Consider the following 57,671-nt stretch of genomic DNA (forward strand, 5'->3'; position numbering starts at 1 on the left):
TGAGTGTGGATTTACCCGATCCGGAAGGTCCGACAATGGAAACAAAGGCACCTTCTTCAATAGTAAGATCGATATGATCCAGAGCATGAACGATATTGTCGCCTAATTTATAGGTCTTCTCAATCTTGCTCATCGAGATCATGACTTCACTCATTTTTGCGTTCCACCACCGTTTCCACCACCGTTTCCACCACGATATCCTCCAGTACCGCCTCCGAAGCTGCCTTGTCCGCCTCCAAAGCCGCCACCATTCAGGGAAGACATTTGATTTTGGCTGCTTGATGATGAAGAGGTCCCGGATGATTTGGTGATCGCATTTAATTGGACGGTTTGTCCTTCCTGAAGTCCGGATTTAATTTCGATATATTGATCATTATGAGTACCGACAGTCACCGTTTGCTGCTTGCCTCTTGTTGTCTCCACATTTCTGAAGCGTCCTGACTCTTGCCCGCTGCTGGTTGAATTTGAGGATGAGGAAGATAGATATACATAATATCCGTCACTGCTTTGATGTACAGCACCCGATGGCAGATACAGAACATTTGTTTTCTTTTCAAGGACGATATTCGCCGTCGTTGTCATACCTGGTTTAAGTCCGGTTGATTTGGATAGATGCACCGTTACATCAAAAGAAGAGGTTCCGTTTGTATCAGTGCCTTCTTTAGCAATTGACGTGACTTTTCCGCTGAACGTTTTTTTCGGATAAGCGGCCACGACAACGGAGACGGATTGCCCGATTTTAATTTTCGGAATATCCAGTTCGTCAATAGAAAGCACTGTGTTCAAATCATCATAGCTCTTTAAATGAGCGATCGTCTGTCCGGCATTTACGCGACCGCCTGCATAGACCGTAAAACTTGTTACAGTACCTGATTTAGGGGCTACAACCGTTGTGCCGTCTGTAAAGGTAAGCAGTTTATCACCTTTTTCCACTTTGTCGTTTTTGGCGACGGAAACGCTGTAAATCGTTTTCGAGGCGTCATCCGCGTCAATCGTCACATCCTGATCAACAGTCGGTTCTAATGATCCGGATCCGTTGACATCAGTGGAGATCGTGCCTTTCTGAACTGTGGTTGTCGGGATCATGGTTTGATTAGCCGAAGACTTGTCCCGCGTGAAATACCAGAATGCCCCTCCCCCTCCAATTGCAAGTACTACAACAAGAATCAAAATCCAGATCTTCTTCATTATCCAAACCCCTTCGCTACTTCAGATGTTTTGTTATGGATTCAGTTTAAGGGGGGAATCTTAAAATTTGCTTAAGGATTAGTAAACAGCTGATGATGTCCTGAGGAACTTATTCGATCCAAGGTTAAGTAATGTAGTCAAGTTCGATTCGAAGTCTTACACCATAGGTGCAACCGAAGGCAGACCTGGCTTGAGCAATTCTTTTGGCTTCGGCAGCCGTAATGGTGTCTCATATGGACAAAGCAGCTTCATTCTGACGAGGCTTTTGACGATAGCTCTGTTTGTGCGCGGTGACGGTTCAACAAATTGAAAAACGGCGGAAGAAGTGTACAGATGGCAAGCACTCTCAATACCTGCACTGCAACCACAAAAGTAGAATTGGCATGGAGTGCCTCCGATGTTACCGCCATTACGTCAATGCCGCCCGGTGCAAAGGCCAGAATCGATGTAACCGGGTCAATTCCGGTTAGACCCGACACGAGCAAAGCGCAGAGGAACATGGCTGCCGTCAGTCCGATTGAGCCCATAAGTCCCACAAAAGCAATCCGAGCAACGTCCAAAAACATACTTCGCTTCAGCCGTGCGCCGACACATGCACCAATCGTGATTTGAGCCACGATCACAAGAAGATGCGGCTGCCACACGGGCAAAGTATTCGCTGTTGCCACGCCAAACACGATCTGCGCTGCACCGGCACCGATCATGCTTCCGAGCAGCCAAGGGGCGGGCATTTTTATTTTTTTCCCCAACCAAGCACTTATTACAGCGATTATGATGAGCAGAAAGAGTCCTGCAGCGGTTGCCGGATTCAGCGTTTTCACAACTTCAGCAGCCGCCGGCTTTGCTTGAACCGGTGCATTCCAAATGGATACAAGGACTGGCACTGTGCTTTCAACTAGGATCACCCTCATTGTCTGGATAATGCTGACAACTGCCATGTTCGCCCCGCTGTCTGCCGCAATGCCCACCATCGAAGACAATCCTCCGGGTGTTGTTCCATAGAGACTTGTACTGAGATCCGTCTTACTGAAATGAAATAAAGTAAATCCGCTTGCAAGAGATAAAGCAATGGAGGTTAAGATCATGATGATAATCGGCAGCCATCCATGGCGCAATGCATCCAGGATTGATCCATTGACTTGCATTCCGATCTGCACACCAAGCAGGAGCTGGCCGGCCTTCAACCAATAACTCTCCATCCCTTTTTCAGTACAAAGCCGCCTGATCCACCTTGGATTCAACAGTGAAAGCGCGCCTGCCATGATCAAGGTTCCAATCATCCATCCGATTGAAAGTCCTGCCAAAGTAAGCATCAAGCCTCCGGCGCTGCAAATCATGATAAAAACTAGGTTTCTTCCGCTTAATGCTAGGCTTGACCTCATTTTCTTCCTCCTCTTTAAAAGCTTAGTATAGCAATATTCTATCACGCTGATTGATGAACACATTTAATTAAAAAATTGACGCGGTTTGCTGCCGCGCCAAGGAAATCAATGATTTATTTTTTAAAATGATAGGGAACCGTTGCAATAACAACATCTTTGTGACGGATCAGACTCGCTTTGATCAGAACACCAGATTGATTATGCAGCAGGCTCTGCCACCATTTTTTTGTATAAAACTGCGGGAATACCACGGTTACTGTAGCTCCCTGCTTATCTGCTTTATATTTTACAGTGGTGATAAATTTATCAAGCGGACTGACAATACTTCGATATGGTGAATGAAGCGCAATTAGCCTAACCCCCGGATTCCATTCATTCCATTCCTGATTCATTTTATTGATCGCTGCCGGGCTGTCGCCGACAAATACGGCAATGACATTACCGGATAGTGATTTAGCGTACGTCAATGATTGCTCTACGACTTTTGTAATTCCGGCAACCGGCACAACAATGATATTGTCGGACGCATGAACGATTGGCACGGGCTCGGAAAAATCAACCCGCAGCTGTTCGGCAACAAGCATATAATGTTCATGGATTTTATGAAAAACAGTAACCACAATCGGCACAAAAATCAGTACGGGCCAGATTTGCGGAAATTTCGTCAAAAAGAATATAGCAAGAATCAGATAACAAATTAATGCTCCGAGCAAGTTGATCATCAGTTTGCCCTGCCAGCCCTTGGGCCGTTTCTTTAGCCAGTGGACAATCATACCCGTCTGTGAGAGTGAAAACGGAATGAACACACCAACTGCATAGAGTGGAATCAGATTTTCCGTTCTTCCTTCAAAAATAATAATGAGCACAATCGAAAGAGCACCTAAAGTTAAAATACCGTTGGAGAAACCCAATCGATCTCCCTTGACCTTAAACGGTCTCGGCATATATTTATCCCTCGCTAAATTAAATGCGAGCAGCGGAAATGCTGAGTAGCCGGTATTCGCGGCGAGAATCAAGATTAATGCCGTGGACACTTGAATAATGTAATAAAAAAGATTGCGTCCGAACAAATTGCCCGCCAGCTGAGAAAGCACCGTCTGATCACTTTCCGGATGAACGCCGTACCAATAGGAAAGATAAACGATTCCGGCCAGAAGTACCGCAAGCACGCCGCCCATCATGAGAAGCGTCCGAGCAGCATTCTTAGGTGCGGGATCCTTAAAGCTCGGAATAGCATTAGAAATTGCCTCGACACCAGTCAGCGCAGAGCATCCTGACGAGAAGGCACGCAGCAAAAGAAACAGGCTGACTCCCATCACCGGCGTACCCAATGCCGCATGTTGATGCATGGGAACAGTATGTCCGGTCAATGCAGCAAAAAGTCCGCCGCCAATGACCAGCAGCATCATGAGTACAAAGAAATAAACCGGATAAGACAATAGTGTTGCCGAATCCGTTAATCCTCGCAAATTCAGAATCGTGATCAAAATGACGATAATGACAGCAACCAAAACGGCATGCTCATGGAGCGATGGAAATGCTGAAGTAATCGCATCCGTACCTGCTGAAACACTAACTGCTACCGTCAAAATATAGTCAACGAGCAGTGCTCCTCCTGCAGTAAGACCAAAGTTAGTGCCAAGGTTTTCTTTTGCAACCATATAGGCTCCGCCGCCTTGCGGATAGGCAAAAATAATCTGTCGATACGACAAAACGAGTGCAATTAAAAGAATGAGAACGCCAAGAGAAATCGGTAAGGAAAACCAGAGTGCACTGCTTCCTGCTGCCATCAAAACTATTAGGATCTGCTCAGGTCCATAAGCAACCGAAGAAAGTGCATCAGAGGACAGAACAGCCAAGGCTTTGAATTTATTTAATTTTTGATTGTGCGATTCATTTGACTTAAGCGGCCTGCCGATCAGCAGCCGTTTTAATTTCGTTAACATAAATGTGCCCCTTCTTCATGCAGTATTACTTAACTCTTTGAAGTGAATGAGAATAGATTTTTGGCAATCTTCCACAAGATCTATTGCGTTATACTCCTTCGATTTGTGCAGATTGATTGTATGCCTCATTTTTGAATGAAGCAACACAGAAAAATTTGGTAATGATACGTCTTAGACATCTACTGAACAGGTGCAGAAACTGGAAGTTCTTATCTATTATAAGTTGAATTATTTTTTAATAAAGGCAGCGCCATTAATATCTTATCTTTACTCTTTATTATTTTATGAAACAAAAATCAACAGTTTAAGAATAAAAGCGCATCATTCGTCATCATTTCCCAGGTAATAATCAGCAAGCGACATCATTTCCCTTTATTTCCATGTTTACCGCAGCTTTTTTCGTGTCAGTGACAGCATGACGACTGTACCAATAATGCATGCCGCTCCCATCCAATCAAACACTGTGAATGGAACATGCATCCAGGCAACACTGACAATGGCTGCAGACAGCGGTTCGGCGCAGCCAAGCAGACTGGTTTCTATTGGTTTTAAATACTTCAGGCTGGCCAAATACAAGTAAAATGCAAGCAGTGTGCCAAAAAGAATGACAAAAGCAATGTCCATTATTAATTGAACGGAAAGATTTCCGTTGAAATGCCAAGGTGGATACAGTACGCTCATTGCGATTCCACCAATGACCATCCCCCAGCCGACAACAACTCCGGGACCGAATTGTTTCAGTAGTTTTCCAGGCTGTGTCGCATAGATGGCACCGCCCAGTGCCGACATCAGTCCCCAAAAAACGGCAAGCGGAGCAATCGACAACTGATCCGGATGCCCTTTTGTCGCTATTAAAAAAACACCAAGCAATGCCATTAAAATTGCCGCTAATTCTACTCCGGACGGTTTTTTGCGCCAACGGATCATTAAGTAGAGCATGATCAGGACCGGACTAAGATACTGCAGCAGCGTTGCCGTAGCCGCATTACCTGCGGCAATCGCTTCAAAATACGTATATTGAGCACCAATCATCCCGATTAATCCAAAAATAAGCATACCTGACACTGTTTTTCCATTTTTCCAAACAGACCAGGTCAGATGACGTTCTTTTCCAAATTGCGTCAAGATGAGCAGCAGTATGCCTGCCGTCAGCATACGAACAGAAGTCAGCCACCCGGCATTGATGTGCTGAGCTTCAAATAAATACTGGGCAACATTTCCAGAAACACCCCATAATGTCGCACCGCAGAGCACGAGCATCATACCGATCGACCGCTGCCAAGATCGTGTGGCAGCAAAGCGCCGCACAAGTTCTGCCACTTTTTTCTTCCTCTCTGTGTTCTTCGTCACATCTTATTATAATGAGACCGTCAACCGGTTCTCAGTTGAATAGAAACGAGTTCCCATGTATGATATAAGAAGTTTAGTTTAGCACAGTTAAGCAGAGTAAAGAAGAGCAGAGTTGAGAACAGAATCGTACATTTTTTAGTGACTTGCAGACGGCCGCTTTTATTCGACGTCTCTTTCTGATTCAGAGTTGCTCTTCTGTATAAATCTATTTATACAGGAGGTTGATAAGATGAGTATCTTATCACAAATTGACAAATCACAAGCATCCACTCTTTACACCACTGACAAGGGTATGATCATTACCCGCAGCCAGGTACCGATCTCTGGTGAACCGGCTATTTTAAATCTTGCAGAACGCCTTGATGAACACAAAGGCGCACTGTTCTCCAGTACCTACCGTTTTCCGGGCCGTTATTCGCGCTGGGATATCGGGTTTGTGAACCCGCCGCTTGAACTGACATCAAAGAACCATTCCTTTCAAATTAAAGCACTCAATGAACGCGGGAAGGTACTGATTGCCTTTCTGACTGATCGCTTAACCCATCCTGATTTAGAAATAACGTCCCGTCATTCATCTGCTCTGATCGGCAACATCCGTGTGACCGATGAAGCATTGATTCAAGAAGAGAATCGAACAAAGCGTTCTTCACTGTTCACATTGCTTCGAGAAATTGAAACACTTTTTCACATTGATGATGATTTTCTCGGCCTTTATGGTGCTTTTGGTTTCGATCTTGTCCTCCAGTTTGAGCACTACACTCTGAATAAAGATCGAAATTCGGAACAAAATGATCTGCAGCTTTACCTTCCCGATGAGCTGATTGTTGTTGATCGGGAGAAAAACAACGCGTATCAATTAACCTATGAATTTGCTTACGGAAAGCTTTCTACCGAAAACAAACCGCATTTCGGTGCAGTTGCCCGGTTCGACAAAAAATCGAGTGCTTCATCCGGTGTCGCTGATCAAAAAGGGGATTATGCCGCACTTGTACGCAAAGCAAAAGCAGCATTTAAAAAAGGCGACCTGTTTGAAGTCGTGCCAAGCCGTGTTCTGACTCAGCACTGTTCAAGTCGGCCTTCACATGTTTTTCAGCGACTGCAGTGCATTAATCCAAGCCCCTATGGTTTCCTCATCCATTTAAATAATGAAGAGTTTCTGATTGGTTGCTCTCCGGAAATGTACGTACGTGTCGATGGCGCGACAGTGGAGACATGCCCGATCTCTGGGACGATCCGCAGAAAAGGCTCTGTCATCGAAGACGCCGAACAAATCAAGACCTTGCTTGGTTCTAAAAAAGAAGAATCGGAACTCACGATGTGTACCGATGTCGATCGGAATGATAAATCGAGGATTTGTATCCCCGGTTCTGTTGAAGTGGTCGGGAGACGGCAGATCGAAACGTATTCCCATCTCTTTCATACGGTAGATCATATTAAAGGACAGCTGAAGGAAGATTGTGATGCCATCGATGCTTTTATCAGCCATATGTGGGCGGTCACCATCACAGGAGCACCAAAGCTTGAGGCAATGCGCTGGATTGAACAGCATGAAAAAACCGCGCGCGGCTGGTATGGCGGCGCGGTCGGCTGGATCGGTTTCAATGGTGACATGAACACAGGCCTTACGCTGCGCTGCCTGCGGCTGCAGCACGGGGAAGCCCAGATACGAGTCGGTGCAACGCTGCTCTATGATTCCGATCCGGAAAGTGAAGAAAGAGAGACATTGACTAAAGCCGGTGCATTAATTGAGGCACTTCGTCCATCCTCGTCCAAAGAGGAGTCCGTTGTTAAGCAAGTCGCGGGAAAAGAGGACCAGCACCCTCTCCATGTTCTTTTTGTTGATCATGAAGATTCCTTTGTGCATACCCTTTCCGGCTATTTTCAATCGCTTGGCGCAATCGTGACCGTTCGCCGAAGTCCGGCAGCCCGGCAAATGATCCGAGCGGGGTCCGAGCCCATTGATCTTGTCGTCCTTTCTCCCGGGCCGGGTCGTCCGGAACGGTTCAACATGCAGGAAACGATTGACCTTTGTTTGGAGCATCAGCTCCCACTATTCGGCATCTGTCTCGGCCTTCAGGGTATTGTCAATTACTTTGGCGGATCACTCGGAATCCTGCCAATACCCACGCACGGCAAATCATCAGTGATTCATCACAAGGACAGTCCTTTATTTCACAATGTTCCTCGGAATTTTAAAGCAGGACGCTACCACTCGCTTTATGTCGACCAGCTGCCGCCAGAGCTCAATGCTACAGCAGAATCTGACGATCATGTCATTATGGCTGTGGAGCATCGAAGCCTGCCGATCACGGCTGTCCAGTTTCATCCCGAGTCAATTATGAGCCTCGGAGAAAATGCAGGTATGAATATTTTGGAGAATGTTCTTAGAAGCGTTCGTCTTTATTCAGCCGTTCAACCTTAAGGCGGCTATGTCGTTTCATCATGGAGAGCTATTGGGTTTATACGCCGCATAATCTCCATCATTACTTTAGCAGGTGAATCATAAAGTAACGAATGAATGGAATCTCGGTGCATGGTAAACTTTAGGTAAAGGCTAAGTTATCGACAGTCAGGTTTAGATGTATGCCTTCGATGATTAGATGTGAGGAGCTAATCCGTTTTTCTTTTTATGGATGAGGGAGGATATCTATGAAAACAGCAGTATATGCCCATCGCGGCAGTAAATGCAATTGTCCTGAGAATACGCTTGATTCGTTTGAAGAAGCGATGCGTGTCGGAAGCGATGGCATTGAGCTTGATGTTCATTTGACAAAGGATCAGCAGGTCGTGGTTATGCACGATGAAAAGATTGATCGAACGACTAATGGCAAGGGCCAGATTAAATCATACACTCTAGAAGAATTAAAGCAATTTGACGCAGGATCTTGGTTTTCGCCAAAATTCAAAGGAACACGTGTACCTACGCTTATTCAAGTGCTTGAACTTCTAGCCGATTATCCCGGCGTTCTGAATATAGAGTTTAAAACCGACCGCAACGTTTATCCCGGTATCGAAGCGCGGGTAGCGCAGCTCGTCGATCATTATCGGCCGCATCTTCCCGTTGTCTACTCATCCTTCAATCATGAATCGTTGATCCGATTGAAGAAAATTAATCCAACTGCAGACATCGCACTTCTTTTATGGGAGCGTTTGGTCGAACCGTGGCGCTACACCCAACAGGTCGGCGCGACCGCTCAGCATCTCTGGCAGCCGACTGCTTTTTCTGAGACAGCAGCACAGCTCCAAGAGCACGGACTCAAGGTGCGCGCGTGGACAGTCAATCAGCCGAAAAATATGCAGCTTGCTTTTGAAATGGGTCTTGACGCCATTATTACCGATCATCCCGAGGCTGCTCTCGACCTGCGGAAAAGTTTTCAGAAGGTCGCAAAATAATACGGAAATGAAGTGTCGGGCAAGGTGCAAGTTCTCACGGAACCATTGGCACTGCTCGGCACTTTCGCTATAATACAATGAGAACGTTACCATTCAATGGACAACTAATCAGAGCCTTAATCGAATAGAAAACGAGGGATGAGTATGAACGGAAAACAATCAGCAGGCAGAGGCGCTGTTGATGAAATTAAAGAGGGAATGACCATCGGCCTTGGTACTGGATCAACTGTTTATTACTTTCTTGAAGCACTGGCTGAAAAAGTAGCAAATGGATTTACGATGACCGGGGTCGCGACATCTCAAAAAACCATTGACCTTGCCAGCGAATGGAAAATTCCGATGCGTGCGTTGAATGACGTCGCAAAAATCGATGTAACGGTCGACGGAGCCGATGAAGTCGATTCAGAATTAAACGGGATCAAAGGCGGAGGCGGCGCTTTGCTCTATGAAAAGCTGGTCGCCAAAGCATCCACGCGCCGCATTTGGATCGTCGACAATACGAAAAAGGTTGAACAGCTCGGCGCCTTTCCTCTACCGGTTGAAGTCGTTCCCTTCGGATGGAAGCATGTCAATGCCTATCTGTCTGAAAAAGGGTACCGTCCCGAACTTCGATGCGCCGCGGACGGACAACCTTACGTGACCGATGCGCATCATTACATTCTTGACCTTCACTTGCAGTCCATTTCCAATCCCGAACAATTGGCGAATGAACTGGATCATCTCACCGGAGTCGTCGAACACGGCCTTTTCCTCGGTATGACAGACAAAGTCATCGTCGGCTACCCCGACGGACATACCGATACTCTGAACAAATAATCTCACCTAACCCCCCTATCTGAAGCGTAGATAGGGGGGTTATTCTAATATTGCACAGTAAGGACAGACCGCGCAATACGGGGAGATTCGGTCTAACTCTCACTAGATTCGGTCCATTTTTCCATGGATTCTGCCTAACTTTTCGAGCGTTCGGTCTAATTTTTTATTGGTTCGGCCAAACCTCCGCTTTTCAGTCTAACTTTTTATGAATTTGGCCTAACTTTCCATGGATTCGATCTAGATTTTCAAGCGTTCGGTCTAACTCCTTCTCTTCGGTTCAGCTTTTCTCATATTATAAGTGTTTTTTCAATTGATACGATGTTGCGCAGTACTCTTCTAATGCTTAGTAAGTTAGCTAAGTCACAAAAAATAGTGTTCTTTTTTAATTATTTGGTTGACAGGATGTATAGTTGTAATTATAATGGTTACAAGAGGTGAGGGAAATGATTAATACTCGAGTTGCAGTTGCTGTTCATATTCTTGCTTTAATCGCCTCCAAGCCTCATGTTGATTTAACGTCGGACTATATCGCATCAAGTGTGAACACCAATCCGGTCGTCATCCGAAGGCTGCTCGGTATGCTGAAAAAAGCTGGACTGATTCAGACTACTGCCGGCAAGGCTGGCGCCTCATTAACACGTGATCCTGCCGACATTTCGCTGCTCGACGTATTCCATGCGGTTGAACCTAAAGACAATCTCTTTGCAGTCCACGGCAATCCTAATCCCCATTGTCCGGTTGGCAAGGGGATTCGGCGCGCACTGGACGAAGCGTTTGGCGCTGCTCAGGATGCATTAGAGCGCAAACTATCCAGTGAGACAATCGACGGCATCCTACATCAGCTTTTTGATAAAGCTTGATTTTTTGACATCTAGATGTAACTATTTTTGTTACATCAATAGTTTAGAAAAGGAATAAGAAAAAGCGGTAATAAATCGGCAATGGCTCTGCCACGCTGATTTCAAAAATACATGAAAAATTTATTGGGAGTGGATGAAAATGGCAAAATGGACAATCGATTCAGCACACACAGAAACAGGTTTCTCTGTAAAACACATGGGACTTTCTAATGTGAAGGGCAGTTTCAAAACAACTTCAGGTACTGTAACAACTGATGAAAGCGGAAAGATTACGGCAGTTGCCGTTTCAATTGATGTCGCAAGCATTGAAACACGTATTAAAGATCGTGACGCTCACTTGAAGAGCGCTGACTTCTTCGATGCTGAAAAATATCCTGAAATTAAATTCGAATCAACTAAAATAACATCAGCAGATGGTGGAGATTATACCATCGAAGGCAACCTCACCATTAAAGAAACGACGAAACCGGTAACCTTTGAAGCAGAAATTGGTGCGCCGATCGATGATCCATACGGCCTGAAGCGCAATGCTGCAAGTCTCAATTTCGCCATTGACCGCCGCGATTACGGTCTGGTTTGGAGCCAATCGCTTGCAAACGGCAATCTCGTTGTCGGCAACAAAATTAAGATTAGTGTCGATGCTGAATTCACCTTAAACGCTTAATAATTTCGTGAAAAAGAACGGATGGCTCATCTAAGCCATCCGTTCTTTTTTTGTACCTTATTTGTCTTTTTTTATTGCTTCTTCGCAGCGATCCATCCACTTTTGCAAAAATTGATCATGTGGAAGTATGCGCTCTTTCAAATCATCAATAAACATTACGCGCTCATGTCGGCACCAGTTCAGACAAGTCTGGTAGAGATCCATATCAAGATCATCTGTATCCCAATAGACAGGGATCACCGATATTTTTTCCTCACTATAGAGGAATGCACGCGTATGGCCGTCGGTCAGAAACGCTTCTCCCCCATTTTTCTTAATCGGAAGCGGCGCATTGAAGCGTACATTGAGCGGATCAAATACGCCTTTGAGACGATCAATTTTATCCTGATCTAAGTATAGCTGGCTCGGACGGATTTGGTATAAGTCCATTAAAAATGATTTCATTTCATCAATCTTCTTTCATTTAACGATTTTCAGCGCTTTCTTCCTGATAAAAAGAACATAGACGACAAGTGCGCCAACATCACAGAATAGGATCATCAGCGCCATCGGGAAATAGGTATGACTGCCTCCTAATCCGACGAGCGGTGAAAAAAGCGCTCCGATTGTATTCATGCCAAGTCCCAGAATCGCGGATGCACTTCCGGCCGCCTTCCCCTGGCTTTGCATCGCCAGTGAAAAGGCTGTTGAATTGACGAGGCCAACCATTGAAACAACAAGAAAAAGCGGGATCATGATTGCGACAAGACGCGGCGGTTCGAGCATCAAGCTGGCAAAAAGCGCAATACTGCCAATCGCTGCTATAACTATTCCGGTTCGCATGATTTTCCGTGCGTCTACACGTCCGGCAAGAAGTCCGGCAAGCTGCGACATCAGCACAATACCGAAACCGTTTGTGGCAAAAAATAGACTGAATCCCTGGGGCGATACGGCAAACATGTCCTGCAACACGAAAGAAGATGCCGAAATGTAACAGAACATGGCACCCATCACGAGACCAAGGACAAGCGCGTAACCGACGAACCGGCTGTCTCGGAAAATATGTCCCATCGCTGATACTGTTGTACCAAGCCCGCCTGAAATACGTTTTTCAACAGGGAGCGTTTCGGGAATATAGAATAATGCACTTAAAAACAATAAAAAACCAATCACGCAAAGGACAACGAAAACACCGTGCCAGGACGTAAACCGAAGCACAAAGCCGCCTAATATCGGTGCCAAGATAGGAAAAATACCGTTGACTGCCATCAGCATCGAGAAAAATTTTGTCAACTTTGATCCCGAATACAAATCACGAGCAATCGCTCGTGAAATCACCATACCCGCTGCTCCAGCAATCCCCTGGATCAGTCGCAGAATGACAAGCAATCCAATGGATGTTGTGATCGCGCAAAGAAAAGAGGTCAGGGTAAATAAAATCAAACCGGAAAGCAGAGGAATCTTTCGTCCGAATTTATCACTGAGCGGCCCAAGAATAAGCTGTCCCGCCGCGAGTCCGATCAGGCATGCCGTGATGCTTAATTGTGCCAGAGATGTTGTCGTTTGCAAGTCCCGAGTCAGAGACGGCAATGACGGAAGATACATATCCATTGAAAGCGGACCGAACGCGCCGAGCGCTCCCAGTACGAGTACAAAACGAACATAGCCGCCTTTGCTTTGACGCGTCATTAAATCTGTTTGTGCAGCTTTCACTTTTAAATCAGCCTTTCTCATCTCAAAAAATTCTCTTTTAAAGTGTCTGACGTTATCATAGCAGAAAAAAGATCTGTTTACCTGAAGCTTTGCTCATAAGGACGTTCAGTACTGTAATCATTAAGTTAAAATTACTGATTAGAAAATCTTAATTAAGGCCCGTCTGTTCAGGGACTCCAAGCATGATATTCATGCATTGAATCGCCGCACCGGATGCCCCCTTGCCCAGATTATCTAATCGGGTCATCAGCACGATCCGGTCTTCATTTCCCAAAACGAATAGATCTGCTCTATTAGTATCGTTGCACCCGGTAATATCAAAGCTGCCATCTTCAAAAAGACCTTCCGTCTCATTAGACATAATGTTCACAAATGGTTCTTCGGAATAATAATTTACTAAAAAGCGGCGGATCTCCTCAGGCGATTTGTACTCGGACAGCTTATTTGTATATAGCGGAATACTGACCGCCAATCCTTTGTAATAGTCACAGATAACCGGAAGTAAAATCGGCTTCTCCTTGAGTCCCGCATATTTCGTCAATTCAGGTAAATGCTTATGATCTAATTGCAGAGCATAAGGTCTTGGAACAGCAAAGAATGGGGCACGTTTCTTATTTTCATAATCTGCAATGACCTTTTTGCCGCCCCCGCTGTACCCTGTAACTGAATAAATAGATACAGGATAATTAGCAGGCACGATTCCCTTACCGACTAAAGGAGCAAGGGCCAGCAACGCTGCGGTCGCATGACAGCCGGGAACACTGACACGTTTGGAATTTCTTATTTTAGCCCGCTGATGTGGGAACAGTTCAGGAATTCCATAAGTCCATTCTTCATCAATTCTGTGTGCTGTACTCGCATCAATGACCTTGGTCTTATCATTTTCAACCATTTTTACTGCTTCCTCGGCAGCTTGATCAGGAAGGCACAAGAAAACGATATCTGCTTCATTCATGCACTTCTTCCGCAACTCCATATCGCGTCTTTCCTCATACGCGATGTTCAGAAGCCGAATATGGTCATGCTTTGACAAATAGTCTCTGATTTTCAAACCTGTGGTCCCATATTGGCCGTCTACATAAACAGAATACATGGTGAGCACTCCTCTCTATTCTATTTAAAAAAAATTCGGATACGCATGACACGTATCCGGTGCTTCAAGTTAAAAAAATAAGCTAATTTAGGGGGTAATAAACCTTATGCGTAAGAATACCTTTTATGGTATTCTCAAGGATTATATGAAACAGCCGATCAGAATGATCCATTCTGATGCAGTCTTGTTTCCGCAAGTTTCAATTGTTTCTCAATTTGGTGCGGTGCGGTGCCGCCTTCACTTTCCCGGGCACGCATCACATTTTCAGGGAGCAAAGCCGTAAAGATATCCTCTTCAAAAAGAGGACTGAATTGCTTGTACTCTTCCAGATTAAGATCAAGCAAATACTTTTTATTTTCAATGGCATAAAGGACCATTTTTCCGGTGACTGCATGTGCATCACGGAACGGCAATCCTTTTTTTGCCAAGTAATCTGCAATATCGGTAGCATTTGAATAGTCTTTTTCAACAGCGTGACGCATCCGGTCTTTCTTGACCGTCATCGTTTCAAGGATTGGGGCAAGTAATTTCAGCGCCCCTTCCAACGTTTTTACGGTGTCGAAAATGCCTTCTTTATCTTCCTGCATGTCTTTGTTGTAGGCAAGCGGAAGACCCTTGAGCACGGTCAGCAAGCCGACCAAATGTCCAAACACGCGTCCGGTTTTACCGCGCAGCAGTTCGGATACATCCGGATTTTTCTTCTGCGGCATGATGCTGGAACCTGTGCAAAATGCATCGTCCAATTCAATAAACTGGAATTCCTGGCTGCTCCAAAGCACCATTTCTTCAGACAAGCGTGAGAGATGAACCATGATCAGCGAGCAGTCTGCAAGTGCTTCGACGACAAAGTCACGGTCGCTGACGGCATCCATGCTGTTCGGGTAAACATCATCGAAATCAAGCAGTTCGGCAACGCGACGGCGATTGATCGGAAAGGTTGTTCCCGCCAACGCACCGGCGCCAAGCGGTAAAATGTTAATGCGCTTTACACTGTCCCGCAACCGCCCTTTATCCCGCTCAAACATCCAAAAATAGGCGAGCAAGTGGTGGGCAAAGGAGATCGGCTGCGCACGCTGAAGATGTGTATATCCGGGAAGGATCGTGTCCACATTGATCTTAGCTTGCTCAAGAAGGGCAAATTGCACATCTTCGAGCAAGTCGATCAGAACCTGAGTCTTCTTCCGCATGTACAGATGCATATCCGTTGCGACCTGGTCGTTCCGGCTGCGTCCGGTATGGAGCTTGCCTCCGACCGCGCCGATTTCATCAATGAGCATCTTCTCGATGTTCATGTGAATATCTTCCATGTCTGTCGAAAAATGTGCTTCACCGTTCTCTATCTTTTTCAGAATGGTTCGAAGCCCCTGTTGAATGGTCTTTGCCTCTTCTTCTGTGACAACGCCGCATTCACCGAGCATTTGGACATGTGCTAAACTGCCCTCGATATCTTCTTTCGCTAGTTCTTGATCGTAAGAAATAGACGCGGTGTATTCATCAACCAGTTTATTGGTTGACTTCGTAAACCGGCCGCCCCACAGCTTCGCCATGATCTGCCTCCTTATGCACTTCTGCATTCACTTTGGTCGGGAGTCCCCACAGCTTGATGAAACCTACGGCTGCGTTGTGATCAAAAGCGTCGCCCGTTGTATAGGTCGCTAACTTTTCATTGTACAAGCTGTTTTCCGATGCACGTCCGACGACAACATGATTCCCCTTGAATAATTTCACGCGAACTTTCCCGGTAACGACTTCCTGAGTCTGCTTAACAAAAGCCATCAGTGCTTCCCGGATCGGTGAGTACCAGAGACCGTCATAGATCACTTGAGAAATTTCTTTGTCGATCAACGGCTTGAACTTAGAAACTTCCTTGGTCAGTGTAATGGTTTCAAGCCCCTGATGGGCATTGATCAGAATGAGTGCAGCCGGATTTTCATAAACTTCCCGCGACTTGATGCCTACAAGACGGTTTTCAATATGATCAATTCGTCCGACTCCGTGAAGTCCGCCAAGCGCGTTCAGTTCTTTAATAATTTCAATAAATGGTTTTTTAACTCCGTTTAAAGCAACCGGAAGACCTTTTTCAAATTCGATTTCTACATATTCCGGTACATCCGGAGTTTTTTCGATCGGATTCGTCCAAGCGAACGCTTCTTCAGGTGCTTCGTTCCATGGGTTTTCCAAAACGCCGGCTTCGCACGCGCGTCCCCAAATATTCGCGTCAATCGAGAATGGGTTGTCGAGATCTACCGGAATCGGAATACCATGCTTAGCTGCGTATTTGATTTCCTCGTCACGCGTCATGCCCCATTCACGAACCGGAGCGACGACTTTAAGTGAAGGATCAAGCGCTTGAATGGCTACTTCAAAGCGGACTTGATCGTTTCCTTTTCCGGTGCAGCCATGGGCAACTGCCGTCGCGCCTTCTTTATGTGCTACGTCAACGAGCAACTTGCCGATAAGTGGACGTGAAAGTCCTGAAGAAAGCGGGTAAACGCCCTCGTACAATGCGTTTGCTTGGAGAGCCGGAGCAAGGTATCCTTCAGCAAGCAATTCTTTTGCGTCAACGACATACGATTTGATTGCGCCGACATCCAGTGCCTTTTGCTTCACTTTATCTAGGTCTTTGCCTTCTTCGCCGACATCAATGCTGAGTGCGATAACATCGTAATTGTACTTGTCTTGCAGATACTTAATGCAGACCGAAGTATCAAGACCGCCGGAATATGCTAAAACGATTTTTTCTTTTGCCATTAGTGAACCCTCCTGAGAATGAGTATGTTTTTTATGCGTTCTTTTCCATCAAGCATTTCAGAATTGCTTTATGTGCGTGCAGACGGTTTTCCGCTTCATCAAACACAACGGAATGGGCACCGTCAATCACGCTTTCCGTGACCTCTTCACCGCGGTGAGCAGGCAGACAATGCATGAAGATATGATCCGGTTTTGCTAAAGCGACAAGTGCATCGTCAACTTGGAACCCTTGAAAATCATGCAGTCGCTTTTCCTTTTCATCTTCATCGCCCATGCTCAGCCATGTATCGGTGATCACGACATCGCAGCCTTCAGCCGCCTCTTGAGGCGAATTGGTGAATGCAATGGTGCAACCATTCTTCGCTCCTCTTGCTTTCGCGGCTTCGAGAATCGCCGCATCAGGCTCGTAGCCTTCAGGACTGGCGACCGTCATGTCCATGCTGACTGCCGCGGCGCCTTCCATCAGTGAATGCGCCATATTGTTATAGCCATCGCCGATGAAGCATGCTTTTAAGCCGCCAAGCTTGCCTTTGTGCTCGAAAATGGTCAACAAATCGGCAATGACCTGTGTCGGATGATGCGTATCCGTGAGGCCGTTAATAACCGGAACATCAGCGTTCGCCGCCAATTCCTCAACCACTTCGTGGCCAAACGTACGAATCATAATACCATCGACAAATCGTGACAGCACTTTCGCCGTATCAGCGATCGTTTCGCCTCGACCGATTTGGATATCCTTGCTGCTCAAGTATAGCGCAGAACCGCCGAGGTGGTACATACCTACTTCGAATGCGACGCGCGTCCGAGTCGATGCTTTCTCGAAAATCATTGCAAGCGTCTGTCCTTCTAAGAAATGGTGTGTAACGCCTTGCTTTTGCATTGCCTTCAGAGCAACAGCCGTCTGTAAGAACGTTTTCAGCTCGTCTTCCGTAAATTCGGCAATGGTTAGAAAATCTCTGCCTTGTAATGTTGATGCCGTTTCACTTGTCAAATGAGTCACTTCCCTTTATTCGTCATATAGCTTAAATCTCGATATTCATTCAATGTGTGCACGTCCGGTGAAGGTTCTCCCTTAGCTGATGAGAGCGTCGCTTCAAGCGTATCAACACATGTATACACAGGCACTTGATAGCGCAGCGCGAGTTCTCTGATCTTGAAACCAAAGGACTTCCTGTTGCGCCCCGCCGTCGGAATGTTGAACACGGCAGCAATTTTTCCACTCGCCATTTGAGCAGCCACGTCAGCCTCTTCTTCGTTCACCCTTGTCGCTGGAATACCCGCTTTTGTGTACTCATCCGCCGTGCCCGGTGTTGCCAAAATGTCGAATCCCAATTTTACAAGCTTCTTGATGAGTTTCAAGCTCTCGTCTCTCTGATTTGAAGTGATCGAGCAAAATACTGCTTTCTTCTTCGACATCGCTGAAAACGGATTTGATTTATTCAGATAAACACCTTTCATAAAGGCCTCGGATACAGACTGTCCCAAGCCGAGCTGCTCGCCTGTCGATTTCATTTCCGGACCGAGCACAGGGTCAACACCCTTCAGCTTCGTGAAGGAAAATACAGGCGCTTTTACTGCATAAAAGCCCGGGCGAGGACAGTAGCCGTCATTGAGATTTTGTTCCGGCAGGCTTTTTCCGAGCTGAACGCCTACCGCCTTTTCAACCATTGACATTCCCGTTACTTTGCTGATGATTGGAACTGTTCGCGAAGCACGCGGGTTCACCTCGAGAACAAACACCTTTCCGGAGGCAATCACAAACTGAATGTTGATCAAACCCTTCACATTCAAGGCGCGGCATATTTTGCGCGTATCCTCTTCAATCTCATCCTTTGCTGCTTGATCAAGACTGAACGATGGAAATACAGCAATGCTGTCACCTGAATGAACGCCTGCACGTTCAATGTGCTGAAAGATGCCCGGAATTGCGGTCACATCTCCGTCGCTGATCGCATCCACCTCGCATTCAATACCCGGCATGTAGCGGTCAACTAGTAAAGGAAAAGATTGCTCATTCAGATTTCGTTCACTGTTTATATAGGCATCAAGTTCTTCAGGATGATGGAATAAGAACATCGATTGACCGCCAATGACGTAGGACGGACGAACAAGAATCGGATAACCGAGTTTCTCTCCTGCGACCGGCAAATCTTCAAGACAATGAACGGTACGGCCTTGAATATGTGGAATACCAAGCGAGTGCAGAAGCTCATAAAATTGTTCACGATCTTCAACTCGATCAATGCTCTCGGTGGACGTGCCGAGCACCTTGATTCCTGCTTGTTCCAGTGCCTTTGCTACATTCACTGCCGTCTGTCCGCCGAATTGAACGAGCGCGCCTTGAACCTTTTCCTTCTCCGCAACATGCAAAATATCTTCAATTGCCAACGGCTCGAAGTATAACCGATCGGCGATGGAATAATCGGTGCTGACGGTTTCAGGGTTGTTGTTAATCACAATGGCTTCAAAACCGTTCTTCTTCACTGCCATTGTCGCCTGAACGGAACAATAATCGAACTCAATCCCCTGTCCGATACGAATCGGACCCGAACCGATGATTAGAATTTTCGGCTTATCACTTGCAGGTGCCTCATCAGCACCAAACCAAGTCGAATAATAATAAGGCGTTTGGGCTTCGAATTCCCCCGCACACGTATCAACAAGATGATAGGAAGGAGCGAGACCGGCGGCACGAACGCGAGCATCGATGTCGTTCAGAGAGCTATTGAGCAGTTGAGCCAGCCGCTGATTACCAATATTCATCCATTTCGCATGTTCGATTTGTGCATCGGATAACTCCGCTAAGCTTTTTCCTTTGATCATTTTCTCAAAGGCAACAATTCCAAAGATTGCGTTGAGAAACCAATAATCAATTTCGGTTGCCTGATGAACGTCCGCAACCGTACGCCCTCTTCGAAACAGTTCACTGATTGCGAACAGACGCAAATCGGTCGTATTTTTCAAATGATCTTCCAGAACATCGTCCGGCTGTGCAGCGAGCATCTTGCTTTCAAGTCCGGTAAAGCCCATTTCCATGGAACGAACGCCCTTATTCAGCGCGCCTTCAAAGGTGCGGTCAATAGCCATGACTTCTCCGGTCGCTTTCATCTGTGTTCCAAGACTCCGGTCAGCTTCCGTAAATTTATCGAATGGAAAACGTGGAATTTTAACGACTATATAATCAATTGCCGGTTCAAAGGATGCATAGGTCGTACCCGTAATCGGATTTAAAATTTCATCAAGACAGAAACCGATCGCACATTTGGCGGCGACACGGGCGATCGGATAACCGGTCGCTTTGGACGCAAGCGCTGATGAACGGCTCACACGCGGATTAACTTCAATAATGGCATATTCATCTGATGCCGGGTTGAGTGCGAACTGAATGTTGCACCCTCCGACAATCTTCAAAGCACGAATGATTTTTAACGATGCGTTGCGGAGCATTTGGTACTGCACATCAGACAAGGTCTGCGAAGGTGCTACTACAATACTGTCTCCGGTATGCACACCCACGGGATCCATGTTTTCCATGTTGCAAACGATAATGCATGTATCGTTTGCGTCACGCATGACCTCATACTCAATTTCTTTCCAACCCTTGATGCTTTTCTCGATCAGGACTTCGTGAATCGGACTGAGCTTTAACCCTCGATGGAGGACCAAATTTAATTCTTTTTCGTTGTAGGCAAAGCCTCCGCCGGATCCGCCGAGGGTATAGGCCGGCCGAATGATGACCGGATATCCGACTTCCTTTATAAAGGCTAAACCATCTTCATAAGAGCGAATAATTTTGGAATCGGGAATCGGTTCCTTGATTTCAAGCATCAGATCCTTGAATAACTCCCGATCCTCTCCATGCTGAATTGAATCAACGGATGTACCAAGAAGCTCAACACCATATTTTTCCAGAACTCCTTGCTCATAAAGAGCAACAGCAAGGTTTAGACCGGTTTGTCCGCCCAGTGTGCCAATGATCCCGTCAGGGCGTTCTTTTATAAGAATTTTTTCTATTGTTTCAATGGTTAAAGGCTCGATATAGGTTCGGTCGGCAATCTGGTCGTCGGTCATGATCGTCGCCGGATTATTGTTAATGAGGACAACCTCAATGCCCTCTTCTTTGAGAGCAAGGCAGGCCTGCGTACCGGCATAATCGAATTCAGCCGCCTGACCAATCACGATCGGGCCGGAACCTATGACAAGCACTTTTTTAATGTCAGTACGTAACGGCATGAGTCACTTCACCTTTGTTCTGTTTAATCATATTCATAAAGTTCAAGAAAATCGGATGTGTATCGTCCGGACCCGGATGGGCTTCCGGATGAAATTGAACCGTTTCAATCGGAAGGTCATTATGGCTTAATCCTTCTACTGATTGATCGTTTACATTAAGATAGCTGATCGAAAATTGTTCCGTATCGATGCTGTCTTTTTCAACCACATAACTATGATTTTGCGAGGTCATCCACACTTTTCCGGTGGTTAATTCTTTGACCGGATGGTTGGCACCGCGATGACCGAAAAGCAATTTGCCAGTTTTCGCTCCGTAAGCAAGTGCAATCAGCTGATGACCAAGGCAGATGCCCAAAGTCGGATAGGCAGATGCTATTTTTTTAATTTCGCCGAACAGCGGCTGCAGCTGGATCGGGTCCCCAGGGCCGTTGCTGAGCATGACACCATCGGGATGCAACGCAGCAACAGCGTCTGAGTTGGTGTTATAAGGAACAACCGTTACCTTGCAGCCTTCATCGAGCAGTGCCTTCAGCATTGACTTCTTATATCCATAATCAATCAGAACAACATGTGGCCCTTTTCCCTCATAGGTGGTCATTGTCTTAGCAGAAACCTTGGCAACCATATCCTGATCCAGCGGTTGACTCCAATCGATCAGTGAAAAATCAGGAGAATCGCTGATGATCGCCTTCATCGTACCGCTCTTGCGCACTGCCTTGACAACAGCACGCGTGTCTATGTTGGCAAGACCCGGCACATCTGACTGCTTTAACCATTGATCTACCGTTTTAATTGATTGATAATGACTTGGCAGTTCGCAAAGATTACTGAAAAGCACGCCTTGCATTTGAATCTTGGCGTTTTCATTATCTTTCGCATTGACCCCGTAATTCCCAATCAGAGGATAGCAAAAGGTCATGATTTGACCTGCATAAGACGGATCGGTCATGATTTCCTGGTATCCGGTCATGCTGGTGTTGAAGACAAGTTCGCCCATCACTGAGGAAGGAGCGCCAACGCGCACGCCTGAGAATAATTGGCCCGACTCCAGAAGCAAGTATCCTTTTTTCATCATCAGCAGCCTCCTAATTATTTTTCCTTTAATACATCGTCAAGTGCTGCAATAAATGTATCAATTTCTGTTTCATTCGTGACGAGCGGAGGCAAAATGCGCAGCACATGCTTGCCGGCTGTCAAGATCAGCACTTGGTGTTTTTCTCTCAATTGGTTGACAATGTCAATAGCGGGTGCCGTGGTCTCAACACCGATTAACAATCCCAGGCCTCGAACATCGATTAATTGATTTGCGTATTTTTCTTTAAGGTCGTTCAATTTTTGATTTAAATAATCTGCATTCTTCACACATTGCGCAATCACATTTTGTTTTTCAAATGCTTCAATGGTAGCTACCCCTGCTGCGGTCGAGAACGGATTGCCTCCGAATGTCGATCCATGAGTTCCCGGTGTCAGCAATTGGGAAATATGTTTTTTTGCTAGGAAAGCGCCGATTGGGATCCCAGAACCAAGTGCTTTGGCTACTGTCAGAATGTCCGGTTCAATGCCATATTGCTCATAAGCAAAAAGCGTACCGGTTCTGCCCATGCCCGACTGTACTTCATCGACAATCATTGGGATACCTTTTTCCTTGCACACAGATGCGAGCTTCTGCACCCAAACTTTATCTGCGGGAATCACTCCGCCTTCGCCTTGAACCATTTCCAGCATGACAGCAATACATTCTTCATCAGCTGCGATAGCCTCGATATCTGCTGCATCATTATAAGGAAGGTATTTAAATCCGGGAACAAGAGAGCCAAAACCGTTGTGTATTTTTTCCTGTGCCGTTGCTGCCATTGTTGCGAGTGTCCTGCCGTGGAAGGAATGATCAAAGGTAACAATATGCCCCTCCGGTTTATGCAGGACTAAGTTCGCGTACCGGCGCGCCAATTTAATGGCTCCTTCGTTCGCTTCTGCCCCGCTGTTCCCAAAGAAAACTTGATCACAGCATGTGAGATCCGTCAGCATTTTCGCAAGCTTCTCTTGTGGTCCAATATGATACAAATTGGAACAATGCCAAAGGGTATCGAGTTGCTTTTTCAAAGCTGCTTCTACTGAATCCGGTACATGACCAAGTGCTAGTACTGCGATACCGGCTGTAAAATCCAAGTATTTTGTTCCTTCACTGTCCCAAACATAACTGCCCTTGCCTTTTTCAATAGTTATTGGAAAGCGTCCGTATGCAGCCATAACCGGCGCGATTGTTTCTTCTGATTTTGTGTTAAGCATGGAGTACTTCCTCCTCAAGGAAAATTTTTGTCCCGACTTCAATGCCCTTAGTATAATCAACCAGACATTCCGGCATCATACCGTTCACAATGACAACTTCCTGAACGTTTTTCTTTAAACTGTCCACTGCTGCCTTCGCTTTTGGAATCATGCCGCCGCTGATTTTCTTCAGTTCAATCAACCGTTCAATTTCCAGATCGGAGACCTGCTTCAGCCGTGTCAGTTCTCCATCCTTTTCAACAAGAATCCCAGGAACATCACTGATGAAGCACAATTTTCCATTAAGTGTCGCAGCAATGGCCGCAGCCGCTTGATCAGCGTTGATATTGTAATGCTGTCCCTTATCGTCCATGGATATAGGAGAGATGACAGGAATATAACCTTGACCGCACAAATTGGTAATCACGGACGGATCAACAGCCGTAATTTCACCGACATAGCCGAGTTTGGAAAGTGCAAGCGGCTTTGCATGAAACAATCCGCCATCAATGCCGCTTAGTCCAAATGCCTTACCGCCGGACGCGCTGATCTTGGAAACAATTTGTTTATTCATCGTCCCGCTGAGCACCATCTCCGCTACGTCAAGCACTTCCTGAGTTGTCACACGAAGCCCGTGGTGAAAAACAGTCGGAATAGCCATTTTCTCCAGCATCTGTGAAATTGCCGGACCGCCGCCATGTACGATGACCGGCAGCCACTCGCCTTCTGCCTGAATCGCCTGTATGCTGTTAAAAAAGGCCGGAGTCAGTTTATCAAAGACGCTTCCTCCACATTTAATCACCAGATAACGGTTCATTGTTGTCCTCCTGACATCATCTTTTTCTCACGAACGATAAGAAGCGTTTATTTTCACGTAGTCATAAGTTAAATCACAGCCCCAGGCAACCGCGTGACCGTTCCCCTCGCCAAGGATTGTTTTAATCACAATGGTGTTACCATCTAAATAGTTCTTTGCTTTTTCCTCATCAAAGTCAATCGGAACACCATTCTTAAAGAGAGTTATGTCGCCAAGCGCCATTGACACTTTACTTGGATCGAAGCGTTCTCCGCTGTATCCCATGGCACAAACAACTCTGCCCCAATTCGCATCACTTCCGAATACCGCTGTCTTTACAAGGCTCGAACCGACAATTGATTTACTGATCACTTCAGCGGAATGATCATCTTTAGCTCCGCTCACTTGAACTTCGATCAGCTTTGTCGCTCCCTCGCCATCGCCGGCAATGAACTTTGCAAGACCTTGACAGACAATTTCCAGTCCATTCAAGAAGGTTTGCCATTCCGGATGCTGCTCACTCAACAACTGATTTTCAGCTTGCCCATTTGCCAGAAGCAGGACCATATCGTTGGTACTTGTATCACCGTCGACGGTAATGCAATTGAATGATTTATTAATCACTGATTTCAGCGCAAGACTGAGAGAATCAGGAGCAACAGCGGCATCTGTTGTGACAAATCCGAGCATTGTCGCCATGTTCGGGTGTATCATGCCTGAACCCTTGCACGCGCCGCCGATGGTTACTGTTTTGCCATCAATTTCGACTTGAACAGCCAGATGCTTCGGCTTCGTATCCGTCGTGAGAATCGCTTCTTCAAAAGGTGCCTTCACATCATCGAGTTCAATGGCCGCAATGCCTTTTTCCATCTTTTCCATCGGAAGCTGCATGCCGATAACACCTGTTGAAGCAACACCTACGAGGTGATCGGCGATGCTTAGGTGCTCCGCCATCCACTTTCTTGTTGTATAAGCATTGTCAGTGCCTTCTTGGCCTGTGCATGAGTTCGCACTCACCGTATTCACTAAAATCGCCTGAAGTTTCTTTTCTTCAGCAATACTATCCTGTGTCACTTGCAGTGGTGCTGCTTGAAACACGTTCGTCGTATAAACCCCTGCCGCGGAGGCCGGAGTCTCTGAATAAATCCAACCCATATCCGGCCTGCCGATTCGGAGTCCGATATTCTGTCCTCCAGCAAGAAAGCCCTTGGGCGACCCGACACTGCCGTTTTCTATAGGAATAATTGCTGTTTGATTATATGTTTTTTCCACTAATCTCGCCCTCTCACGGATAGATCGGAGTGAACCCTAGTCCTGTCTGTTCATCCCAGCCCTTGATAATATTCAAATTCTGGACCGCCTGACCGGCTGCGCCCTTGACGACATTGTCGATGACGGAAACAATGGTGAGTCGCCTCGTCCTGCCATCGACATGTAATCCAATGTCGCAATAATTTGAGCCGAGTACTTCTTTTGTAGCCGGCCAAGTTCCAATGGGCCTGATCCGAACAAAAGGCGATTTTTCGTAATAATTTTCGTAGTGTTCCAGCAGCTCTCGTGTTGAGAAGCCTTGTTTCAAGTTCGCATACGTCGTGCACATCAATCCGCGTGTCATCGGAATCAGATGAGTGGTAAAAGTTATTGCGGTCTGTTCTCCGCTCTCCTGCGCGATCATCTGTTCAATTTCCGGTGTGTGCTGGTGCTGACCCAGCTTGTAAGCCCTCACGTTCTCATTGACTTCGCAAAACAAATTGCCAAGCGCCGCTTTCTTTCCCGATCCGGAAACTCCTGATTTTCCGTCAATAATAATGGATGTCAAATCGATCACATCATTTTTCAGCACCGGTGCAAGGCCAAGCAACGCAGCAGTTGGATAGCATCCGGGATTTGAAATGAAGGTTGCGCCCTCGATCTGCCTTCGGTTAATCTCCGCCAGTCCATACACTGCGTCATTCAGCAATGTCTGATCAGCAGGATCCAAATGATACCATTCCGCATAGTCCTGCGGATTTTTCAAGCGATAATCGCCGGAAAGATCGATACAGATCAGACCGCGTTTCAAGCATTCGGGAAGCAGATCTTTGCTGATGCCGGCGGGCGTTGCAAAGAAAACAGCATCAACCCTGGCCGCCAACTCATCCGCATCAAAATCCTCCAATGTTCTTTCAATAATACCGTCAAGATGAGGATAGATGCTCTGGATATCCGTGCCCGCGGTTGTATGCGCAACCAGCATCTCCAATTTGATTTGCGGATGATTCAGAAGCAAACGGATCAATTCAACGCCGCTGTACCCGTTCGCCCCAACAATACCTGCCTTCACCTGAAAGCCTCCAATAATTTGTTATATTTTCGTTCGGTGTCTCATTAACACTTCAGATAGTTAAATCAAAAGAGTAGTACTGATCCCCAAAAGATGTTTTCTGCGGAAAATTAAAAACGCCCGCCTCTTTTCATTTGAAAAGAGACGAGCGTTGATCACTATGCCCGCGGTACCACTCTGATTATTCCCAAATTAAAATGTTCAAAAAAGGGAATCTGCTTGAGACTCTGTAACGGGAGTTCCCGGACAATCCTACCTGTGATTCAGACCGTCATCTCCGAAGTGCGGTTCGCAGTATTACTTGCACCGGCTCTCACCAACCCGGCTCGCTTAAGCATTGCTCTACTGTTACTCTCTTCTTCACCGATTTTCAATAAGCAATTTTTAGTTATTTCTAACTTGTGTGATACTTATTATACATTGCTCAACTAATAAGTCAACCCTTATTTTAATTTTAATTAAATAAAAATGCAGCTGATTACTCAAACAATATATTCAGCAGCATTCCTCTATAGAAGTAAAAAATTTTTATAGTTTATTCTTCGGCCCCCAATGATGAATCTAGGGTGGCGAAATGTGAATATGCTATAATGAAAAAGCTTGTTCAATAACGAAAATACTCCTTATTTAAGGTTGGTGAACTTCTTGATTCATTTATTAATCGCGGTTATTCTTGGTGCCGTTGAGGGATTGACTGAATTTGCTCCGGTTTCGTCAACAGGACACTTAATCCTCGTGGCTGACTTGCTTCACTTTAATGGGGATACCGCAAAAACATTTGAAGTCATTATTCAGCTTGGGTCAATTATGGCTGTGGTTGTCCTCTACTGGAAAAGACTGTGGAGTCTCTTCGGTTTTTATCGGAACGAACCGAAGAACGGCCCTGAACATCTGAATCTTTTACACATCATTGTCGCAGGCATTCCGGCCATCATCCTCGGCGTGCTTTTGCGCGATTTTATTAAAAATGTTCTTTTCTCGCCTCAAAGTGTATTAATTGCACTTGTTGTCGGCGGCATCCTGATGATCATTGCTGAACGAATCGCCGCAAATCGCGGAGGAGCAGGCACAAAGGAATTGTCCTATGGACAGGCCTTTGTCATCGGCCTGTTCCAATGCTTGTCGCTCTGGTCCGGATTTTCCCGTTCCGGATCAACTATCGCCGGAGGACTTATTGCAGGCGTTGAACGGAAAACCGCGGCTGAATTTTCATTTATTCTTGCTGTTCCGATGATGATCGGCGCAAGCGGCTACGACTTCTACAAAAGTCTCGATTTTCTGCATGTCAGCGACATTCCGCTCTTTGTAGTCGGTTTTGTTACGGCATTTATTGTAGCCATGCTCGCCATTGTCTTTTTCCTTAAATTATTGCGCCGCTTTACCCTTGTACCGTTTGCCGTTTATCGTTTTATTCTCGCAGCGGTTTTTGCGCTTTATCTGATCTTCTAATAACTATCTATTATCTTCTTAAGTATCGAGTAGGAGGAGATAATTTCTCCGACCTCTCACACCACCGTACGTACGGGTCCGTATACGGCGGTTCAATAGCTTAAGTGTGCATGCTCGAACAGATGGACTAGATTTTTGAGTCCCACCTGTTCGAGTATTTTATTTGTGATTGACCGATGTAAGATATGGCTACAGGCGATATGCCAGTAACCTTTTCGTGTATTTGCCCATTCCCACGCTTTTTGTCTTGGAATCTTTAGTTTCATGAGACTTTTATAGCGCGTCTTGACCTTCTTCCAGCGTTTCCAAATGATCTGGCGAATTCTTCGCCGGAGCCACTGATTAATATGCCGAATATAACTCTTCATATAGCTTATGCCATAGTAGTTGATCCATCCTGTGGTTACTTCATTAATTTCTTTAATGATCCCACGGATGTTACCGCTTCGGCTTCTTTTCGTCAGGTGTTTGAGCTTTCGCTCAAAGCGCTTTTTCGACTTGATGTGGGGGCGGAACCCCGATCCCTGTTTGGTCGTGTGCAGGCAGAATCCAAGAAATTTGAGTTTCGTTGGGCTGCCGACCTGAGTTTTCTCCCGATTGACGGTTAGTTTCAGTTTATCTTCCAGAAAGGTGGTGATACTCTTCATGACTCGTTCGCCCGCTCTTCTGCTTTTGACATAGATCGTACAGTCGTCGGCATAGCGAACAAACTTATGTCCTCTTCGTTCCAGTTCCTTGTCCAGTTGATCAAGATAAATGTTGCCTAGAATGGGAGAAAGATTGCCGCCTTGGGGAACACCGGCTTCGGTCGGTACAACCCTTCCATTCGTATGCACACCACTATGCAGGAACCTGCGAATGAGTTGAAGGACGATTTTGTCCTTAATCCGTTTTTCCACGCAATACATCAACTGGTCATGATTCACTGTGTCAAAGTAGGCTTTTAAATCAAGATCCACCGCATATCTATATCCTGCTTCGTAGTAAGCCTTGGCGCGTTTCATTGCGTTATGGGCACTGCGGTGCGGGCGGAAGCCAAAGCTGTTGTCTGAGAACGTCGGGTCAACGATCCGTTCCATCACTTGAAGGATCGCTTGTTGTACCAGTCGGTCACGTACAGTCGGAACTCCGAGCTTTCGTTTCGATCCATCCGGTTTGGGAATTTCTACACGTCTTACGGGTTGTGGCTTATAGGAGCCATTCCTCATCTGTTTGATCAATTCTTCCTTGTTCCGTATGAGGTAAGAAAAGAGCTCCTTCACTGTCGTCCCATCGATGCCTGCCGCTCCTTTATTCGCCTTAACACGCTTGTAGGCTTGATTAAGATTGGAACGGCTCGTTATTTTCACGATGAGTTTTTGATTTTTCACACCATCTCTTCGTTCAGGTTCGCCGTGAGTCGTGCTACACACTTCTGTCGTACCTTCGGACTCCATCCTATTCTTCGATAGATAGTCATCATTTGATGTTTTCTGTGATTGCCGCATCGCTCACACCTCCTCTGTTTCCGAGATTACTATTGTTCAGCCCTTTGTCCTGGTGGACTCCTATGGCTTCTGCTGACTTCTTACAATTCATCTCACCATCACTGGCATGATTGTTCCTGTGGGAAATGCCTTCCCTCTTGTCGGGAACCCTTGTAAGACCTCCCCGGGTAAGAACGACCGCTTTCCTTCCATGTGGCTGCTGCATATACTGTTTGAGATTCGGGCAGTATTGGACTTCACCTTGTTACGCAGGCTTATCCGTCTCTATTCAGCCTTAGTATGCAGTTCTTGTTCATCAGCCCAGAAGTTTGCCTCCGGCTTCCTTCAGATTCCACCTCACAGTGGACACCCTTGCCTTTGGCTAACAGTTCCTACTGCCAAGCCTGTAGCGGACTTTCACCGCCTAGCTGTCGTCCATGCCGGGCGCACGTATAAAAAGAGCCGGAGAGAAATCTCTCCGGCCCTTTTTATTTTTCAATCGATTAGTTCGCATATTCCGGAATATCAAAAATCAAGTTATATTTAGAAACCACACTGTACAATGTATCGATCATTGGCGTCTGTTTCACAGCCCAGGCGACGTCGGTCGCATATTGATGAGCAGCACTGCCCATAACAAGTGCTTCCGGATTCCAGCGCATTTTGTACAATGTATCCTGGCGGTAGGTAGCATTATAAACGTAATATTTTGCGATCCAAGCAGCCCCGCCTTTGATTGCCTTTTCAGGCGTTGTCCAGCCTTGTTCGTAAGCATACTTTGCTCCACTGTTCACCGCACTTCCGTCGTAAGCGCCGATGCCGAACATATTATAGACCGTCGTACCATTATAGTTGACGCCATTAGCAAGTGTCGAACTACCGTTTCCTGTCTCAAGCAGCGCGTGGGAAACAAGATATACCTCGTTTACTTTGCTCTCATTTGCCGCATTTATAAAAGCCGCACCTTGTCCGGCCAAAATCCCCTTGCCCTTCAGCATCGTGTTCATATCACTAAGCGAAATATTGGCCAATGAGGAAAGCTGTAAGAATTGGTAATATTCTATACTTCCCTTTGAAAAATTCTTCGGGTTTAAGTATTGAGCCAGAGAAGAACTGCTGTTTACATTCTGTTCTTCCGCCAGTGCCTGACCGAATGAAATTGAATAATTTGTTGTGATATATGCAGCATTACCGTCTTGAATGGTTGTTGTTGTTTCTTTTTTTACATAGTCCCCGTATACATAACCGTCTTGACCGTTATAACTGACCTTAACCCATCCGTCAGGAGCATCAGCAAGTATTTCAACAAGTGTTCCTGCCTTTAATACTTCATAGCTCTTATATGATGTTCCCGGACCTTGACGGAAATTTACTCCAGTAGTGATTAACCCACTGGTTTCTGTTGTTTGTGTATCTGACGAATCCGAGCTACCGGAGTTATCCGAGGCACTATCAGGCTTTTGCACATAATCGCCCGACACATATGCCGTTCCTCCGGCATAGTTGACCTTCAGCCAGTCTCCACTTGTTCCCACTACTTCCACGCTGCTTCCTTTCTTCAACGTTGTCAGCAGCTTGCCTGAGGTCGACGCGCTCGATCGGACATTCAAATTTGCTGTCGTCGTTCCAGTGTAAAGCACCGTTTCACTACCGGATCCATCCGATGCACTGTCAGGCTTTTGTACATAATCGCCGGATACATACGCCGTTCCTCCGCTGTATTTGATCTTCAGCCAGTCGCCGCTTGTACCCACTACTTCTACACTGCTCCCCTTCTTCAACGTTGTCAGCAGTTTGCCTGAGGTCGATGCACTTGATCGAACATTCAAATTTGCTTTCGTCGTTCCAGTGTAAAGCACCGTTTCACTACCGGATCCATCCGATGCACTGTCAGGCTTTTGCACATAATCGCCCGACACATACGCCGTTCCTCCGCTGTATTTGATCTTCAGCCAGTCGCCGCTTGTGCCCACTACTTCCACGCTGCTTCCTTTCTTCAACGTTGTCAGCAGCTTGCCTGAGGTCGACGCGCTTGATCGAACATTCAAATTTGCTTTCGTCGTTCCGGTGTACAAAACCGTTTCATTGGAGCTGTCGGAATCCGATGTACTGCCCGCCTTCGTGACATAATCGCCCGACACATACGCCGTTCCTCCGCTGTATTTGATCTTCAGCCAATCGCCGCTCGTCCCCACTACTTCTACGCTGTTCCCTTTCTTCAACGTCGAAAGAAGCTTGCCTGAGGTCGATGCACTTGATCGAACATTCAAATTTGCTTTCGTCGTTCCAGTGTAAAGCACCGTTTCACTACCGGATCCATCCGATGAACTGTCAGGCTTTTGCACATAATCGCCCGACACATACGCCGTTCCTCCGCTGTATTTGATCTTCAGCCAGTCGCCGCTTGTGCCCACTACTTCCACGCTGCTTCCTTTCTTCAACGTTGTCAGCAGCTTGCCTGAGGTCGACGCGCTCGATCGGACATTCAAATTTGCTTTCGTTGTTCCCGTGTACAAAACCGTTTCATTGGAGCTGTCGGAATCCGATGTACTGCCCGCCTTCGTGACATAATCGCCCGACACATACGCCGTTCCCCCGCTGTATTTGATCTTCAGCCAGTCGCCGCTTGTGCCTACAACTTCCACGCTGCTCCCCTTCTTCAACGTTGTCAGCAGCTTGCCTGAGGTCGACGCACTTGATCGAACATTCAAATTTGCTTTCGTCGTTCCGGTGTACAAAACCGTTTCATTGGAGCTGTCGGAATCCGATGTACTGCCCGCCTTCGTGACATAATCGCCCGACACATACGCCGTTCCTCCGCTGTATTTGATCTTCAGCCAATCGCCGCTCGTCCCCACTACTTCTACGCTGTTCCCTTTCTTCAACGTCGAAAGAAGCTTGCCTGAGGTCGACGCGCTCGATCGAACATTCAAATTTGCCGTTGTAGTCCCGGTATAAAGAGTTTGTTCGCTTGCCGATGAACTCGTTTCAGAAGCAGTACCCGTCTTTATGTAATCTGCGGAAACATAAGCAGATCCGTCTTTATACTGGATCTGTAACCAACCGTCACTCGTTTTTCCGGTAACTGTAACAGTGGCACCTTTTTTCAATGTTGTGAGCACTGTTCCCTGCGTGGATGGTAAAAGGCGTACATTCAAGTTTGCAGATGCTGTCCCCTGATAACTGGCAACCGACTGCACAGACAGACTTGGCGTGCCAGTCGAGCTTTCCGAGACTTTCTCTGTATAGTAGCCGTCAACATATGCTGTTCGTCCTTCATATTTGATCTTCAGCCAATTCCCCTTTTCACTTTCTTTGTCTATTCCAATGACTTCAAACGTCTGATCCTTCTTAAGCATGCCGATTTGCTGTTGTTCAGTGCCAGGTGTACTACGTACATTCAAATTCGTTTTGGCTTTCGCTTGATAGGTTTCGAAAGCATCTGCAGATGCATGAACAGGAACTCCTGTAACCGTTGCTACCGCTGCTGCAGCCGCGAAAGCTCCGACAATAGTAAAATTACGATTTGGGCTCATTATAAGTTACCCCCGAGTATGATCTAAATGATAGATTATATTTTTACTAGATATATCGGTAAGTTATGGAATTAGTTTAGTGTAAAGTGTTGATTTCACTCGTTTTGTAACGAATAATTAACAATTTAGCCGATTTAAGTAGGTTATTTGGCACAGTATTTTAATTACGTTCTTTGATAAAAAGTAATTTATGATTAATAAGATTCAGTTCGCTTGTTTCTTGTTTTATTCAAATTGATGAATCAAAATCACCGAAACAGACGGTTTTCCCCCTCCTGTTCCCGCTCTTTCATATCGAAATTCTGAAAATCGTATTACGTGACCAACAACGGTCCCGAATGGATTAAAATTTCTTTTTCAGAAAAGAGTAATTCATTTTTTTATACTCCAAATTTCATAGGCAAATCGTTTATCCGACTTTTTTGTTTTCATTAAAAAGAAAAACCGGGCAAAAAGCGCCCGGTCCTTAATCTCCAGCCATGTGTGATTGGTTTGTGTCTTTACAGTGTTGAATCATCGCTTCGGTTACTCGCATCAACTGAGCGCGACCGCGGGCACACCGCGAGCCTCCTCAGACAAGTAGAAATCTGCGGGTCTCGCTGGCACCTGATCCCGCAGGCGTTTCACACCTCCGCTTTGATTTTCGGCCAAGCCACTGAGTTATTCGTTTAAATACGGGGCAAAATTTTATACTTTCTTAACTTGCAAAAAAGCCCGAACTGGGCTTTTCGTGTGTCTTAATGAGTTGTATAAGAAATGGCTTGATTTCCGAATTGGTGCCAGGCTTTTATAAAAGCTTGTTTACTTGACTTGGTTCCTGGTTTGCCAGCAAGCGGATCATTAAAATAGACATAATTTTTGTCAAATCCGGTCAGCAAAACGGAATGTTCCTTAAAAGTGATGCGAATTGTTCCTTGCTTTGTCGGCCAGTTCTGCCATGCACTCTCCGGAATGGGCTGAAAATTAATACTCGTTATCGTCCATACCGGCTTGCCCGAAGCCATTTGTTTTTCAATCGCTGACCACGGCTTGCCGGTCATATCAATCACACGCTCGCCTAAATAGCGGCGCGCCAAGTCGGCAACCGGTCCATGATAGACGGCAAATCCCGGATTTGCTCGACTGCCGTGGTACATATTGCCTACAAATCCTTCATTCGGATTGCCTTTCAGTGCTCCTGACTGAAAAGGAACCTTTTTCATTTGTTCCGCGAGCTGCATTTTATTGATTTTTACATCGGCAGATTGCAGCAGCATCGTCAGGCTTGTCACTTCACAGCCATTGGGAAGTTCAGGCTTTTGACTGACATATGGTGCGCTCAGCTTTTTCTCTGTCACAGCAGGTTTCTTTTCATGTTTAGGCAAAGTCTCTTTTAGCACTGCCGGATTACCCGTCTGTTCTTTTTGCGTTCGTTCAGAAGATCCTTCTTGATCGCCTCGATTCTGTAAGAGAACCACCATAAAGACAGCACAGACGATCATAATCAGAATCATTAGTATCGCAACCATTCGTTTCACATAACGCATTCATAATCCCCTCTAGGAAAATCGGCGCTCATAAGCATTATTGACTTCTTCGCTCCGTAAATCGAAGCAAATGGTAAATAGTCTTAATCGTTGGTACTTGTGCACCGCATCGGTCAGCGGTCTCAATAACGAAACCGAGAATAGCATCCAATTCCATTTCACGGCCATTCTCAAGATCCTGGAGCATCGATGTTTTATGATTCTGGATCTTCTCGTCAGGAAACAAAAGACCTGTTATGTACTGCTCGCTGATTTGAATTCCTGATTTCGCCGCAACTTCAAGAAACTCTTCGCTGATTCGTTCTAACAACCCATGAAGATCCGAGTCTGCCAGCGCTTCTCCAACGCGTGTTCGCGTTAAAGCAGTTAACGGATTATAGGTGATATTCCAAAGTAATTTTTCCCATTTAATCTGTCGAATATGATTCGTGATCCGCACCTCAGCCCCTGAATGCAGCAAAGCTTCTTTGAGTTCATGAAGCGTTTCGTTTACCAAACTGTTTTCCTGCCATTCGCCGATCACGAGTGTGCCGTCGCCGACATGGTTTACCACGCCCGGTGCTTCGCGAATGATTGAAATAAACGCGGAGCCGCCAATCACATGATCAGCACCAAAAATTTCAGCGAGTCGTTCTTCATTGCCGATTCCGTTAAGCAGACAGATAACCTTCGTTTTCGGTCCCATGAGTGCACTCAATTCAGGAATCACAGCTTCTAAAGCAGTAGATTTAATCGCTAACAAAATATAATCGAAAGAAAAATCCTCTTCCAGATTTTCTGCGTCTCTAACTTTTACCGGTAGCGAAAAATCGCCGGCAATACTTTTCACAATCAGTTCGTGATCATGCAGCCGCTCAAGTGTCCGTCCTTTGGCAATAAAGGTCACGTCCAATTTTTCCTTCGCTAAAACTCCGCCATAGTAGCAGCCGATAGCCCCTGCACCCAGTATTCCAATCTTCACAATCAAACACGCCCCATTCCCTGACCTGATATCTGTTCTCCTGCCGCAGTCTCTTTTTCTCTAATACTCTCATTTTAGCGTATTTCAGAGCGTTTTTCTTAATCAAATCCTTGGAAATGATTCATGAACCAGCCAGTTCGAACAGTCTCCAGTATTTTTGTTATACTTAGAACGGCTTACACAGGATTCGCACAAGGTAGCATAGAATCATGAAGTGATACGAATTTAGCGGAAACAGGTGAATCAATTTGGATGAAATCATTATTTATTGCGACGGCGGATGCCGGGGAAACCAGAGTGACCATAATGTCGGCGGCTGGGGAGCCATTTTAAAATACGGTGATCATGTCAAAGAGCTTCGCGGAGGCATGCATAACACAACCAATAACGTGATGGAACTGACGGCGGCAATCCGCGCGCTTGAATCGCTCAAATCACGGCAAATCCCGGTCGCATTCTACATAGACAGCGCTTATGTAGTGAATGGCATGAACAGCTGGATTTCAGGGTGGATTAAAAAAGGCTGGAAGACAGCAGGCGGAAAAGCCGTTAAAAATAAAGAGTTGTGGATGCGACTGAATGATCTCGCGCAGGCGCAAGAAAAGATTACCTTCAATAAGGTCAAGGGGCATCACGGTGTCGAATACAACGAACGCGCCGATCAACTCGCAAATCTCGCCATGGATGAAGCAGAAAAAGACTAGACAGAAAAAGCCAGAGAACCTCGCGTATTGCGCAGTTTCTGGCTTTTTAATCATTTTATTGAACATTTAAGATTACTTGTCCCTTTTTCATTGATTCATTGACGTTGATGACGCGCTGATTCGATGACCCGCGGAATTTCAGCTTCAAGTTCCGTTTTGTCATATCAAACGGTCCATCCACAAGCACATCGATTTGGTCGAGCATTTCCCGCCGCTCCGAATCCTCAAGCAAATCTTCATAGAGAAATCCGGTCCAGCACCAAATATCCTTATCCGGACATTCGTTCTTCACACGCTCGACGAGTTTTGTCAGGGTGTTTGGGTGATCAAACGGCTCGCCGCCGAGCAGCGACAATCCCTGAACTTTACCGTCCGAACGATTTAAATCATCAATGATTTTGTTCTCCACTTCATCCGTATATGGCTTACCGAAGTCAGGATTCCAAGCGATTGCATTCCAACAGCCCTTGCAGTGAAAATGGCAGCCGCTGACAAACAAGGAATGCCTGACTCCCGTTCCATTCAAAAAATCAAAGCGTTTATAATCGGCGTAATTCATAATCGGTGTGACTTGTCCTCTTTTCTCTTCAACTCTGCTGCTTCTCGCGGCTGTTGATTTCCTTCAGACGTCCTTTGATCGGCTTGCGCTGAATCACGGAACCCAAGTAACCGCACAGCCGGCGGATGCAGGACGTTGTTTCCGGATTATGATTGCCGCAGCTTGGGCATTTGAACCCGGCTGCCGTTGATTCGAACTCGCCTTCATAGCCGCATTCATAGCATTTATCAATTGGCGTGTTTGTACCGAAATACCCGATTCGGTCATAGGCGTAATCCCATACTGTTTCCAGTCCTTCGGGGTTGTTTACCAAGGATGGGAACTCGCAGTAATGAATAAAGCCGCCTCCCGTGTAGGGTTCATAATCCTTTTCAAAATCAATTTTTTCAAATGGGTTGATTTTCTTGCGCACGTCGTAGTGAAAACTATTCGTATAGTAATCTTTATCTGTTATGTCCTTGATGCTCCCGAAATGCTGCTTGTCCAGTCTGCAGAAGCGGTCGGTCAAGCTTTCTGAAGGTGTCGCATAGACACTGAACGCATAGCCTGTCTTCTTGCGCCATTCGTCCGACAGCGACTTAAACCGTTTCACAATATCGAGTGTAAAGGTTTTTGCTTCCGGATTATGTTCCCAATTCGGACCATAGAACACCGTCGCCGCTTCGTAAAGTCCGATGTAGCCCATGGACACAGTCGCCCGACCATTCTTGAAAATGTCCTGTACCGGTTCATCGGCGTGCAGACGTTTTCCGGTTGCACCGTACTGATAGAGAATCGGTGCGTTTTTCGCTTCCACTTTATCCAGTGTATGAATTCGGAAGAGCAATGCGCGGCATACCAGATCCAGCCGTTCTTCAAATAAACTCCAAAAAGCAGTTTTGTCGCCATTTGACTCGATTGCGATCCTTGGAATATTCAGCGTGACAACACCCATATTGTTACGACCGTCTGTAATGTATTGTCCGTTCTCCTGATAAGAAGGCAGGAATGAACGGCAGCCCATCGGCGCCTTGAAGTCCCCGGTCACTTCAACAATTCGGTCATAGTTCAAAATATCCGGATACATCCGTTTCGTGGCGCATTCCAAAGCCATTTTTTTAATATCATAGTTTGGATCGTCTTCGTTTAAATTTAACCCGCGTTTAATCGTGAACACGAGTTTTGGAAACACCGCTGTTTTATGATCGCGGCCAAGCCCGATAATTCTCACCTTCAAAATCGCTTTCTGAATCTCGCGGGCAAACCATGAACGGCCAAGACCGAAGTTTAGAGTAAAGAAAGGTGTCTGACCATTGCTTGAAAAAAGGGTGTTAATTTCATATTCAAGCGACTGCATCGAGTCGTAAATTTCTTTCTCAGTCATCGCGTAAGCGTAATGTTCTTGTTCTGCAGGATCCGAAATCCAAGTCTTTGCGGTTTCCAAGTATTTGCTGAAGCTCGTTCTCGCATAAGGTTCCAATACTTCATCCGCACGATTAAACGATGTGCCGCCATAAATATTCGAGGATACATTGGCGACAATCTGAGCAACCAGCGCGGTCGCCGTCTTGATCGATCTCGGCTGTTCCACGTCAGCATTGCCGATCGAGAACCCTTTCTCAAGCATGCCTTTAAAATCAATCAGCATGCAGTTATACATAGAGAAAAACGGCGAGTAATCCAAATCATGGAAGTGGATAATTCCCTGATTATGCGCATCGGCAAATTCCTTTGGCAAAATATGGCGGAGTGCAAAATCTCTGGCCGCCACGCCCGCGAGCAAATCGCGCTGCGTATTAAATACTTTTTCATCTTTATTCGCGTTTTCATTGGCGACATATTCATCCATATTGATTAAGTCACGAATCTTGTCATCTAATGATTTTTCTTTATATACCGGTTCTTTAATCATCATGTCCGCCCCCATAGTTCCGATAAACAACATTATAATACAATATGTAGTAGGATCAATAGGATACACAACACAATATGTAGGAGTCTAGCGTATGGATTGCATTTTTTAGGATACCAGAGCGGAAAAATAGATCTGTGACAATTTTGCGAACGAGGGATAATACACGCATATTTATAGATCTCGGAGAAAAAATAAACAACCTATTTATTATATCGGAAGACCGCTAGAAAGCAACTGCAAAAATGATGAATAAATCCAAACATGTACTCAACTAGAAAAACCGGGCAAAAGCACTCAGTCATTACGGTCTCAGGATGCGGTTGTCTTCGCATTGCCTCTTATAAAATAAGCGGAGATTTTCCAGTTATATGCATCATGGAGGATGTTTTGCGGGTACATAAGGGTAATTTTTCCGGTTATGCAAAGCAAAACCCTCCATTTTCACGTCTTTTAATTCGATAAGGGGCATTTATCCGTCTATTTAAGCAATTTTTTCATTCATTTTCTAATGAAGCGGAATTTTTCCGTCTATTTATCAAATTGGGTGCTTAACCTGATCGCTCAACCGATATGTGCGGGTTGGCAATCAACCTCTTATGACCATATAGTCATACCCGCGAGACAAAATCTTAAAATTTGGAACAAAAAAATGACGACACGGTGATCGTCATTCCTAACCTTCCTAATGAAACGTATGATACAGAAATTTATAGAGCCCATTTTCAGCATATGAGGCGTCAGTCACCCATTCTGCCTGTTCCTTTACATGCTCCGGGGCATTCTTCATAGCGGCAGAGTGGCCTGCTAGTTGAAACATTGGCAAATCATTTTCTCCATCACCAACCGCAAGCGCATTGTCGGGAGACAGATGATAATGATCCAGTAAGATTCGAATTCCGCTCGCTTTTGAAATATTCTTTCCTACTAATTCAACATTGTTATGTGACGAAGAAAAATAGTCAAACGCGAATTTTTCCTGCAGTTGGCGCAAATCATTCTTCCACGCATCCATTTTCGCTACATCTTCGCTGAAAAAATACATCTTGACGATCTGTGCCAATTCGTCGTCAGTCAGCGTCTCCTTCCAAACCATGTCCTCAAGCACCGCTTGCCTTCGCGACAGCCACTCGTTAACCGATACCGACTCCGGCCTTTTATCATTAATTTCATTGATTATATAGTGCCTATCTCGGCTTAGAATCGTTCTTCTTCCGCTGACCGGATGCAGCTGATAGTACATCTTATGCTGTTCCGAGTAATGAAGCATGTGCTCGACAAGTGCTTTTGGCAGGACGCTTTGAAAAATTTTTGCCGTTCCCGCGAATACAGTCATTCCATTTGCAGCAACCATTCCGGCTGCCGGAAAATCATCGGGCAGTACATTAAGCGCATCAACCTCCGAACGTCCCGTGACGACGAATACATTCTTGCCGTGCGCACTGAGTTTCTTAAGGTAACCGTTCAATTCAGGAGTCACTTGATTATCCGGTGTCAGAGTCGTCCCGTCTAAGTCAAGCATAATCGTTTTTATGTTCAACTGATATCACCTCCGCGCAATCTCTTCATTCATTCTATCGTTTCTTGCTGCGCAGCGCATCCTTTCAGTTTTTTTACGGACATGTTTTGTCTTGCTGAAATGCGGGTATAGAGAACATAAGGAGCAGGGATTGGAACTCTCGTGATCAGGATAAATTCGTTTTGCTATGAAAATTAATTTCTCAATCCATTTACAATCACCGCGTCATTAAAATAACTTCGGCTTTTACATCAGGTTCATCAAAAGCTCATTCACATGAATGACTGAAAAAATGACCAAAAAAATTTAAAAAGAAGTGATTTTTCTGCCATTACTTATAGTCGCCTTAGGCGTAATTGTATTACTCATACTCATTATGAAGTTTAATCTCAATACGTTTATCTCACTGCTCATTGTTTCCTTTCTTGTTGCACTTGGATTAGGCTTGCCACTTACAAAGATTATTTCTGTTATCGAAAAAGGCATTGGCGAGCAGCTCGGCGATCTCATTTTAATCTTCGGGCTCGGCGCCATCCTTGGCAAACTTGTTGCCGATGCAGGCGGTGCGCACCGAATCGCGATCTCGCTTGCGAAAAAGTTCGGTAAAAAGCGTATTCAGTTAGCAGTAATCTTTGCTTCATTCATCATTGGTATTGCCTTATTCTTCGAGGTTGGCCTAGTTCTTCTGCTTCCAATCGTTTTTGAAATCGGACTTGCTCTAGGCGTACCACTGCTCTATGTGGGCATGCCAATGATTGCCGCTTTGATGGCAACTCATGGATTTTTGCCTCCGCATCCGGCACCAACCGCTCTTGTTCAAAGCTATCATGCCAATACGGCCTATGTGCTCCTTGTTGGCCTGTGCATCGCCATCCCGGCCGTCATTGTCGGGGGCACCTTATTGAATCGGCTGCTTTTCCGTTTGATGCCTAAAGTTTACACACATTCCGGAAACGAGGAACTGCTTGATAAGAAAAGACATTTTGATGATGATCAAGTACCGTCTTTATCACTCAGTATCTTCACCTGTCTCCTTCCTGTCCTGTTGATGATTTCAGCAACACTGGTCACCGATTTGATCTCATTTCCAAAGCTTCTTGATCAAATCATTCAACTAATCGGATCCCCGCCTGGTGCGATGATGATCAGCGTCCTGTTTGCACTCTATGCCATGGGCATCCGGCAAAAGCGCACTATGGAAGATGTGGAAAAGACAATTACAAAAGCGATCCGACAAATTTCAATGCTGCTCCTGATTATCGGAGCCGGTGGCGCGCTTAAAGAAGTCATGATTACAGGCGGCGTCGGTGATTATGTCGCCCATCTCTTCAAGGGTTCTCCTCTGTCGCCGCTCGTTCTGGCATGGGTGGTTACCGTGCTGATTCGTGTCTGCATCGGTTCCAGCACAGTTGCTGCTCTTACTGCCGCCGGGGTTGCTGCCCCATTGGTCGGAGCAACCGGAGTCAGTCCCACCCTCATTGTTCTTGCCACCGGTGCCGGCAGTGTATTCGGCGGACACGTCAACGACCCCGGATTCTGGCTGTTCAAGGAGTACTTTGATCTGAACATCAAGGACACGTTAAAAACCTATACCGTCATGGGCTGCATGCTTTCCGTAATCGGCATTCTCATGATCAGTGTCTTTTCGATTTTCATGTGATGAATCACAATTCTTTTGCTCATACTAATCTAAAAGGGAGGAATAAACATGCTCAGCCTTATATGGTCGCTGATCGTCATTCTGTTTCTCATCTGGCTCGTACTCCTGCTGCTTAAAGTCGGTGGAGCAATCATTTACCTGCTCCTTGTCGCCGCAGCCATCCTGTTTATCATCCAGTTCTTTACACGAAAGTAATAAAAGCGGAATCCCAACAAATGGGGATTCCGCTTTTTTATGTTTAATCCATTATTCTTTAATTTTTCTGGGCAGCCTCTGCAAGCGCCGCTTCGAAACTTTCACTGAAAATCGCGAAGGCATCGTCAATTTGTTCCTTGGTCACAATCAGCGGTGGAATAAAGCGAATCACATTATGATCGACGCCGCAGTTAAGCAGAATTAAGCCTTTTTTCAACGCATTGGCCCGAATCGCAGCAACGAGGTCGCCATTAGGTTTTCCGTCATGATCAACAAACTCAATGCCGATCATCAGGCCGAGTCCTCTGACCTCAAGCACTTCGTCATGCTGTTTCGCAAATTCAAGCAGTTTCCCTTTAAAGTAGGAGCCGACTTCAACTGCATTATCGACAAGTCCTCCTTCAAGCAATTCAAAGACTGCGACACCGGCCGCGCACGCGACCGGGTTGCCGCCGAAGGTCCCGCCATGCGTCCCAGCCGGCCATTGATCCATGAGCTCGCGTTTTGCTACCAAGGCGCTAAGCGGGAAACCGTTGGCAATCGCTTTGGCCAGTGACATAATATCCGGCTTCACGTCAAAATTTTCATAGGCAAAAATTTTACCCGTGCGCCCGAATCCGGTCTGAACCTCATCGAACACAAGCAAGATACCATGTTCATCGCAAATTTTGCGAATCGCTTGCAGGAACGACTTCGGCGGAACAATGTAGCCGCCCTCACCTTGAATCGGTTCCATAATCATGCAGGCCACCTGTTCCGGTTCAATCAAATCATGGAATATTTCTTTAAGTGAGTTCAGGCAGCGCGCCACTTCCTGTTCTTCAGTCAGACCGGATCGTGTTGCATAGGGATAGTCCGCATAATAAACACTCGGCAGCAGCCCTTCATAGTTGCGACGATATTTCGCATTTGAAGCTGTCAGCGTCGTTGTCGCAAGTGTCCGTCCGTGGAAGCTGTGCTTAAACGTAATAATGCCGGGACGGTGGGTGACTTGCTTTGCAAGCTTAATCGCCGCCTCATTAGCCTCTGCCCCGCTGTTCGAAAAATAGATTTTATAATCTGAGCCAACATGACCGAGAATTTTCTCAGCCAGTTTAATATAAGAAGGATAATAAACAACATTATGACCGCCATGAATCAGTTGATCCATCTGCTCCTTAGCCTTCTGTACAACATAGGGATGGTTGTGGCCGCAATTAACAACCGCAACACCGCTGGCAAAGTCCAAATACTTCTTCCCGTTCTCATCCCACACGTAGGCACCTTCGCCTTTGACAACGCCAAGCTGCGTTGCACGCAACGCAATCGGCGGAAACAGATCTAATGATTTTTCATACATGCTTTTTTCCGGCATTTTACTTATACCTCTTTTTAATAAAAATTTAGAAGATCCTCATCAAAAGGCCGCTATGTCACACAATATTATATAATGAGTTTAAACAATCGTTTATTTACTTTTACTGCGTCAAAATTCGTGCTTGTTCGATCACTCACTGGAGGAATGAACGATGGAACTCAGACAATTAAAAACTTTTCAGGTGGCAGCAGAGCTGCTGAATTTCACACAAGCCGCCAAACAACTGAATTTCTCCCAGCCGACCGTCACGGCACAAGTCCGCGCGCTTGAGAAAGAAATCGGTCATTCACTCTTCTTCCGAATCGGCAAGCAAACCTTTCTTACTGCTCATGGAGAAATCGTAAAACACTATACGGACCAGCTCTTCCCCATCCTGGATCAAATGGATGCTGCTTTGCACGAAGAAAATCAGACAGCAAACAAGCTCACCATCGCAGCATCGGAAACCTTCTGCACGCATTACTTTCCACCGATTATCCGGCAGTTTCTTGATGCTTATCCCGAAATCGGAATCAAACTCGTGTCATGCACGAGTGACAAAGTGATCGCAGGCATTAACAGCAACAGCTTCGATATCGGCGTCATCTCAGGATCTTATATGAAAGCAGGCATCACAAATGTCAAAATCTCAGAGAAGGAAGATTTAATTCTGATCGCATCGCAAACATTGGCTGAACAGTATGCCGACCGCGAACTCCTTGAACGCTATCCGTTCATCAAATATGAAATTGCCGGCCCGTTTGAAGAACAAATGAACAGCTATATGCAGGAAAACGGCATCCATCCGACTAAAATCATTGAATCCAGCAGCCTGGAAGCGGTCAAGAGTGCTGTTATGAATGACATCGGCGTTGGGTTAATCAGTCGCAATCTTGTTAAAAAAGAACTGGCTTCACGCCAGTTGTATGAAATACCTTTAAACAAGAAACCGATTGAAATTCAAACCTCTCTTGTGATTGCAACGCACAAGCTGCGTGATCAGAAAACCATGCACTTAATCCGTTTAATTGAACAGAACTGGAATACCATCCATTAAAGAATCTTTTCCAAAAAATCCTGAGCACGCTCTGTGCTTGGATGGCTGAAAAAGGCTTCAGGCGTGTTGGATTCCAGAATCCTGCCATCATCCATGAAGACGACTTTGTTGGCCACCTGTTTGGCAAACCCCATCTCATGCGTAACGATAATCATCGTCATTCCGGATTCAGCGAGTGACTGAATAACATCGAGCACTTCTTTGACCATTTCCGGATCAAGTGCCGAGGTCGGTTCATCAAACAGCATATAGTCTGGTTCCATTGCAAGCGAGCGCGCAATGGCAACCCGTTGCTTTTGCCCGCCTGAAAGTTTGTTCGGATACTGGTTCTTTTTCTCAAGCAGCCCAACTTTATTAAGTAGCTCTTCTGCTCTCTTGACCGCATCATCTTTTGAGAGTCCTTTAACTTTCATCGGTGCGTAAATCAAGTTCTCAAGTACGGTTTTATGTGGAAAAAGATAAAAGTGCTGAAAAACCATACCAACTTTTTCCCGTACTTTGATCACCTGCTTAGGTTTCATCGTAGTCAAATTGTCCTCATCAACCATGACCTTACCCGAGGTCGGATGCTCAAGAAGATTGATACAGCGCAGAAAGGTTGATTTTCCGGAGCCGGATGGTCCAATGATGACGACTACTTCACCTTTGTTAACTTGCAAGGTAACATCCTTCAACACATGTATATCGCCAAAATTTTTATAAATATGTTCTGCATCAATCACTGCGGCGCATCCTCCTTTCAAGTCGACGACCAAGATAGGTCAAGATCATTACGATAATATAATACATGACTAGTGAAATAAGCATTGGCGGAAAATAGTTGTAAATGTTAGCTGCAACAATTTGTGAACGACGCATTAGTTCGGTTACAGTTATTGTCGATACTAAGGCTGTATCCTTTGTCAACGTGATAAATTCGTTCATGATTGCCGGCAAAATATTTTTAATTGCTTGAGGCAATATAATATCCTTCATTGTTGGCCAATAGGATACACCTAATGCTTTCGCCGCCTCCAGCTGACCTTTGTCGACAGCATTTATTCCTCCGCGAATGATTTCAGACATATAAGCTGCCGAATTCAGACCAAAAGTCAAAATTGCACATGTCAGAGGATTAACATCGCCCATATTAAAAATTTGTGGAATGCCAAAATATGCAATGGCCAACTGAAGGATTAGCGGAGTTCCTCGAAAAACAGAAGTATACATATTTGCTAGTCCACGCAACAATTTGATTCGACCAATCTTACACAAGGAAAGCAGGATACCACCGATAAAGCCAAGAATGGCTGCACCAGCGGCAATTCCTAATGAAACCCAGATACCGCTGACGATATACGGGATTGAAGGAACTACTTGTTTAAAGCCACTGATTAATTCATTCATTCTGTCCTTTTCCACCCCTTGGATAAAACAATTCGATTACTGATTTTTTATCCACTTATTAACAAGTTCATCAAGTTTTCCATTTTTCTTAGCCTTAGTAATCGCTTTATCAAATTCAGCAGCTAGCTTACTTTTCTTTGGAAATGCTGCACTGATTGGATCCGATTCAGGTTTTCCGTCCACAATTGCCTTAAATTGATGCATATTTTTGTCTTTGCTTGTATAACCATAAGCAACTGAACTTACCGTAATGATTGCATCAAGTTTACCTGCACGCATTGCTTCAACCATTTCATTCAGCTTGTCCCATCTCTGAATATTCATAGGGATTGTTTTATTTAATTTAACAGCGAGTGTCTCTTGAGTCGTACCAAGCTGGACACCGACCTTCTTGCCTTTAAGGTCTTCTACACTATTGATTTTAGCACCTTTTTTGGAGAGGATAACTTGGTAATCATTAAAATAGGTTTGAGAGAATTCAACATTTTTTCTTCGTTCCGGTGTATTCACCATACCCGCCATAACAAAATCGACTTTTTTACTATTCAACGCAGCAATCAAACCATTGAAATCTTGATTTTTGATTTCCAACTTGTAGCCAAGTTGATCAGCAATATACTTTGCCAAATCAAGATCAAAGCCGACAATCTTGTTTCCATTTGCCGTATCTACCGATTCAAACGGCGGATAATCGGCGCTCGTGCCCATGACAATTGTTTTCTTTTTGCTTGAATCACTGCTTCCTGAACTGCTGCACGCTGAGAGTACAATCAGCAGCAGAGCCATCATAACTAAACCCATTTTTTTCATCATTAATCATTCGCCTCTTTTTTTATTGTTGATTCCCTTGTTAAGGAATTAAAAACGTTTTCTTTAATCTGCAAAAACTTGTTCGGTCATTGAACGGATCAGCTTCGGAAGCACACCATATGAATAGGGCTTGTAGACACGTTCCATCCATGTATGCGCCCGTTTACCATAGACGCCCATGTCAAGAACGGGGATGTTCAGCTCGCGAATCTGGTCGAGCGGTACACTGTAGGTTTTGCCCCATGCAGGGAAGTTTCCAATGATCGCTGCCGTTTCTTCCGCCGTCTCACTCATCGCAAGGTAGCTGCTGTCGGCGAGATAAGGGAAAAAGCGTTTCTTGGCAAATTGCTCGCCGGTCTCGTTCTCAGCTTGGTGCAGAACCTGATCAAGGATTTCATCGCAACGTTTCTCTGCCGCAACCTCATCGCGCAGATAATTATGCGGGCAGTACGGCGGAGCAAAAAAGATAATCACCTTAGGACGTTTGTCTCCGGAACGATTTTCAAGTGCCTCAATCACCTTGAAACTGACCTGCCGAAAATCTTCGTCCGGATTCGCCTGAACGACTTGATCCGTGATTTCATCAACCGGAACCCCCTTCTGAGCGAGCTCTTCGACGAATTCTTCATAGCTCAGTACATCAGTCGACCATTCCGGTGCTTGTCCTTCAAGCCCGCAGTTCTTCGAGAATATAGTATATTGTTTCTGAAGAAATGACGCAAGATCGTCACAAGCCTCTTTCGCGACTATTTTCAATTGAGCAAGCACTTCTTTCGGCGTGCGTTCATAGAGAAAATAGTTAAAATACAGATGCGTTGTTCCTGCCGTTTGCACATTATAGAATGCTTTTCTGTCTCTTAAAAAAAGACAAGACGGAGGAAGAATGACCTCATCAGAAATCTGCTCGGCGCAATCCATATTATTGTTCAACGCATTGTTGACCTTGCTCGCGATCAGTGTCGGATCAATGCCCGAAAGTGTCTCACCGACATGAGTTTCTCTTCCGCGGATATAGAAGCACCCAAGCAGCTTGCCTGCCGAACCTGTATAGATATAGCGCCGCGAATCACCTTTATAGAGCGGACTGTTGAAGTCACCATTAATGGCCAGCAAAAACTCAAGCCCCCGTTCCTTCTGCAGGCGGATCAGCTCTCGCGTTGCTTCCATAACACCCTCATGGTCATTCTCTTCGACCGGGTTGAACATCACCAGAAGATTGCCCTTCAATTGATCCGGATGTTCTGAATAATAGAGAAGATTACTCAGATGGACGGCGTCGCCGCTTTTCATATCCAGCATACCCCTGCCGAAAAGCCAGTCTCCGGAGACAGCATCTTTTTGCACATCACTGTCTTTTTCATATTTGGAAAAATAGTGCTGAAGGTAATCAGGATCCAGTGCATGCGCTTCAAGGGAGCCAAAGTCGTCAATGCCGACCGTATCCATATGACCATGATAAATGATGGTCTGTTTCTTTTCAATTGGGGCTTCAAGGAATGCAAAGACATTCTTTCTGCCCAGCTTGTCATCTTCCAATGCCTGTGTCCAGACATTCTCTGGATGCTGTTTGAAATAGGGAAAGGATCGGAGAATCGTTTCCAGTTCCTTTGCCATTGCAAACTCTCCATCTGTGCCGTTGACACTTTTCACGCTGACAAGGTCTCTCGCTATTTTTTCAATCTGCTCTTCTTCCGGCAAATTTTTAATGACCTCATACATTTAGAATCCACCTTCTCTACTGAATTATTCCACCGGATCACGCTGAAGCACGAGTGAGGAACAGTGGATACCTCCGCCCATTTTATTCAATTCATCAACAGGAATTGCAATGACTTCAACGCCGGCTTTTTCAAGTGCCTCAATGGTACGGACACCAAGAGACGTAAACAGAACTTTTCCCGGCTCAAGGCACAAACAATTCGTTGTCATTGGCGGATCGAGCGGATCTGTATAAATCAGTTTGACACCGCGTTGTTGCAAATCCTGCAGGAACCAATGCGGCAGATTCGTCGGATCAACAAGTGCCTTATCGACATCAACCATATTGAATACTTCGTCAAGATGGATCATGCTGGACGGCAGATCGACAACCACAAGATCCATGCCCTGCCAAGAAAGAATGGCACGCAGCTGATCGATACCTGCCTGATTCACGCGGATAGAGTGCCCGACCATCGCCGTTTTTCGGTCGAATACCATAAAGCTGCCGCCTTCCACAAAGCCTTTGCCTTGAATAGATGCCAACACCGGCATACCGATTTCAGCAGCTGTCTGGAGTGTACGACGCGTTTCTCCGTATCTGAATTTCAACGCGAAACGCGCCAAAATCAGACCGCCGGGAATCACCATGCCGACATCACGTGCAAATAGATTATTGGTTAGCAGTTGATCGTCCTCAATAAGCGGAATAATCTCAACACCCTCCCGCTTCAAAATATTAGTCATCCGATCGTGCTGCTCCTGCATTTTCACCAGATCCAACGGCTCCTTGCTTAAGCTGTAACTGACAATGTTTCCACTTGTGTCGCGAAGAATCCTCGCTCCGGCTTCCGGTTCGAACTTCGCTTTATTTAATTCATGGACCTCATTTCCCGGACGGTGAACAAATACCTTTCTTACCTTTCCAACCGCATTCGGGTTTCCCCAATCTGAAGACCAGTACTTCTCCAAAAGAGCAGTATCTTCAAATGAATCCTGAACCATATTCTCATCAAGAAATTTATGCAATACAGACAAGTTAAACCCTCCTTGTTAGGCTGAGTACAATTTAGCACATGTGACGGAATAAAACCTTACATGAAAAACATCTATTTCTATCATAATATAAATTGAGCGCTGTGTACTTTATAAATTCCTATGTCATGTATCTGAATATTCTATTGTTCATGAATATCCAGTTTTATTTCTTTATTGCAGTACAGCAATAATGTCAGGCACATCCTTGGAAAAACCGTCGTTCTTTTTTAATTATTCTAATTCCTTCATCACTTGTCAGATTTACTGTATTAAAGAATACCGATTGTTAGATTTGCTGACATTATAATTGACGATCTCTCCATATTCGCTTATTATTAACTACGTAAACTTCATCCTTTCTGTTTTCGTATATCCTTAATAATACGGTTTAAGGGTTTCTACCTGGGAACCGTAAATTCCCGGCTACGAAGAATATGTTCGCATATTTTTCGTAGCCTTTTTTTTACTATCAGAAAATAATTATATATAAAAGATGAGGTAGATAGTATAAGTGGTCCGGCATAACGCCACGTCCTGTGGCAAGCCGGACACTGGGCCGTCCATGGCCGTCGCAACTAAGCCTCTGTCTACGCCAAGGCTTGCCAATCGGCAAGTTTTCTAATGTTTTCTACACTTCAAATTGGAGATGGCTGAAATGAAACGAACAATTATTAAAAATGCCGAAATTGTCACTATGGATCAAAAGGAAACGATCACTCATGGAGACCTTGTCATTGAAGCCGATCGCATCCAGTCCGTGGGTACAATTGTAAAGCCCAAACCGAATGATCGCGTCATAGACGGAACCGGCAGAACAATTATTCCCGGATTCATTCAAACCCATATTCACCTTTGCCAGACCTTATTTCGTGGAAAAGCAGATGATTTGGAACTCATGGACTGGCTTCGGGAACGTATTTGGCCGCTCGAAGCCGCGCATGATAAGGAATCAATTTATCTGTCTGCACTGCTCGGCATCGGTGAACTGATCTCTGGAGGATCGACAACCATTGTCGATATGGAAACCGTACATCATACGGGCGAAGCATTTCAGGCAATTGCTGAAAGCGGGATACGTGCGCTGTCCGGAAAAGTCATGATGGATAAAGGCAGCGACGTGCCACTTGGCCTCCAGGAGAAAACGGATGATTCCATTCGCGAAAGTGTCGATCTGCTTGAAAAATGGAACGGTCATGACAACGGACGAATCCGTTACGCATTCGCGCCGCGTTTTGTCATCTCATGTACTGAATCACTGCTCACCCAAGTACGTGATCTCGCCGATCATTATAATGTTTTTGTTCACACACATGCATCGGAAAATCGCGGTGAAATTGCTATTGTTGAGCACGATACCGGCATGCGCAACATCGTCTATCTTGACCATATTGGGCTTGCCGGCAAACGCCTGATCCTCGCCCATTGCATTTGGCTCAGCGAAAAAGAAAAAGAAATCATTCATAAACGAGGCATTCATGTCAGCCATTGCCCGGGTTCCAATCTCAAGCTTGCTTCAGGGATTGCTCAAGTGCCGCAAATGGCCGATCTAGGCATTAATCTCGGTCTTGGTGCAGACGGCGCGCCGTGCAACAACAATCTGGATATGTTCCAGGAAATGCGGCTCGCTGCACTCATTCACAAACCGGCAAACGGACCGACGGCAATGAATGCCAAACACATTTTTCGCATGGCAACGATTGAAGGGGCTAAAGCAGTCGGCATGGAACATGAGATCGGCAGCCTCGAAGTCGGAAAAAAAGCCGATTTAGCCATACTGAATCTCAATAACTTCCATTGCAACCCGATGTTCGGCACCGATCCGATTTCACGAATTGTCTATTCAGCCAAGAGCTCGGATGTTGAAACCACGATCATTGACGGTCGCGTTGTTATGGAAAATCGACAGATGAAAACCATTGATCAAACGTTTGTTTTAAGTGAAGCTGAGATCGCAATCGAGCGACTGATGAAGCGTGCGGGCATACGTGTTTAATGATCGGAAATTTGTTGCAGGTCCAATTGGATCCGCATTTTTTTATCCATATAGTCATCGATACATAGAAGTGCAGGTTTCGAGGCACATTAATTGCTTAGAATGCCGATTATTGATTCAATAGAATTGGGGTTGGCAAACGATTTGGTAAAAAGGAGGATGTTTATGAGTCATTTTGAACTGCCCGCACTCGAATTTGCTCCTGACGCTCTGGAACCTTACATTGACAAAGAAACGATGATGATTCACCACGACAAACATCATCAGACCTACGTCACGAACCTGAACGCTGCCCTTGATAAGCACCCGGAATTAAAAGACAACTCGCTGACCGACCTGATCGCTCACTTGGATAAGGTTCCGGAGGATATTCGAACCGCAGTCCGAAACAATGGCGGTGGTCACTACAACCATTGCTTTTTCTGGAAGGTCCTTATTCCCGGAGGATCGAATAAACCGACCGGCGCGCTAGCTGAGGCAATTGATAAACAGCTCGGCGGCTTTGAAAAATTCAAAGAAGCCTTCACTAATGCAGCCACCGGCCAATTCGGTTCCGGTTGGGCCTGGTTGATGGTCACGAAGCAAAATGTTTTGAAGGTAACCAATACACCGAATCAGGACAGTCCGCTCATGGACGGTGCAACTCCCTTGCTTGGCCTTGATGTCTGGGAGCATGCCTATTATCTGAAGTACCAGAATAGGCGTCCAGAATATGTTAAGAATTTCTTCAATGTCATTAACTGGGATTTTGTCTCCGACGTTTATAATAAGACACTCGACACCGAAGCTGTACATTAATGAAAATTCCGAAGTGATTTCGTTCACTTCGGAATTTCTGCGTTATGGCACGTTCCTTGATTTCGGATACCAAACATCGCTAAAATAGAAGTAATGCTTGCGCAAGGAGGTTTGATCATGAACGAAGGTTTAGGCTTAGGCCTTGTCACTGTTGAAGTATGCGACTATGGATCGCTGACCGTTCAGCACTTAGAAAAAATAGCCCGCCACCCGGAAGTCGCAGTGATGAACTACGATTGCCTGAACGTATGCGGCATGTGCAGTTTAAAACCGTTCGCAATGGTTAATGGGCAACGCGTTTTTGCGAACACCATCGATGCCTGTCTTGAAAAAATAGAACAAAAAGTTAACGAAGAATTGGACACGCTTCAATAAGTCTTACACATGCATAAATTTAATACATACCGGATACGGAACCGAGAGTTTTGCATCGAGTAAGCTCAGATGGCCAGATACCATCTCCCGCTCAAACAAGACGAGATCCTCGGAATTCTGGTTCGCGACAACAAGAAATTGTCCGCTTGGATCGATTTCAAAATCCCGCGGCCAGTCTCCGATCGTATCCGCATGCTCGATCAGTGCAATTCTTCCGCTTTCCTCATCAATTTGGAATACTGCAATACTGTTGTGCCCGCGATTTGACACATAAACAAAACGCCCATCAGCACTGATCTTAATTGCTGCACCTTGACTGTGTCCCTTAAAATCAGCAGGCAGTGCGCTTACTGTCTGCATGATGGAAAAGTTACCGTTCTTCTCGTCAAAATGCAGCGCAATCACTTCGGAACTCAGCTCCGTCATCACATAAGCATAAGGTGCATTCGGGTGAAACACCAAATGACGCGGTCCGGTGCCCGGCGTAAAGTTCAGTTCACTCTGCTTGATCCATCTATCCTCAGTCAGATGGTAGGTTGTCAGCGCGTCAATCCCCAAATCTACTGTAACCGCAAAACGATTATCAGGGGTAAATTTCGCAAAATGAATATGCGGCGCCTCCTGACGAACAGGATCTGCTCCTGATCCTTCGTGCTTCATCTCCGCCTTTAACCGAACACCTCGATTTGGATCAGGTGCATATACACACGCCGTACCCTCGTGATAATTACCATCCAAAATACGCCTGTCTTCCCGATCGACACTCACATAACAAGGAGAAGCGCCCGTCTTCAGGCTTTGACCGAGGGGTTCAAGTGCCCCCGAAGTGTCAATGGTAAAAGCAGCAATTCCACCCTCCGATCCTCTTTTCACTACGGAGTAAAGATGATTGTTATTGCTGCTAATCGCAAGATAGGTTGGATTGCCGAGGTTCGCGACTGCATGCAAGTCAACAAGTTTCTTGCGCGTCGTATCAAGAGCAAATGAATAAATGCCCTCGCTTTTTCCTTTTGTATAGGTACCGATGTATCCGTTATAGATCACTGTACAGCCCCCTTTACTAAAAACAGCTTTTTATTTTCTAGAAATCACCTGCGTCCAACCGTAAGAAACAGCAAATGACTGATTAATAAGACAAGCAATGAGAAAAATACGGACAAGCTTAACATGACCATAAGTAAAAAATTAAAACGTCCGATCCAACAGGTAATCTGCATATGCAGTGCCGGATCAAGCAGTACGCTGAGCGCATTTGCCACAAGCAGAAGTCCAAAAAGAGCGCCTGCCCCGCTCCCGGCACCACGGATGTCTTCGTTGCTCAGCGACATACGCGATGAGATACATAGTGCGATTAAAACAAACAGCCAGAAAGCAGGATGACTGTAATTAGACACAGCAAACAGGCTCTGAAAGATTTGAAGAATTGCTTTTCCCAGCGCTGTCCATGAAGGCAAATCAAAGAACGAGAACTGTTGCGGAGCCTGAGACCAATCAAAGAAGGCGAGCGATGAATCATAAGTCATCCATTTCGCGCAAAGCGCGATGATCAAGCTGCCGCCGATCAGCGGTGCTACACCAATAAAAAGATTACCAATCCTTTGGTAAAGGCTGTTTGGATTATATGCATGACGCACGTAGCCCATCGTTCCATCGGTATCCACCGCCTGCAACAATTTGACTTCAGTCACACGATGACGAAAGATCAAGCACATAACGGCATGACTCAGTTCATGAATCGGCGTGCCCAACCAGGCAGTATAATAGATGCCCTTTATGCCGAACGCATGGATCACCCGTCCATTTGCCTGTCTCTCAAGAAATCCGAGAATAAAACCGCCGATGAAAAGTGCTCCGATCAAAGAGATAAACTGAACACCTGTCATTGCGACGATTCTTAAGACAATCGCCATCCACGATTGACCGCTCATCACTCAGCGCCTGCCCAAATGATGCTTATCCAAAAACGGCTTCAGAGCGAGACGTGGCGGCACTGACAAACCATGCGTGATTTGTTCTGTCCATGTTTCGTCACGGCGGCCGCCTGTCCGCGTGTGGTAGTAATCAGCGACTTTTTGATCATACTGGTTTAATGCGTCTTCGTTTCCCTTCTCTTCATATACATTTCTATGGAAGATGTTTTCAAACGGAAGCCGCGGCCGCTTTTCCGGATTCTGATCGGGATAGCCTACCGCAAGGCCGAATACCGGAAACGTATAGTCCGGAAGATGCAAAAGTTCCGCAGTCTTCTCGATGTCGCGCTGAATACTTCCGATATAGCAGATTCCAAGTCCCATGGATTCGGCGGCTACAGCCATATTCTGAGCGGCAAAAGCAGCGTCACCAAGCGCAACTGTGAGTCTTTGCGTTGTGTCCAATACCGAAGTATCCGCTCCGTTCTGATCACCAATCTTTTTGTTACGATACTGGTCTGCAACAAAGACAAAGAAATAACCATTTTCTTCAACATACGGCTGATCTCCGGAGATGGCGCGCAGCTGTTTCTTGATTTCCGGATCCTCAACGCCAATAATGGAAAAGGATTGTGTAAAACTTGACGTAGATGCCGCCTGTGCGCATGAAACAAGCAACTTTATTTGTTCTTCCGACAATGGCTGTGTTTTGAACTTGCGAATGGAACGATGATTCAACAAAGTACTGATGACTGCATTATGCATGAATCGTAAACCCCTTTGTGTGAACTATTTCTCTCAATTATACGTGATTCATCTCACCCATGCATGAAAAACGTATTGAGCATCAATCGCCTCCAAGCACAAATACGGGGGAAGCGGCGCTCACGCTGCTTCCCCTGCTAAGAAAAACCGGGCAAAAAACGCCCGGTCCTTCATTAAGTAACAAGTAAAATAAGCGGAGATTTTCCGGTTATATACACCATGGTGCTTGTTTTGCCTGTAAATAAGGGTAATTTTTCCGCTTATTCAGAGAAAAAACCTCTATTTTTACGTTTTTCGATTCAATAAGGGTAATTTCTCCGTCTATTTAAGCGATTTTACCATTCATTTTCAATTTAAGCGGAATTTTTCCGTCTATTTCTCAGATTGGGCGCTTGCCTGATCGCACACCCGAATCTTATAACGCTGATCATTATACCAGCAAGGCAGAACGACATACTTTCTTTTCTTGTAAGAAAAACCGGGCAAAAAGCGCCCGGTCCTTACTTTCACAGGATGTGATGGCTTTCGCGTTGCATGCAGGACGTACTTTCACAGGATGTGATGGCTTTCGCGTTGCATACAGGACGTATGCGTATTTAGCGAAAGCTCCTTTACACTTGCGAAAGCTCCTTTACACTTGCGAAAGCTCCTTTTTTAGCATTGGTTTGTGTCTTTACAGTGTTGAATCATCGCTTCGGTTACTCGCACCAACAGAGCACGACCGCGGGCGCACCGCGAGCCTCAGACAAGCAGAAATCTACGGGTTCTCTCTCGCTGGCATGCGATCAACAGGGCCGCACCCGCAGGCGCATTCGCACCTCCGCTTTGATTCTCGTCCAAGACACTGGCTTATTCGTTTAAATATGGGGCAAAATCCTATACTTTCTTATCTTGTAAATAAGCAAAGAGGACAGCTCTTTGCCAATTAATTTGAATCAAATTATTTTGTCAGTTCTTCGGTGAGTACAGGTACAATTTGTTTCTTGCGTGAAACAACACCTTTAAGTGTAGCTACATTATTGTCCAAGGTTACCTTGAAGGCTGCCTCAGCTGCCGTTGCTGCTTTTCCAAGGATCAGTGCTTCAGAATCACTGGTCAGAATATTGGTCACTGCAAGTACGAACAAATCAAGATTATTCGTATCAATTTCCTTGTTGATTGCAGCTTCGAGCTCCGCCTGACGAGAAAGTGCATCATTTGTATCCACAACGTTGACCTGAGCGATTTTCACAGCATATTTGCCCATTTCAAACGGCTTCACATCAATGGAAATCAACTCTTCAGCTGATTTGTCAGCAATGTTGGTTCCTGCTTTAAGCATGTCCAATCCATAGGCCTGAGTATCAACACCGGAAATCGTTTCAAGCTCCTTTGCCGCTTTCACATCTTCTTCTGTGCAGGTCGGCGATTTGAACAACAGTGTATCAGAAATGATTGACGACAACATGATTCCGGCAATCGTTTTGGATACAGGTACTCCGGCTTCCTTGTACAACTTGTTGATGATCGTCGCTGTGCAGCCTACTGGTTCTGCCCGATAATAAAGCGGCGCTTTCGTTTCGAAATTAGCGATTCTGTGATGATCGACAACAGAGAGAACGTCAACTTTTTCGATGTCGTCAGCACTTTGTGCCCGCTCATTATGGTCAACCAGATAAACGGCCGGTACTTCATTGGCAACGGTCTTTACCAGACGCGGTGCTTCAATTTGAAAATGCTTCAGCACATACTCCGTCTCACCATTCAAATCACCCAGACGAACTGCTTCTACATCTTCACCAAGTTTATTCTTCAGATCAGCGAATGCGATTGCCGAGCAAATCGCATCGGTATCAGGACTTTTATGCCCGAAAACAAGCACTTTTCCCATTTTGTCTACTCCTTATCGTTACGTATATTGGCTATTCACAGATATTCCGTTTATAGTCTCTCAACAAAACCATACCTTAAGTATCTGAGAATTTCAATAGCCAGCAGACATGCATTGATATGGCCATTGAATAATGCATTATTTTTGAAGTGATCCGTATAGAGACGTCATTTTCACTCCCGTCTGAGCATTTTCGTATTGGCAATATACAGCGCGCCGACCAGCACCAGAATGGCAATTGCATACAGCAGAACGGAATGCGGATGGTCGTGACTAACGATGATTAATCGGACAATTGCCGTTACACCAATATAGATGAAATAGCGTAGCGGAAAATGATAATGTGCTTGAAAATATTTGATGATTAACGCGATAAATTCAAAGTATAGGAAAAATACGAGAATACCTTCTAATAGA

Annotated in this window: 48 protein-coding genes, 1 riboswitch and 1 other annotated feature (2 of these 50 cut by a window edge); of the genes, 13 read left to right on the forward strand and 35 right to left on the reverse strand. The window is 45.5% G+C overall.

Annotation, left to right across the window (positions count from 1 at the left end; translation table 11 throughout):
* From AC1MBV_RS16645 to AC1MBV_RS16665, 5 genes are all read right to left on the reverse strand, one after another.
* A protein-coding gene (locus AC1MBV_RS16645) for an ABC transporter ATP-binding protein (protein WP_304654899.1) crosses the window boundary here: on the reverse strand, positions 1-154 show its 5' end (the start). The gene continues 533 nt to the left of window position 1, outside the view; 154 of the gene's 687 nt are visible here — the first part of the coding sequence; the start codon lies at positions 152-154; its stop codon lies off the left edge, out of view.
* Positions 151-1,188 (reverse strand): efflux RND transporter periplasmic adaptor subunit, encoded by a 1,038-nt coding sequence (locus tag AC1MBV_RS16650; RefSeq protein ID WP_480948833.1) that lies wholly within the window; start codon positions 1,186-1,188, stop codon positions 151-153. Before AC1MBV_RS16650 ends, AC1MBV_RS16645 begins: the two co-directional genes overlap by 4 nt.
* A 248-nt stretch (positions 1,189-1,436) precedes the next feature.
* Complete coding sequence (locus AC1MBV_RS16655) at positions 1,437-2,570, reverse strand: AbrB family transcriptional regulator (protein WP_255749020.1); 1,134 nt, start codon at positions 2,568-2,570, stop codon at positions 1,437-1,439.
* A gap of 113 nt (positions 2,571-2,683) precedes the next feature.
* Positions 2,684-4,516 (reverse strand): APC family permease, encoded by a 1,833-nt coding sequence (locus tag AC1MBV_RS16660; RefSeq protein WP_480948834.1) that lies wholly within the window; start codon positions 4,514-4,516, stop codon positions 2,684-2,686.
* A gap of 384 nt (positions 4,517-4,900) precedes the next feature.
* The gene (locus AC1MBV_RS16665) at positions 4,901-5,779 is read right to left on the reverse strand and encodes an EamA family transporter (protein WP_480948852.1); all 879 of its coding nucleotides are present in this window, start codon (positions 5,777-5,779) and stop codon (positions 4,901-4,903) included.
* A 316-nt stretch (positions 5,780-6,095) separates the two neighbouring features.
* On the opposite strand from AC1MBV_RS16665, the gene AC1MBV_RS16670 reads away from it, so the two are divergent.
* The 5 genes from AC1MBV_RS16670 (at position 6,096) to AC1MBV_RS16690 (ending at position 11,599) form a co-directional block, all read left to right on the forward strand.
* Complete coding sequence (locus tag AC1MBV_RS16670; protein WP_255749018.1) at positions 6,096-8,288, forward strand: anthranilate synthase component I; 2,193 nt, start codon at positions 6,096-6,098, stop codon at positions 8,286-8,288.
* A gap of 227 nt (positions 8,289-8,515) precedes the next feature.
* Positions 8,516-9,259, forward strand: coding sequence for a glycerophosphodiester phosphodiesterase (locus AC1MBV_RS16675; protein WP_255749017.1), 744 nt, complete (start codon positions 8,516-8,518; stop codon positions 9,257-9,259).
* A gap of 144 nt (positions 9,260-9,403) precedes the next feature.
* The gene (rpiA, locus tag AC1MBV_RS16680) at positions 9,404-10,075 is read left to right on the forward strand and encodes a ribose-5-phosphate isomerase RpiA (RefSeq protein ID WP_255749016.1); all 672 of its coding nucleotides are present in this window, start codon (positions 9,404-9,406) and stop codon (positions 10,073-10,075) included.
* A 443-nt stretch (positions 10,076-10,518) separates the two neighbouring features.
* Positions 10,519-10,935, forward strand: a complete 417-nt coding sequence (locus AC1MBV_RS16685) for an Rrf2 family transcriptional regulator (RefSeq protein WP_480948835.1) — start codon at positions 10,519-10,521, stop codon at positions 10,933-10,935.
* Between the two features lie 139 nt (positions 10,936-11,074).
* Entirely contained in the window at positions 11,075-11,599 is a 525-nt protein-coding gene (locus AC1MBV_RS16690; protein ID WP_480948836.1) for a YceI family protein, read from the forward strand.
* A 57-nt stretch (positions 11,600-11,656) separates the two neighbouring features.
* Here the strand turns inward: AC1MBV_RS16690 and AC1MBV_RS16695 are convergent, their stop codons facing one another.
* The 12 genes from AC1MBV_RS16695 to argC (AC1MBV_RS16750) all read right to left on the reverse strand — a co-directional run bounded on the left by AC1MBV_RS16695 (position 11,657) and on the right by argC (AC1MBV_RS16750) (position 26,752).
* Positions 11,657-12,028, reverse strand: coding sequence for a hypothetical protein (locus AC1MBV_RS16695; RefSeq protein WP_480948837.1), 372 nt, complete (start codon positions 12,026-12,028; stop codon positions 11,657-11,659).
* 30 nt (positions 12,029-12,058) lie between these two features.
* Positions 12,059-13,267, reverse strand: a complete 1,209-nt coding sequence (locus AC1MBV_RS16700; protein ID WP_480948853.1) for a multidrug effflux MFS transporter — start codon at positions 13,265-13,267, stop codon at positions 12,059-12,061.
* 172 nt (positions 13,268-13,439) lie between these two features.
* Positions 13,440-14,384: an N-acetyl-gamma-glutamyl-phosphate reductase gene (gene argC, locus AC1MBV_RS16705; RefSeq protein ID WP_255749010.1), complete on the reverse strand. Its 945-nt coding sequence runs from the start codon at positions 14,382-14,384 to the stop codon at positions 13,440-13,442.
* 158 nt (positions 14,385-14,542) lie between these two features.
* The gene (gene argH, locus AC1MBV_RS16710) at positions 14,543-15,931 is read right to left on the reverse strand and encodes an argininosuccinate lyase (RefSeq protein ID WP_255749009.1); all 1,389 of its coding nucleotides are present in this window, start codon (positions 15,929-15,931) and stop codon (positions 14,543-14,545) included.
* On the reverse strand, positions 15,888-17,135 hold the full coding sequence (locus AC1MBV_RS16715) for an argininosuccinate synthase (RefSeq protein ID WP_255749008.1): 1,248 nt from the start codon (positions 17,133-17,135) through the stop codon (positions 15,888-15,890). The genes argH and AC1MBV_RS16715 overlap by 44 nt, the downstream gene beginning before the upstream one ends.
* 31 nt (positions 17,136-17,166) lie before the next feature.
* Entirely contained in the window at positions 17,167-18,126 is a 960-nt protein-coding gene (argF, locus tag AC1MBV_RS16720) for an ornithine carbamoyltransferase (RefSeq protein WP_255749007.1), read from the reverse strand.
* Between the two features lie 5 nt (positions 18,127-18,131).
* Positions 18,132-21,368 carry a carbamoyl-phosphate synthase (glutamine-hydrolyzing) large subunit gene (gene carB / locus AC1MBV_RS16725; RefSeq protein WP_255749006.1) on the reverse strand — a complete coding sequence of 1,079 codons (3,237 nt, stop codon included), beginning with the start codon at positions 21,366-21,368 and terminating at the stop codon, positions 18,132-18,134.
* Positions 21,352-22,440 (reverse strand): carbamoyl phosphate synthase small subunit, encoded by a 1,089-nt coding sequence (locus tag AC1MBV_RS16730; protein WP_255749058.1) that lies wholly within the window; start codon positions 22,438-22,440, stop codon positions 21,352-21,354. Before AC1MBV_RS16730 ends, carB begins: the two co-directional genes overlap by 17 nt.
* A gap of 17 nt (positions 22,441-22,457) precedes the next feature.
* Positions 22,458-23,654: an aspartate aminotransferase family protein gene (locus tag AC1MBV_RS16735; protein ID WP_255749004.1), complete on the reverse strand. Its 1,197-nt coding sequence runs from the start codon at positions 23,652-23,654 to the stop codon at positions 22,458-22,460.
* Positions 23,647-24,450 (reverse strand): acetylglutamate kinase, encoded by an 804-nt coding sequence (gene argB / locus AC1MBV_RS16740; protein ID WP_255749003.1) that lies wholly within the window; start codon positions 24,448-24,450, stop codon positions 23,647-23,649. Before argB ends, AC1MBV_RS16735 begins: the two co-directional genes overlap by 8 nt.
* Before the next feature lie 27 nt (positions 24,451-24,477).
* Positions 24,478-25,701 (reverse strand): bifunctional ornithine acetyltransferase/N-acetylglutamate synthase, encoded by a 1,224-nt coding sequence (argJ, locus tag AC1MBV_RS16745; protein WP_255749002.1) that lies wholly within the window; start codon positions 25,699-25,701, stop codon positions 24,478-24,480.
* A gap of 13 nt (positions 25,702-25,714) precedes the next feature.
* A complete protein-coding gene (gene argC / locus AC1MBV_RS16750; protein WP_255749001.1) occupies positions 25,715-26,752 on the reverse strand; it encodes an N-acetyl-gamma-glutamyl-phosphate reductase in 1,038 nt (345 codons plus the stop codon).
* 137 nt (positions 26,753-26,889) lie between these two features.
* Positions 26,890-27,125 (reverse strand) — a binding site (T-box leader).
* A gap of 272 nt (positions 27,126-27,397) precedes the next feature.
* On the opposite strand from argC (AC1MBV_RS16750), the gene bacA reads away from it, so the two are divergent.
* Entirely contained in the window at positions 27,398-28,201 is an 804-nt protein-coding gene (bacA, locus tag AC1MBV_RS16755) for an undecaprenyl-diphosphate phosphatase (protein ID WP_255749000.1), read from the forward strand.
* A 92-nt stretch (positions 28,202-28,293) separates the two neighbouring features.
* Here bacA and ltrA read toward each other — a convergent pair whose 3' ends face one another.
* From ltrA to AC1MBV_RS16775, 4 genes are all read right to left on the reverse strand, one after another.
* Positions 28,294-29,688, reverse strand: a complete 1,395-nt coding sequence (ltrA, locus tag AC1MBV_RS16760) for a group II intron reverse transcriptase/maturase (protein WP_480948838.1) — start codon at positions 29,686-29,688, stop codon at positions 28,294-28,296.
* Positions 29,689-30,170: 482 nt separating this feature from the next.
* The gene (locus AC1MBV_RS16765; RefSeq protein WP_480948839.1) at positions 30,171-33,203 is read right to left on the reverse strand and encodes an SH3 domain-containing protein; all 3,033 of its coding nucleotides are present in this window, start codon (positions 33,201-33,203) and stop codon (positions 30,171-30,173) included.
* A 737-nt stretch (positions 33,204-33,940) separates the two neighbouring features.
* On the reverse strand, positions 33,941-34,729 hold the full coding sequence (locus AC1MBV_RS16770; RefSeq protein WP_480948840.1) for a C39 family peptidase: 789 nt from the start codon (positions 34,727-34,729) through the stop codon (positions 33,941-33,943).
* Positions 34,730-34,766: 37 nt separating this feature from the next.
* The gene (locus AC1MBV_RS16775) at positions 34,767-35,690 is read right to left on the reverse strand and encodes a ketopantoate reductase family protein (RefSeq protein ID WP_480948841.1); all 924 of its coding nucleotides are present in this window, start codon (positions 35,688-35,690) and stop codon (positions 34,767-34,769) included.
* A gap of 248 nt (positions 35,691-35,938) precedes the next feature.
* On the opposite strand from AC1MBV_RS16775, the gene rnhA reads away from it, so the two are divergent.
* Positions 35,939-36,394, forward strand: a complete 456-nt coding sequence (gene rnhA / locus AC1MBV_RS16780; RefSeq protein WP_255749598.1) for a ribonuclease HI — start codon at positions 35,939-35,941, stop codon at positions 36,392-36,394.
* Between the two features lie 55 nt (positions 36,395-36,449).
* Here the strand turns inward: rnhA and nrdG are convergent, their stop codons facing one another.
* The 3 genes from nrdG to AC1MBV_RS16795 form a co-directional block, all read right to left on the reverse strand.
* The gene (gene nrdG / locus AC1MBV_RS16785) at positions 36,450-36,953 is read right to left on the reverse strand and encodes an anaerobic ribonucleoside-triphosphate reductase activating protein (protein WP_255749599.1); all 504 of its coding nucleotides are present in this window, start codon (positions 36,951-36,953) and stop codon (positions 36,450-36,452) included.
* A 28-nt stretch (positions 36,954-36,981) separates the two neighbouring features.
* Positions 36,982-38,844 carry an anaerobic ribonucleoside-triphosphate reductase gene (gene nrdD / locus AC1MBV_RS16790; RefSeq protein ID WP_255749604.1) on the reverse strand — a complete coding sequence of 621 codons (1,863 nt, stop codon included), beginning with the start codon at positions 38,842-38,844 and terminating at the stop codon, positions 36,982-36,984.
* A 685-nt stretch (positions 38,845-39,529) separates the two neighbouring features.
* Positions 39,530-40,384, reverse strand: coding sequence for a Cof-type HAD-IIB family hydrolase (locus AC1MBV_RS16795; RefSeq protein ID WP_480948842.1), 855 nt, complete (start codon positions 40,382-40,384; stop codon positions 39,530-39,532).
* Between the two features lie 304 nt (positions 40,385-40,688).
* On the opposite strand from AC1MBV_RS16795, the gene AC1MBV_RS16800 reads away from it, so the two are divergent.
* On the forward strand, positions 40,689-42,023 hold the full coding sequence (locus AC1MBV_RS16800) for a gluconate:H+ symporter (RefSeq protein ID WP_255749620.1): 1,335 nt from the start codon (positions 40,689-40,691) through the stop codon (positions 42,021-42,023).
* A 48-nt stretch (positions 42,024-42,071) separates the two neighbouring features.
* Positions 42,072-42,218, forward strand: a complete 147-nt coding sequence (locus tag AC1MBV_RS16805; RefSeq protein WP_255749606.1) for a DUF5670 family protein — start codon at positions 42,072-42,074, stop codon at positions 42,216-42,218.
* Between the two features lie 58 nt (positions 42,219-42,276).
* Here AC1MBV_RS16805 and AC1MBV_RS16810 read toward each other — a convergent pair whose 3' ends face one another.
* The gene (locus tag AC1MBV_RS16810) at positions 42,277-43,572 is read right to left on the reverse strand and encodes an aspartate aminotransferase family protein (protein WP_480948843.1); all 1,296 of its coding nucleotides are present in this window, start codon (positions 43,570-43,572) and stop codon (positions 42,277-42,279) included.
* Between the two features lie 154 nt (positions 43,573-43,726).
* Between AC1MBV_RS16810 and AC1MBV_RS16815 the strand changes: the two genes are divergently transcribed.
* A complete protein-coding gene (locus AC1MBV_RS16815; protein WP_255749608.1) occupies positions 43,727-44,611 on the forward strand; it encodes a LysR family transcriptional regulator in 885 nt (294 codons plus the stop codon).
* On the opposite strand, the gene AC1MBV_RS16820 is transcribed toward AC1MBV_RS16815, so the two are convergent.
* From AC1MBV_RS16820 to AC1MBV_RS16840, 5 genes are read right to left on the reverse strand one after another with little or no spacing between them, the layout of a single operon-like run.
* The gene (locus tag AC1MBV_RS16820) at positions 44,608-45,333 is read right to left on the reverse strand and encodes an amino acid ABC transporter ATP-binding protein (protein ID WP_255749609.1); all 726 of its coding nucleotides are present in this window, start codon (positions 45,331-45,333) and stop codon (positions 44,608-44,610) included. The two genes, AC1MBV_RS16815 and AC1MBV_RS16820, sit on opposite strands and share 4 nt — an antisense overlap.
* Entirely contained in the window at positions 45,326-45,997 is a 672-nt protein-coding gene (locus AC1MBV_RS16825; protein WP_255749610.1) for an amino acid ABC transporter permease, read from the reverse strand. The genes AC1MBV_RS16820 and AC1MBV_RS16825 overlap by 8 nt, the downstream gene beginning before the upstream one ends.
* A gap of 36 nt (positions 45,998-46,033) precedes the next feature.
* Complete coding sequence (locus AC1MBV_RS16830) at positions 46,034-46,810, reverse strand: ABC transporter substrate-binding protein (protein ID WP_255749611.1); 777 nt, start codon at positions 46,808-46,810, stop codon at positions 46,034-46,036.
* Between the two features lie 60 nt (positions 46,811-46,870).
* On the reverse strand, positions 46,871-48,526 hold the full coding sequence (locus tag AC1MBV_RS16835; RefSeq protein ID WP_255749612.1) for a M20/M25/M40 family metallo-hydrolase: 1,656 nt from the start codon (positions 48,524-48,526) through the stop codon (positions 46,871-46,873).
* A gap of 24 nt (positions 48,527-48,550) precedes the next feature.
* Entirely contained in the window at positions 48,551-49,543 is a 993-nt protein-coding gene (locus AC1MBV_RS16840) for a dimethylarginine dimethylaminohydrolase family protein (RefSeq protein WP_480948844.1), read from the reverse strand.
* Between the two features lie 345 nt (positions 49,544-49,888).
* A riboswitch (purine riboswitch) is annotated at positions 49,889-49,989 on the forward strand.
* A gap of 209 nt (positions 49,990-50,198) precedes the next feature.
* On the opposite strand from AC1MBV_RS16840, the gene AC1MBV_RS16845 reads away from it, so the two are divergent.
* From AC1MBV_RS16845 to AC1MBV_RS16855, 3 genes are all read left to right on the forward strand, one after another.
* The gene (locus AC1MBV_RS16845; RefSeq protein WP_255749614.1) at positions 50,199-51,536 is read left to right on the forward strand and encodes a 5'-deoxyadenosine deaminase; all 1,338 of its coding nucleotides are present in this window, start codon (positions 50,199-50,201) and stop codon (positions 51,534-51,536) included.
* A gap of 165 nt (positions 51,537-51,701) precedes the next feature.
* The gene (locus AC1MBV_RS16850; protein ID WP_255749615.1) at positions 51,702-52,334 is read left to right on the forward strand and encodes a superoxide dismutase; all 633 of its coding nucleotides are present in this window, start codon (positions 51,702-51,704) and stop codon (positions 52,332-52,334) included.
* 117 nt (positions 52,335-52,451) lie between these two features.
* Positions 52,452-52,709 carry a YuzB family protein gene (locus AC1MBV_RS16855; RefSeq protein ID WP_255749616.1) on the forward strand — a complete coding sequence of 86 codons (258 nt, stop codon included), beginning with the start codon at positions 52,452-52,454 and terminating at the stop codon, positions 52,707-52,709.
* Positions 52,710-52,712: 3 nt separating this feature from the next.
* Here the strand turns inward: AC1MBV_RS16855 and AC1MBV_RS16860 are convergent, their stop codons facing one another.
* From AC1MBV_RS16860 to psiE, 5 genes are all read right to left on the reverse strand, one after another.
* The gene (locus AC1MBV_RS16860; RefSeq protein WP_255749617.1) at positions 52,713-53,753 is read right to left on the reverse strand and encodes a lactonase family protein; all 1,041 of its coding nucleotides are present in this window, start codon (positions 53,751-53,753) and stop codon (positions 52,713-52,715) included.
* A 44-nt stretch (positions 53,754-53,797) separates the two neighbouring features.
* Entirely contained in the window at positions 53,798-54,637 is an 840-nt protein-coding gene (locus AC1MBV_RS16865; RefSeq protein WP_480948845.1) for a hypothetical protein, read from the reverse strand.
* 3 nt (positions 54,638-54,640) lie between these two features.
* On the reverse strand, positions 54,641-55,384 hold the full coding sequence (nfsA, locus tag AC1MBV_RS16870) for an oxygen-insensitive NADPH nitroreductase (RefSeq protein WP_255749619.1): 744 nt from the start codon (positions 55,382-55,384) through the stop codon (positions 54,641-54,643).
* A 940-nt stretch (positions 55,385-56,324) separates the two neighbouring features.
* Positions 56,325-57,254, reverse strand: a complete 930-nt coding sequence (locus tag AC1MBV_RS16875) for a manganese-dependent inorganic pyrophosphatase (protein ID WP_255748830.1) — start codon at positions 57,252-57,254, stop codon at positions 56,325-56,327.
* Between the two features lie 173 nt (positions 57,255-57,427).
* On the reverse strand, positions 57,428-57,671 hold the 3' portion of the coding sequence (gene psiE, locus AC1MBV_RS16880; protein WP_255748829.1) for a phosphate-starvation-inducible protein PsiE. 161 nt of this gene lie beyond the right edge of the window; only the last 244 of its 405 coding nucleotides appear in the window; its start codon lies beyond the right edge, outside the window — the gene reads right to left on this strand; its stop codon occupies positions 57,428-57,430.

This window comes from Sporolactobacillus sp. PKPK-6, from assembly GCF_056678885.1.

Excerpts from the sequence above, each read along its gene's own strand:
- AC1MBV_RS16730 (WP_255749058.1), bottom strand. The coding sequence starts at position 22,440 with ATGAAAAAAGGATACTTGCTTCTGGAGTCGGGCCAATTATTCTCAGGC.
- AC1MBV_RS16695 (WP_480948837.1), bottom strand. The coding sequence starts at position 12,028 with ATGGACTTATACCAAATCCGTCCGAGCCAGCTATACTTAGATCAGGAT.
- AC1MBV_RS16765 (WP_480948839.1), bottom strand. The coding sequence starts at position 33,203 with ATGAGCCCAAATCGTAATTTTACTATTGTCGGAGCTTTCGCGGCTGCA.
- AC1MBV_RS16810 (WP_480948843.1), bottom strand. The coding sequence starts at position 43,572 with ATGCCGGAAAAAAGCATGTATGAAAAATCATTAGATCTGTTTCCGCCG.
- argH (WP_255749009.1), bottom strand. The coding sequence starts at position 15,931 with ATGGCGAAGCTGTGGGGCGGCCGGTTTACGAAGTCAACCAATAAACTG.
- AC1MBV_RS16830 (WP_255749611.1), bottom strand. The coding sequence starts at position 46,810 with ATGATGAAAAAAATGGGTTTAGTTATGATGGCTCTGCTGCTGATTGTA.
- nrdD (WP_255749604.1), bottom strand. The coding sequence starts at position 38,844 with ATGATTAAAGAACCGGTATATAAAGAAAAATCATTAGATGACAAGATT.
- carB (WP_255749006.1), bottom strand. The coding sequence starts at position 21,368 with ATGCCGTTACGTACTGACATTAAAAAAGTGCTTGTCATAGGTTCCGGC.
- AC1MBV_RS16670 (WP_255749018.1), top strand. The coding sequence starts at position 6,096 with ATGAGTATCTTATCACAAATTGACAAATCACAAGCATCCACTCTTTAC.
- AC1MBV_RS16665 (WP_480948852.1), bottom strand. The coding sequence starts at position 5,779 with ATGATGCTCGTGCTCTGCGGTGCGACATTATGGGGTGTTTCTGGAAAT.
- AC1MBV_RS16825 (WP_255749610.1), bottom strand. The coding sequence starts at position 45,997 with ATGAATGAATTAATCAGTGGCTTTAAACAAGTAGTTCCTTCAATCCCG.
- rpiA (WP_255749016.1), top strand. The coding sequence starts at position 9,404 with ATGAACGGAAAACAATCAGCAGGCAGAGGCGCTGTTGATGAAATTAAA.
- AC1MBV_RS16655 (WP_255749020.1), bottom strand. The coding sequence starts at position 2,570 with ATGAGGTCAAGCCTAGCATTAAGCGGAAGAAACCTAGTTTTTATCATG.
- AC1MBV_RS16690 (WP_480948836.1), top strand. The coding sequence starts at position 11,075 with ATGGCAAAATGGACAATCGATTCAGCACACACAGAAACAGGTTTCTCT.
- AC1MBV_RS16845 (WP_255749614.1), top strand. The coding sequence starts at position 50,199 with ATGAAACGAACAATTATTAAAAATGCCGAAATTGTCACTATGGATCAA.
- argC (WP_255749010.1), bottom strand. The coding sequence starts at position 14,384 with ATGTATTCTGTTTATGTAGACGGCCAATATGGGACCACAGGTTTGAAA.
- AC1MBV_RS16660 (WP_480948834.1), bottom strand. The coding sequence starts at position 4,516 with ATGTTAACGAAATTAAAACGGCTGCTGATCGGCAGGCCGCTTAAGTCA.
- AC1MBV_RS16850 (WP_255749615.1), top strand. The coding sequence starts at position 51,702 with ATGAGTCATTTTGAACTGCCCGCACTCGAATTTGCTCCTGACGCTCTG.
- AC1MBV_RS16700 (WP_480948853.1), bottom strand. The coding sequence starts at position 13,267 with ATGACGCGTCAAAGCAAAGGCGGCTATGTTCGTTTTGTACTCGTACTG.
- AC1MBV_RS16715 (WP_255749008.1), bottom strand. The coding sequence starts at position 17,135 with ATGGCAAAAGAAAAAATCGTTTTAGCATATTCCGGCGGTCTTGATACT.
- AC1MBV_RS16685 (WP_480948835.1), top strand. The coding sequence starts at position 10,519 with ATGATTAATACTCGAGTTGCAGTTGCTGTTCATATTCTTGCTTTAATC.
- AC1MBV_RS16815 (WP_255749608.1), top strand. The coding sequence starts at position 43,727 with ATGGAACTCAGACAATTAAAAACTTTTCAGGTGGCAGCAGAGCTGCTG.
- AC1MBV_RS16875 (WP_255748830.1), bottom strand. The coding sequence starts at position 57,254 with ATGGGAAAAGTGCTTGTTTTCGGGCATAAAAGTCCTGATACCGATGCG.
- AC1MBV_RS16855 (WP_255749616.1), top strand. The coding sequence starts at position 52,452 with ATGAACGAAGGTTTAGGCTTAGGCCTTGTCACTGTTGAAGTATGCGAC.
- argB (WP_255749003.1), bottom strand. The coding sequence starts at position 24,450 with ATGAACCGTTATCTGGTGATTAAATGTGGAGGAAGCGTCTTTGATAAA.
- nrdG (WP_255749599.1), bottom strand. The coding sequence starts at position 36,953 with ATGAATTACGCCGATTATAAACGCTTTGATTTTTTGAATGGAACGGGA.
- AC1MBV_RS16865 (WP_480948845.1), bottom strand. The coding sequence starts at position 54,637 with ATGAGCGGTCAATCGTGGATGGCGATTGTCTTAAGAATCGTCGCAATG.
- AC1MBV_RS16675 (WP_255749017.1), top strand. The coding sequence starts at position 8,516 with ATGAAAACAGCAGTATATGCCCATCGCGGCAGTAAATGCAATTGTCCT.
- AC1MBV_RS16805 (WP_255749606.1), top strand. The coding sequence starts at position 42,072 with ATGCTCAGCCTTATATGGTCGCTGATCGTCATTCTGTTTCTCATCTGG.
- AC1MBV_RS16650 (WP_480948833.1), bottom strand. The coding sequence starts at position 1,188 with ATGAAGAAGATCTGGATTTTGATTCTTGTTGTAGTACTTGCAATTGGA.
- AC1MBV_RS16770 (WP_480948840.1), bottom strand. The coding sequence starts at position 34,729 with ATGCGTTATGTGAAACGAATGGTTGCGATACTAATGATTCTGATTATG.
- nfsA (WP_255749619.1), bottom strand. The coding sequence starts at position 55,384 with ATGCATAATGCAGTCATCAGTACTTTGTTGAATCATCGTTCCATTCGC.
- ltrA (WP_480948838.1), bottom strand. The coding sequence starts at position 29,688 with ATGCGGCAATCACAGAAAACATCAAATGATGACTATCTATCGAAGAAT.
- AC1MBV_RS16835 (WP_255749612.1), bottom strand. The coding sequence starts at position 48,526 with ATGTATGAGGTCATTAAAAATTTGCCGGAAGAAGAGCAGATTGAAAAA.
- AC1MBV_RS16735 (WP_255749004.1), bottom strand. The coding sequence starts at position 23,654 with ATGCTTAACACAAAATCAGAAGAAACAATCGCGCCGGTTATGGCTGCA.